This is a genomic window from Streptomyces sp. NPDC053076 (assembly GCF_044546845.1).
Lineage (GTDB): Bacteria > Actinomycetota > Actinomycetes > Streptomycetales > Streptomycetaceae > Streptomyces.
Genome location: NZ_JBITZL010000006.1, coordinates 112,060 through 169,021, shown reverse-complemented (window position 1 = coordinate 169,021; position 56,962 = coordinate 112,060). Strand labels below are relative to the sequence as shown.

The following is a 56,962-nucleotide window of genomic DNA, read 5'->3' as shown; positions in this document are numbered from 1 at the left end:
ACCAACACGGCCGGAACTGTCGGCGAGTTGGTCGACACCCGGGCATGGGGCGGATACGTCGTCGCCGCCGGATCCCTCACCCCCGCCGGACCGTACGAAGCGCTGTGCGGCCCTGAGACGGCCTCACTGCCCGGATGGCTGCACAGCATCCTGCGGCCCGCCCCCAAGACGACTCAGGGCCCGTCGACGGTCGCACCGGGGCGATCCCGCCGATACGCGGATGTAGCGCTCACCACCGAGACGCGGAACGTCGCTGCGGCCCAACTCGGGGCGCGGGAGTCGACGTTGTTCCGCGCAGCGCGCGCACTCGGGCGGTTCATCGCGTGGGGCGACCTCCCCCGCCACACGGTTGAGCAGGCTCTTCAGGAGGCGGGGGAGGCGACCGGACTGTCCGCGTCCGAGTGCCGCTCCACCCTCCGCAGCGCCCTGAACTGGTCCATCGCCCACAACCAGAACCGCCGGGAGACGGCATAAGCGCCCCCACTCCTCCCCCTCTGAAGAGCATCACCCCCACCCCGACCGGGCCGCAGGACGCTCCACAGGCTGTGGACACGACGGCCGTGGGCTGGCCGAAGGTCGCCGCCCGTCAGGGCGTCCCCATTGCTGTTGGCACTGACCCGACGCCCGAGAGCCCCGGGATCCGCATCTACGCCCCGCCGGTCTACCGCCACCCCCACGACGGGGCCCGCTGGTCCAAGCGCTGCGGCGACACCCCCACCGCCGCCTATGCCTGCCGCTGCGGTCGCACCGCCACCGCCGCCGGCCGACAGGCCGTGGCCGACATGGTCGCCGAGTACGACGCCCACAAGCACTTCTGCACCGGCACCCCCGCGCTCACCGAACGGAGGACCGCCGCATGACCGAGCCCGCCATCGACGGCGCTGCCCTGCTCAACGAGGTGGAAGCCTTCCACCGCCGCTTCAACGTCTTCCCGCACGAGGCCGCCTACGTGGCCGTAGTCCTGTGGGACGCCCACGCCCACCTGCTCGACTGCTTCGAGTCCACCCCGCGCCTCGCGTTCCTGTCCCCCGAACCGGGGTCCGGGAAGTCCCGCGCGCTGGAGATCGTGGAAACGCTCGTGCCCAACCCGATGGCCGCTGTCGACGCCTCCGCCGCCGCGCTCTTCCGCGCGGTGGCCGGCGTCGACGGTAAACGGCCCACGATCCTCTTCGACGAGATCGACACCATCTTCGGCCCCAAGGCCGGGGAAAACGAGCAGCTCCGGGGCTTCATCAACGCAGGACACCGCCGCAACCGGCCGATGTTCCGCTGCGTGGGAGACGGCGCCAACCAGACCGTGCAGGCGTTCCACTCCTACGCCGCCGTCGCCGTGGCCGGCCTCGGCTACCTGCCCGACACCATCCGGGACCGCTCCGTCAACATCCGCATGCGCCGCAGGGCCCGCAACGAGACGATCGAGCCCTACCGCACCCGCATCCACGAAAAGGAAGGGTTCGCCCTGCGCGACCGGCTCGCCACCTGGGCAGAACAGGTCAGCGAGCGGGTCATGAACGTGTGGCCGGCCATGCCCGAGGGCGTCACCGACCGACCCGCCGACGTGTGGGAACCGCTGCTCGCGGTCGCGGACGCCGCCGGCGGGGACTGGCCCGACCGGGCCCGCGAAGCCTGCATCGTCCTGGTCACAGCATCCAAGGCCAACGACAAAGGCAGCCTCGGGGTCCGACTGCTCACCGACCTGCGCGACCACGTCATGGTCGGCATCGACCGCCTTCCCACCGTCGCCATCCTCGACCGGCTCAACGCCCTCGACGACGCCCCCTGGGCCGACCTCGGCGGCAAACCGCTCGACAACCGGCGCTTGTCCAAGATGCTCGCCGAGTACATGACGGCCGACAACGAGCCGATCACCTCCCGCAACATCAAGGCCGCCGGCAGCGTCCTCAAGGGCTACTACGCCACCGATCTGAGGGACGCGTGGGCCCGCTACTGCCCCCCACCCCCGGAAAGTCCGCTACCTCCGCTACCGGGCACCGAAAACGCAGCCTGACCAGCACCAACGCGGTAGCGGCAACCGGCCCCGGTTGCCGCTACCGCCCCGCTACCCATCCGCTACCGCTACCCCTTCCCGCTACCTCCGACAGGCCCCTGACCTGCACGGTAGCGGCGGTAGCGGAAGTAGCGGACTTCCCAGAAGGCCCCTGGACGCCTCACCCGAGAAGGAGTCACCACCTTGGCCCGCACCAAGATGCTCAAACTCCCCGAAGTCCTCGAAGAGATCGAGATGAGCCGCGCCGCCTTCTACCGCATGCGCGCCCGGGGCAAGGCCCCGAAGCTCATCAAGCTCCCCAACGGTCAGCTTCGCTGCCGCCGCACCGATCTCGACGCGTGGTGGTCGTCCATGGAAGACGCTGCCGCCTGACCATCTCCCGCACACACGAGACACGAGGGGCCCGCTGGAAGCGGGCCCCTCTGGAGTTCATATGGCACTGACCTACGACGTTCGCCTCTACTCCATCGAGGTTCGCAAGGATCGCCCGAAGCCCTACCGCCTGCGCTGGCTGGTCGGGGAGCGCAAGCACTCCAAGAGCTACACGCTCAAAATCCAAGCCGAAGGGCGCCGCTCGGAACTCATGTCCGCTGTGCGGCGCGGCGACCAGTTCGACGAGGAAACGGGCCTGCCCGTATCCGAGTTGCGCGCCAAGCAAGGCTCCATCACGTGGTACGAGCACAGCCGCGCGTACGTCGACCGCAAGTGGGGGCTGGCCCCGGCGAAGTCGCGGAAGAACTACGCCGATGCGCTGGCAACCATCACTCCCGCGCTCGTGAAGACCAAGACGGGGATGCCCGACACCGCGCTGATGCGGCGCGCGCTGTACGGGTGGGCGTACAACCGGAATCGCTGGAACGAGACCCCGCCGGACGATGTGGCCCGCGCCCTCACCTGGATCTCCAAGCACTCCATGCCGGTCTCGGCGCTGGAGGATCCGGCGACCGTGCGTCTCGCCCTGGACGCGTTGTCCCTGCGGCTGGACGGGAAAGAGGCAGCGCCGCGCACCGCGAAGCGCAAGCGGGCCTGCCTGAGTGACATTCTCGGGCTCGCCGTGGAAGAGCAGTACTTCACCATGCCGGTCAACCCGATCACGGCCGTGAAGTGGACCGCCCCGAAGTCGGTGGAGGCGGTGGACCCTGAGAGCGTCGCCAACCCTCGCCAGGTCCGCGCGCTGCTGGCAGGGGTGCGCGAGCAGGGCCCGCGGGGGCGGCACCTGGAAGCGTTCTTCGGGTGCCTGTACTACGCGGCCATGCGTCCCGCTGAGGCGGCCGGACTGCGCGTGAGCCAGTGTCACCTCCCGGAGGCGGGGTGGGGGATGCTCACCCTGCGGCAAGGAGTGGTGCGGGCCGGACGGAGCTGGACCGACGACGGGACGGCGCATGAGACGCGCCATCTCAAGGCCCGTGCCAAGAAGGACTCCCGGCCGGTGCCGATCCCGCCGCACTTCGTTCGTCTGCTGCGGCAGCACATCGCCGCGCACGGCACGGCGCCCGATGGTCGGCTCTTCCGGACGAACCGCGACGGCCTGCTCCAGGAGACCGGCTACGGGGAGGTGTGGGCCAAGGCTCGGAAGGACGTGCTGAGCGAGTCGGAAACGGCTTCGCTGCTGGCCCGCCGTCCCTACGACCTGCGGCACGCCGGCGTCTCGTTCTGGCTCAGTTCCGGGGTGGACGCGATGGAGTGCGCCCGCCGCGCAGGACACAGCATCGCCGTGCTGCACAAGGTGTACGCCAAGGTGCTCGACCAGACGCGGGAGCACGCGAACAGCCGGATCGACGCCGCCCTTCGGGAGTGGAACGAGCCCGAGTGACCATGCTCACCCCCGGGGGACACCTGGGGGACCCGCACTGATCGACGGTGGGATACGGGCGGTACGAGGTGAGACACGTCCACGCCCCGTCCACGACGAATCGAACGAGGAGGGGCAACAAGAAACCCCCTCTGACCAGGTAATCAACCTGATCAGAGGGGGTTTCCCTCAGCGTGGCGGCGCCAGGATTCGAACCTGGGAAGGCTGAGCCGGCAGATTTACAGTCTGCTCCCTTTGGCCGCTCGGGCACACCGCCGGGTTGCTGCCATTCGAACCCGCTTTCGGCGGCGTTCCCCGGCAACGACGTAAACAATACCCGATGCACAGGGGTGCTTCGCCACCCGATTGATCTCCACCCCTCGGGTCGCGAGGTGGCTAGGCTGGTGCGGATGCGGCCCGGTGCTCCACCGGGCCCGGCGGTCGCCGCCGCGCACGCCGGCACGCACCCGATACGCACCCGATACAAGGAGCAACAGGACATGGCCGACTCCAGTTTCGACATCGTCTCGAAGGTCGAGCGGCAGGAGGTCGACAACGCCCTCAACCAGGCCGCCAAGGAGATCTCGCAGCGCTACGACTTCAAGGGCGTGGGGGCCTCGATCTCCTGGTCCGGCGAGAAGATCCTCATGGAGGCGAACTCCGAGGAGCGTGTGAAGGCGGTTCTCGACGTCTTCCAGTCCAAGCTCATCAAGCGCGGCATCTCGCTGAAGGCGCTGGACGCGGGCGAGCCGCAGCTCTCCGGCAAGGAGTACAAGCTCTTCGCGTCGATCGAGGAGGGCATCTCCCAGGAGAACGCCAAGAAGGTCGCGAAGATCATCCGGGACGAGGGTCCCAAGGGGGTGAAGGCCCAGGTCCAGGGTGACGAGCTGCGCGTCAGCTCCAAGAGCCGCGACGACCTCCAGGCCATCATCGCCCTCCTGAAGGGCAAGGACTTCGACTTCGCGCTGCAGTTCGTGAACTACCGGTAGGACGAAGAAGCCGACGCGCGAAAGGGTGGGCACCCCGGGGGTGCCCACCCTTTCGCGCGTCGTCGCCGTGCCGTGCTCAGTCGCGCGAGTTGCCGAACAGGATGCGGTAGACGATCAACAGCACCAGGGAGCCGCCGATGGCCGCCGCCCAGGTCGCGCCGTCGTAGAAGTCCTTGGTGATCGGGTGGTCCAGCCAGCGGGCCGATATCCAGCCCCCGAGGAACGCGCCCGCGACGCCGATGAGGGTCGTACCGATGAAGCCGCCGGGATCGCGTCCCGGCAACAGGACCTTGGCGATGGCTCCGGCCAGCAGTCCCAGGATGATCCAACCGATGATGCCCATGCCGTGAACCTGCCCTTCCGCGCTGTGTCCGCACTGTCCGGGCCCTGTTTTCGGTGAGGGCCCGCTGTCCGTCACGCGCGTGTTCGTGCCGTGTCGATGAAGAGGACGTCACGGGCGCACTCGTCGGTTGCCGCGCTCAGCAGGGTGCGACAGGACGCGTACCGGCGCCAGGGCGGTGAGAAGCAGCGATGCGGGACGCGATCGTCTCGATACGTTCCCCGTCGCGCCACAAGAACGCCGCGGTTCCGGCTGAGCACATGACCGGCTGATACTTGTGACAGCAGGCATGCCGGCGGAGCGACCTGGAAAGGTGCCGATCATGAAGGTGTTCAACCTCCTGCTCAACATCCTGTGGCTCGTCTTCTGCGGCCTCTGGATGGCGATCGCCTACCTGATCGCTGCACTCATCTGCTTCGTCCTGATCATCACCATCCCGTTCGGCATCGCGTCGCTGCGCATCGCCGGGTTCGTGCTGTGGCCGTTCGGCCGGACGACTGTGGACCGGCGGGACGCCGGAGCGGGATCGTTCATCGGCAACGTGATCTGGGTGATCTTCGCGGGATGGTGGCTGGCCGTGGCACACCTGATCACGAGCATCCCGCTCTTCCTGTCGATCGTCGGCATCCCTTTCGGCTGGGCGAATCTGAAGCTCATTCCGATCTCACTCATGCCGCTCGGGCGTGAGGTGGTGCCGACGGATCAGGGGTTCGCCGGGCGGTGACCTCTTCAGTGCCGACATCTCCCACGCGGGTCGGCGAACCCGTCCCGGGCATCCCGGTCGCGTGAGCGGAGCGGTTGCATGCGAAGACCCTCCGGGCAGTCGGAGGCGAAGAGAGCCCTGCTCCACTCGTGCCGTGTTTACCCGCGGAGAGGCGTGCGGGGGTGCTATCTCCCGCGAGAAGTCCGAGGCTGGGATCAGACGGCGGGAGCCGTCGATCGTCCACTCCGCTACGTCCTGTGGCCGGAGCCCCGCCAACGCTGGAGCTTCCCATGAGCCCGTCGGTGACGCCGATGGCTGTCATTTGTGATTGGCCGTTGCTTCAACTCGGCCTCGTGCAGGCGATCAACACCCAAACCGATCTGCGGATCACGGCCTTCTTCAGCAGCGTCCGTGAAGCGCTCCACGAGGCGAATGAAACAGAGGTCGTTCTCATCGCCCTGCAGGTGTCCGACCAGGTGACGTCCGACCAGGTCGCTCAGCTGAACCGGCAAGGGCATGCAGTCATCGTGCTGTCGACCTCAGAGGCCCAGTCCGATGCCGTGCTGTGCATCAAAGCCGGTGCTCGCGCGTATCTCAGCAGGCAAACCGACGTCTCGGAGCTGGTGGCGGCCGTCCGGGCCGTCGCCTCAGGCAGAAGCTTTCTCGGCACGAGTCTCGCCGGCCACAGTCTGCCTACACCCCCACCTCGCATCACCGATCGCGAGAGACAGATCTTGCAGCTCGTTGCCAATGGGGCGACGGATCGAGAGATCGCCGCCAAATTGGACATCACCGAAAACACCGTTCACACGCATCTGGAGCGGCTCCGCAGAAAGATCGGCTCTCGCCGCAGGGCCGACCTCACCCGCCTGGCCCTGAAGTACGGCGCGGTGGGAGACATTACGCCGGAGTGACAGCGTCAGAACCGAATCAGCACCGTAGGAACCGAATCAGCGCCGGCTCAACCATCGGCACCGTCGGACCCGTCACCCGGAAGCGTCACTCGGGCGAATATCGTTCAGGCTGTTCACGATGACCACCGGCGGCGGATTCGAGGGCGTAGGAACCTGGATGAGGATTGGCACGTAAACGACACTCCCATGTCTGAATTCGGCCTTCTTCGAGAACCGGTAGCACACGACGACGTCCGGGTTGTCTCGCGTCGCGTAACACCGCATCGCCGACTTCGCAGGCGCGGCCTGGATTCCGGAGGGCGAGACACCAGCGGCATTCGCCGACGTGGCCGACACGTCCACCATGAGGCAGGCACATGCCGCAGCCGCAATTGCGAGACCGAATCTCTGCAAGGTTACCGTTCCCAATTTTTCCTCACCCCGAAAGCGACAAGGGATATCGACGGCTGCGGTCCATAGCATTGGGCGTCATCGCGCAGTCACCTCGCAGAGGTGCCCTCTGCGAGGTGACGAACTCATGCGGATTCATCTGTGGGCCGATCAGCCCTGGGTACCGCCCTGGGTGTTGCCGGTGCCACCCTGCGTGCCGCCCTGGGTGTTACCAGTGCCGCCACCCTGCGTGCCGCCCTGGGTGTTCCCGGTGCCGCCACCCTGGGTACCGCCCTGAGTGTTCCCGGTGCCTCCACCCTGCGTACCGCCCTGAGTGTTACCGGTTCCACCACCCTGCGTACCGCCCTGGGTGTTCCCGGTGCCGCCACCCTGCGTACCGCCCTGGGTGTTGCCCTTGCCTCCACCCTGCGTACCGCCCTGAGTGTTCCCGGTGCCACCCTGCGTGCCGCCCTGGGTGTTACCAGTGCCGCCACCCTGCGTGCCGCCCTGGGTGTTCCCGGTGCCGCCACCCTGGGTACCGCCCTGAGTGTTGCCGGTGCCGCCACCCTGCGTGCCGCCCTGAGTGTTGCCGGTGCCGCCACCCTGCGTGCCGCCCTGGGTGTTGCCCTTGCCTCCACCCTGCGTACCGCCCTGGGTGTTCCCGGCGCCACCCTGGGTGCCACCCTGAGTGTTGCCGGTCCCGCCACCCTGGGTGCCACCCTGAGTGTTACCGGTGCCACCACCCTGCGTACCGCCCTGGGTGTTCCCGGTTCCGCCACCCTGCGTACCGCCCTGAGTGTTACCGGTGCCTCCACCCTGCGTACCGCCCTGAGTGTTACCGGTGCCTCCACCCTGCGTACCGCCCTGAGTGTTACCGGTGCCTCCACCCTGCGTACCGCCCTGGGTGTTCCCGCGGCCGCTGCCCTGGGTACCGCCCTGAGTATTACCGGTCTTGCCCTTGCTCTTGCTCTTGCACTTCTGCCCCTTGCAGGGCTTTTCCGGTGCGGAGTTCTTGGCCTGCGAAACTCCTGACTTGGCATGCGTCTGGATGCCGGAAACCGCAGCCGGCGCCGCTGAGGCTGGAACGCCTAGAGCGGCAACCCCTCCCGCCATAATCGCCGACACTATGGTTGTCGCTATTTTCTGCTTGCGCGTGTGCCTCACGGATCCGTTCCTTTCTTACATGTCAAGCACTGTTGACTTCGACGTCTGGTGATGTGACGCGCTCAGTGTCGACCTGTCGTGGAGTTGCCGATCACTCATGAAGATACGTCCGGAAATCTGAAGGCCCAGCGTATTTACCGCGCCCCCAAGCGGCCCCCTGGCATTGCCGGCCCAGCCGGACTTCAGCCCTGGGCGTTCTCTTGGACACGATCCGGACTGGAAAATCACACGCCCAAACGACTCAATCCCGATCCTCGTCTCAGGTATCGGCCGAGTCAACTCGAGTACCAAGTGAAGACAATATTCACCCGACGCGCTTGTCACCAGAATTAGCGACAAGAAGGAGGTCCGAATGAGCCTCATTCTTCGTTGATCGGATCGCCGAAGGCTTGCTCCAGCGGCGAAGGGTTACGTTGATCGGCACGCAAACTGGGGGCATGCCTGTAGCCAGAATTGACCACAGGCATGCTGCCCCGCCACGCCCAGGACAGCCTTCGCCGATGGCGGCCTAGCGGCCTGCCATCTTCTCGAGCCGGGCGATGCGCTCCGCCATCGGCGGGTGCGTGGAGAACATTTTGGACAGTCCCTGACCCGGGCGGAAGGGATTGGCGATCATCATGTGGCTCGCCGTCTCGATCCGGGGCTCAGGCGGCAGCGGGAGCTGCTTGGTGCCGGTCTCCAGCTTGCGCAGGGCGCTGGCGAGGGCGAGCGGGTCGCCGGTGAGGTGGGCGCCCGAGGCATCCGCCTCGTACTCCCGGGAGCGGCTGACGGCCAGCTGGATCAGGGTGGCGGCGAGCGGACCCAGGAGCATGATCAGCAGCATGCCGAACAGGCCGGGGCCCTCGTCGTCGTCCGAGCGGCCCACCGGGATGAGCCAGGCGAAGTTCACCAGAAACATGATCACGGAGGCGAGGGCGCCGGCGACCGAGGAGATGAGGATGTCCCGGTTGTAGACGTGGCTCAGCTCGTGGCCGATCACGCCGCGCAGCTCGCGCTCGTCCAGCAGTCGCAGGATGCCCTCGGTGCAGCACACGGCGGCGTTGCGCGGGTTGCGGCCCGTGGCGAAGGCGTTCGGGGCCTCCGTCGGCGAGATGTACAGCCGGGGCATGGGCTGACGGGCCTGCGTGGACAGTTCTCGCACCATCCGGTACAGCGCGGGGGCCTCGAACTCGCTGACCGGGCGGGCGCGCATCGCGCGGAGTGCCAGCTTGTCGCTGTTCCAGTACGCGTACGCGTTCGTGCCCAGCGCCACCAGGACCGCGACGATCAGCCCGGTGCGGCCGAAGAAGCCGCCGATGACGATGATGAGTGCGGACAGGCCCCCGAGGAGTACCGCGGTCCTGAGCCCGTTGTGCCGGCGGTGCACGGTGCGCCCTCCAAGTCGTGCAGCTGGGGAACACTCTGATCCAGTGGACCCTCCCGCTTCTGACAACGCCAGGCGACGGCCACGAGTTCCCTGCTGCGTACGGCGGCGCACGTCGGCCGTGTGGGTGACGTGCTGGTTTCGACCGCGCGCGTGACGGAACGCGTGCCCCCCGCGCGCGCGGTCGACTCCTAGAACAGCCCGGTGGCCGCGAAGCGGAGGACCAGCTGGGGTGCTCCGGACAGGGCGATGCCGAGGACTCCGGTGAGGGCGATGGCGGCCGTGAGAGGGGCTGGGACGCGGTGCCGTGCGGACTCGCCCTCGGGAGCGCGGAACAGCAGGGCCGTCCACTGCAAGTAGTAGAAAAGGGCGATCACGACGTTGACGGCCATGACGACGGCGAGCCAGCCGAGGCCCGCGTCGACGGCCGTCGAGAACACGGTGACCTTGGCGAACAAGCCGATGACGCCCGGCGGCAGCCCGGCCAGGCACAGCAGGAAGAAGGCCAGCAGGAGCGCGGTGACCGGGTTCGTGGCGTACAGGCCCCGGTAGTCGCTGATCCGGTTCAGCGCACGGCCGCGGCCCACCAGGGCGGCCACGGCGAACGCGCCGAGGTTCACGGCGGCGTACATCAGGGCGTACGCGACCGTGGAGCCGATCGCCTTCTCGGCGTCCTTGGTGTATCCGGCGGCGGCGATCGGCACCAGCAGGTAGCCGGCCTGGCCGACGGAGGACCAGGCGAGCAGCCGTACGGCGCTGTACGCGCGCGTGGCCTGCTGCCGCAGGGCGGCGACGTTGCCGACGGTCATCGTGAGGGCGGCCAGGGCGGCGAGCGCGGGACCCCAGACGTCGGCGTACGACGGGAACGCGACGACGGTGACGAGGATCAGGCCGGAGAAGCCGACGGCCTTGCCGACGACGGACAGGTAGGCGGCGACGGGCAGGGGCGCTCCCACGTAGGTGTCGGGCACCCAGAAGTGGAAGGGCACGGCCGCCGTCTTGAAGGCGAAGCCGACGAGGGTGAGGACGACACCGGTCTGGGCGAGGGTGTGCAGTTGTCCCTCGACGTGCGGCAGGCGCTGGGCGACCTGGGTGAGGTAAAGGGTGCCGGTGGAGGCGTAGACGAAGCTGATGCCCATCAGGCTGACCGCGGTGGCGGTGACCGAGGACAGGAAGAACTTCAGGGCGGCCTCGGAGGACCGCTCGTCGCCGTGCCGGATGCCGACGAGGGCGAAGGCGGGCAGGGAGGCGACCTCCAGGGCGACGATCAGGGTGGCCAGGTCACGGGAGGCGGGCAGCAGGGCGGCGCCGGCCGCGGAGGACAGCAGCAGGAACCAGAACTCGCCCGCCGGGACGCGCCGCCGGTCGTCGTCCAGGTTCGTGACGGACAGCAGGGCCGCGAGGAGGGCGCCGCCGAGGACCAGGAACTGGATGACGAGGGTGAAGTGGTCGGCGGTGTAGCTGCACGCGCGCGCGGGACCGGCGAGGCAGAAGGTGCTGCGGTGGCCGTCCCGCAGGGGCAGCAGCGTCAGGGCCGCCGCGGCGAGTCCGGCGACCGAAACCCAGCCGAGCACGGCCTTGCGGGACTCCGGCACGAACAGGTCGGCGACGAGGACGACGAGCGCCACGACGGCTGCGATGGTGGGCGGGGCGATCGCGAGCCAGTCGACGGACTGGACCAGCGACTCGGCAAGCGGCTGGGCGCTCATCGGGTGCCTCCTGCGAGGAGCTGCTGCACGGCCGGGTCGGTCAGGCCGAGCAGGGCCTTCGGCCACAGTCCGGCGAGGACGGTGAGGGTGACGAGCGGGGTCCAGGCGGCGAACTCGTACCCGTGGACGTCGGCGAGCTTCGGGACCTCCTGCTCCACGCCGCCCATGCAGACCCGGCGGACCACGATCAGCATGTACGCGGCCGTCAGCAGGGTGCCGAACGCGCCGATCGCCATGAAGGTGAGGAAGGCCGGCCGGCTGAGGTCGGCGGCGGGCCTGAACGCGCCGAAGAGGGCGAGCATCTCGCCCCAGAACCCGGCGAGTCCGGGCAGGCCGAGGGAGGCGACGGCGCCGAAGGCGAGGAGGCCGCCGAGGCGCGGGGCCTTGCCGTACAGGGCGGCGCCGGTCTCCTCGGCGAGGGTGTCGAGGTCGGTGGTGCCGGTGCGGTCCTTCAACGCGCCGACCAGGAAGAACAGCAGGCCGGTGATGAGGCCGTGGGCGATGTTGGCGAACAGGGCGCCGTTCACACCGGTCGGGGTCATGGTGGCGATGCCGAGCAGGACGAAGCCCATGTGGCCGACGGAGGAATAGGCGATGAGGCGCTTGAGGTCGCCCTTCGCGCCTGGCTTGGCGAGGGCCAGGCAGGCCAGGGATCCGTAGATGATCCCGACGACGGCGAACGCGGCGAGGTACGGCGCGAAGGTGTGGAAGCCCTCCGGCGCCACCGGCAGCAGGATCCGGACGAAACCGTACGTGCCCATTTTCAGCAGGACACCGGCCAGCAGGACCGAGCCGACGGTCGGGGCCGAGGTGTGCGCGTCGGGCAGCCAGCTGTGCAGCGGCCACATCGGCGTCTTCACCGCGAGCCCGATCCCGATCGCCAGAACGGCGATGACCTGCACGGACGCGGTCAGCGACCGGCCGTTGTCAGTGGCGAGTGCCACCATGTCGAACGTGCCCGCCTTGATGCCGATCAGGAGCAGGCCGAGCAGCATGACCACAGAGCCGAGCAGCGTGAAGAGGATGAACTTCCACGCGGCCCGGGTCCGGCCCTCGCCGCCCCAGCGGGCGATGAGGAAGTACATCGGGATGAGCACCGTCTCGAACGCGAGGAAGAACAGCAGCAGGTCGAGGACGGCGAAGGTCGCGAGGGTGCCGCATTCGAGCAGGAGCAGCAGCGCGACGAACGCCTTCGGGGACGGCCCCGACGGCGGCTTGAAGTAGGAGTACAGCGCGCAGAGGAAGGTCAGCAGCGCGGTCAGGACCAGAAGGGGGAGGGAGATGCCGTCGATGCCGAGGTGGATCCGCACGTCGAGTGCGGGGATCCAGCTGATGTCGGTCGTGGCCTGCATCTTCGACGGATGGTCGTGGTCGAAGCCGAGCGCGAGGACGATCGCGGCGATGAGGATCACGCCGCTGACGGTCACGCCGTGCCGCAGCACGGCCTGGTCGGGCGACTTCCCCTTCAGTCCGGGCGGGGCCGGGAGAAGAGCGGCGGCGGCGCCGAGGAGCGGGCCGACGACGACGAATGCCAGAAGGAACTGCATCACGGACTCGTTGATATCGATCACGCCTGCTCACGCTCCCGTGGCGACGAGGAGGACGGCGACCGCCAGGACGACGGTGCCGGCGAGCAGCGCGCTCACATAGGTCTGCACATTGCCGGTCTGGGCGCGCCGCACGGCGGCCCCGAGCAGCCGGGGCAGGGCGCCGGCTGCGCTCACGTAGGTGTCGACGACCTCGCGGTCGAGGAAGCGGACGAGACCCGCCGCGGCCTGGACCGGGCGGACGAACAGCGCCGCGTACACGGCGTCCAGGCGGAAGCCGGCGGCCGCGGGCCGGTGCAGCGGGCCGAGCAGCAGCCGCCCGGGGTCCGCCGGGTCGGCGGCATGGGCGATGTCGCCGTAGGCCGGTTCGTGGCTGGCGATGGCCTCGGCCTCGACCAGTGCGGCGTCGCCCTCGGGGTGGGCGGCGACCGCACCGAGCGGGGTGCGGGCCGCGAGCGCGGTGGTGCGCTGCCAGGCACCGTAGGTGAGCAGCCCGCCGACCAGGGCGAGACCCGTGCCGAGGATCGAGGTGAGCAGGGTCGGGGTCAGGGCGCGGCCGTCGAACCAGCCGGGCAGCGAGCGGTAGGCGAGCCCGCCGAAGGCGAGGGAGGGGATCGCCAGGACCCAGAGCACGACGGTCATGGTCAGCGGCTGGCGGCCGTGGTCCGGGGCCTCGTCGCCCCGGCCGCAGAAGGCCAGCAGCCACAGCCGGGTGGCGTACGCGGCGGTCAGCAGGGCGGTGAGCAGGCCGGCGACGAGGACGATCCAGCCGGCGGCGCCGGGCGCGTGGTCGGTGTGGCCGGTGGTCACGTGCTCGGCGGCGCCGAGGACGGACTCCTTGGAGAAGAAGCCGCTGAAGGGCGGGATCGCGGCGAGCGCGAGCAGCGCCACGGTCATCGTCCAGTAGGCGTCCGGCACGCGGTCGCGCAGGCCGTGCATGCGGGACATGGCGGCCAGCGAGTTGGTGCCGGCGGCGTGGATGATCACGCCGGCCGCGAGGAACAGCAGCGCCTTGAAGGCGCCGTGGGACAGGAGGTGGAAGACGGCGGCACCACGGTCACCGACGGCGAGGGCGCCGGTCATGTAGCCGAGCTGGCCGATCGTGGAGTAGGCGAGGACACGCTTGATGTCGTCCTGGGCGAGCGCGGCGAGACCGGAGCCGGCCATCGTGACGGCGGCCATGACGGCGAGCACCACCATCGCGGCCTGGGAGGCTTCGAAGAGCGGGAGGAGGCGGGCGACGAAGTAGACACCGGCGGCGACCATCGTCGCGGCGTGGATCAGCGCCGAGACGGGCGTCGGGCCCGCCATCGCGTCCGGTAGCCAGGTGTGCAGCGGGAACTGCGCCGACTTGCCCGCGACGCCCGCGAGGAGCAGCAGCGCGATCAGTGTCGGATGGTCGATGCCGCCGCTCGCGACGGCGCCGAGAACGCGGGTGACGCGGAAGGACCCGGCGTCGGTGGCCAGGGCGAACAGGCCGATGAGGAACGGCACGTCGCCGAGCTTGGTGACCAGGAACGCCTTCAGTGAGGCGGCGCGGGCCTCGGGGGTCTCCCAGTAGTGGCCGACCAGGAAGTAGGAGCAGATGCCCATGACTTCCCAGCCGACCAGCAGCACGATCAGGTCGCCGGAGTAGACGACCAGGAGCATCGCGGAGGTGAACAGGGAGACGAGAGCGGCGTACGAGGGGTAGCGCGGGTCGTCCCGCAGGTAGCCGGTGGAGTAGATCTGCACGCAGACCGCGACGAACGCCACCAGGACGGCGACGAGCGCGGCGAAGCCGTCGATGTGCAGGGCCAGCTCGATCGGCACGGACCCGGTGGGCGTCAGCTCGGTGTGGGCGTCGACGGCCGTGTCGCCGCCCTGCCGCACGGCGACCAGCGCGGCCATCACGAGCGAGGCCAGCGGCGGCAGCACGGCGAGCGGGCGGACGAACCCGGGCAGGGTGCGGCCGAGCAGCAGGCCGGCCGCGGCGCCCAGGAACGGCAGGAGGGGGACGAGGACGGCGAGGTTGGTCGTGGTCACGCGGGGGCCTCAGCCTTCTCGGCCGCGGAGGTGCCGGGGCCCTCGGGCTCGGGGCCCTCGGCGGTGTCGCGGAGCTTGTCGATGTCGGAGGTGCCGCGATTTCGGTGGACGGCGAGCACGATCGCCAGGCCGATGCCGATCTCGGCGGCGGCGATGGCGATGGTGAACAGGGTCAGCGCCTGGCCGGAGTGCAGGGTCTCCTCGGCGGTCCGGCTGAGCCAGACGTCGAAGGCGACCAGGTTGAGGTTGACGGCGTTGAGCATCAGCTCGACCGACATCAGGACCAGGATCGCGTTGCGGCGGGCGAGTACGCCGTACAGGCCGGTGCAGAAGAGGAGGGCGGAGAGTACGGCGGGATAGGCGAGGTGCATCAGCGGGCGCCTTCCTTCTCGCCAGGGAGGACGCCGGCGGCGGCCGGGGGCCCGGAGGCCGCGTCCGCCTTGGCCTTGCGGGACAGGACGATCGCGCCGACCAGTGCCGCGAGGAGCAGCACGGACAGGGCCTCGAACGGCAGCACCCAGTGCCGGAACAGGCTCGTGCCGGTGACCCGGGTGGTGCCGGCGGCGGGTCCGTCCAGGTCGATCCAGGTCGTGCGGAAGGCGTCCACGACCACCCACAGCAGGGCGACGGCGGCGGCTGCCGCGACGGCCAGGGCGGCCCAGCGGTTGCCGGAGTCCGCGTCCGGGGAGCGGCCGATGGGGGCCTTGGTGAGCATCAGACCGAACAGGAGCAGGACGACGACGGAGCCGACGTAGATCAGGACCTGTACCCACGCGATGAACTCGGCCGTGAGCAACAGGTACTCCACGGCGAGACCCCCGAGCGCGACCACCAGCCACAGCGCGGCGTGCACCAGCTGCCGGGTGGTCACGGTGACCAGCGCGGCGCCGAGGGTGACCAGGCCGACGAGCAGAAAGGCGATCTCGACACCGGTCGGGGACAGGAAGCCGTGCCGGGCTTCGGCGATGTTCACGGCTGCGGCGAAGGTCACGACCGGCCCTCCTGCGGTTCGGCCTGGGCGGCGGCCAGCTTCTCGGCCGTCTTGCGGGCCGCGGCGATCTCCTTGGGCTCCTCCGCGCCGGGGTCCAGGGCGGGCGGAGCCGGCACGGTCCACATCCACTCGCGGAGTTTGTCCCGCTCGTGGGTGAGGTCATGGATGTCGGTCTCGGCGTACTCGAACTCGGGCGACCAGAACAGCGCGTCGAAAGGACAGACCTCGATGCAGATACCGCAGTACATGCACAGGGAGAAGTCGATCGCGAAGCGGTCGAGGACGTTGCGGCTGCGCTCCCGGCCGCCGGGGGCGGCCGGCGGGACGGTCTCCTTGTGGGAGTCGATGTAGATGCACCAGTCCGGGCACTCGCGGGCGCACAGCATGCAGACCGTGCAGTTCTCCTCGAACAGCCCGATCACCCCGCGGGTGCGGGGCGGCAGCTCGGGGAGGGCGTCGGGGTACTGCTCGGTGACGGTCTTCTTCGTCATCGTGCGCAGGGTGACGGCCAGGCCCTTGGCGAGGCCGGAGCCGGGAATGGGGGCCATAGCTACTGGATCACCACCTTGACGATGCCGGTGAGGGCGATCTGGGCGAGGGAGAGGGGGACGAGGAGGGTCCAGGAGAATTTCTGGAGCTGGTCCTCGCGCAGGCGGGGGTAGGTGACACGCAGCCAGATCACGAGGAAGGCGAGGACGGCCGTCTTCAGCAGGGTCCACACCCAGCCGAGGCCGTCGGCGCCCCAGGGGCCGTGCCAGCCGCCCAGGAAGAGGACGGTGGTCAGGCCGCACAGGACGACGATGCCGGCGTACTCGGCGAGCAGGAACAGGGCGAAGCGCAGGCCGGTGTACTCGGTGTACGCCCCGAAGATGATCTCCGAGTCGGCGACCGGCATGTCGAACGGCGGGCGTTGCAGCTCCGCGAGCCCGGCGATGAAGAAGACGACGGCGCCGACGATCTGCCACGGCACCCACCACCAGTGGAAGGCGTGCAGGATGCCGGGCAGGGAGACCGTGCCGGCCGCCATGGCGACCGAGGCCGCCGTCAGCAGCATCGGGAGTTCGTAGGCGAGCAGCTGGGCGGCCGTGCGCAGGCCACCGAGCAGGGAGAACTTGTTGGCGCTGGCCCAGCCGGCCATCAGCGAGCCGAGCACGCCGACGCCCATCACCGCGAGCACGAAGAACACGCCGGCGTCCAGCACCTGGCCGACGGCGCCCTCGCTCGGGCCGATCGGGACGGCGAGCAGGACGAGGAGGTACGGCAGCAGGGCCACGGCGGGGGCGAGCTGGAAGACGCGGCGGTCGGCGCCCGCCGGTACCACGTCCTCCTTCTGCGCGAACTTCACGCCGTCGGCGATGAGCTGAGCCCAGCCGTGGAAGCCGCCCGCGTACATCGGGCCGAGGCGGCCCTGCATGTGGGCCATCACCTTGTGCTCGGTCTGACCGACGATCAGCGGGAAGGTGAGGAAGACGACGAAGACGACCAGGAGTCGCAGGGCGACGTCGAGTACGCCGTTCACTGCGGGCCTCCTGTGGGGTCGGGGTGGTCGGGGCTGTCGGGGTGGTCGGGGGTGCTGGGGCCTTCAGGGCGCTCGGGGCGCGACTCGGGTGCGGGTGCACGCCCGGCCTCGGGCGCGGGCGCCTGTCCGGCCTCGGACGCCTGTCCGGCCTTCGACGCCTGTCCCGGCTCGGATACGGGTCCCTGACCGGCCTCGGGTGCGGGTTCCTGACCGGCCTCGGACGCCTGTCCCGGCTCGGGTACGGCTCCCTGGCCGGCCCCGGGTGCGGGTGCCTGACCGGCCTCGGGTGCGGGCGCCTGCCCGGGCTCGGATGCGGGCGCCTGGCCGGCCTCGGGTGCCTGCCGCGGCTTCGGCTGCTTCTGCGGGACCCGCTCCGGTTCGGGCGCCTTGCTCGGCTCCGGTTCCGAGATCCGCTCCGGTACCGAGGTCCGCTCCGGTTCCGAGATCCGCTCCGGTACCGAGGTCCGCTCCGATTCCGAGGTCCGCTCCGATTCCTCGAAGGCCGGGCGGGCGTGGTGCCATGGCGCGTCAGAACTGCGCGGGGCCGTGCTCCGGCGGGCGGGGCGTGTGGCGCCGTCCGCCCCCGTCGGTGCCGCTGGTTCCTCGGGCGCCGCCGGTTCCTCCGAGGTCGCGGGAACAGTCGGTGCCGTGGGAACAGTCGGTGCGGCGGGAGCAGTCGGTGCGGCGGGAGCAGTCGCTTCCGCCGGGGCCGGCTCCTGGGCTTCGGCCCGCTGGGAGGACGAGCCCTGCGAGGCACTGCGGGCGCGCCGCTGGGGGGCGGGCGTGGGCGCCGGGGAGGGCTCGTGGGCCACCGATGCCTCGGCGGCCGGGCCTTCCGTCGGCGCTGCCGCAGCGGCCTGGTCGGTGTTCCCCTCGGCCGCGGCCTGCTTGCGCGTCGCCGCGTCCTCGTCCCGGGCCGCCGCCTGGCTGGCCGAGCCCTCGCTCACGCTGCGCATCCGGCGCGGCCGGGCGGGCGCACCGAGACCGGGACTGGCACCGGCATCAGCACCGGCACGGGCACCGGCACTCGCCTGCGCAGCCGCTGCTCCGGCCGCACCCGCGGCAGCGGCCTCGCCGGCCTGCACGGCCTCGCCGGACTTCGCGGCCTCGCCGGCCCGCGGGGTCTGGCTGGCCGAGCCCTCCGTGGCCGAACGGGTGCGCCGTACCGGGCGGTCGCCGGCCGCGCGCGCGGGGCGGTCGCCCGCCGTTCGTCCCGCGGCCGCCCGGGCCGGGCGGGCCGGGGCCGGGGGCAGCTGGCCCTTGAGGGGGCCCCACTCGTTCGGGTCCGGGACACCGGGGGGCAGCATCTGACGGCGCTTCGGGCCGCCGTGCTCGGACTCGCCGGGTTCCTTCGCGCCGGGCCACGCCTTGGCGACGCGGGCGGCGAGGACGAAGTCCTTGCGCAGCGGATGGCCCTCGAAGTTCTCGGGGAGCAGCAGGTGATCCAGCCCAGGGTGGCCCTCGAAGACGACGCCGAACATCTCGTGGGTCTCGCGCTCGTGCCAGGCGGCGCCCGCGTAGACGCCGATGGCGGAGGGCAGGGCGGGGGCCTCGTGCGGGACCGTCGTACGGACGAGGAGGCGGCGGACCGGGTTCAGGGCGACCACATGCGCGGAGACCCGGAAGCCCGTGCCCGGCTCGTCGACCGCGCTCAGCCAGTCGAAGTAGGTGCAGGACAGCGTCGTACGGGCCGTCTCCAGGGCGGTGAGCCAGGCGGACGGCGGTACGTCCACGGTCAGGAGGTCGTACGACTCCTCGGCCGTGGCGTCCGTGCCGAAGAGGTCCTCGGCGGGGGCGGGCAGCCAGCCGGCCGTGCTCATCGGGTCTCCCCCTCGGCTGTCGGCAGCGGGGGCCGCACCAGGTCACTCTGCAGCGCGGCGGCCGACGGGCGGCCGGACCCGGTGCCGTACCGCTCCTCCAGCGACTCGCGGGCGATCTTCTCCTGGAGCTTGAGGATGCCCTGGAGCAGCGCCTCGGGGCGCGGCGGGCAGCCGGGGACGTACACGTCCACCGGGATGATCTGGTCGACGCCCTTCGTGACGGAGTAGGAGTCCCAGTAGGGGCCGCCGCAGTTGGAGCAGGCGCCGAAGGAGATGACGTACTTGGGCTCGGGCATCTGCTCGTACAGCCGCTTCACGGCCGGGGCCATCTTGTCCGTGACCGTGCCCGACACCACCATCAGATCGGCCTGGCGGGGCCCGGGCGCGAAGGGGATGACGCCGAGCCGGATGAAGTCGTGGCGGGCCATCGACGCGGCGATGAACTCGATCGCGCAGCAGGCGAGACCGAAGTTGAACACCCAGAGCGAGTAGCGGCGGCCCCAGTTCAGGACCACCTTCATCGGCTCGGGCGCCAGGCGGGCAAGGGCACCGAGCCGCTTGGGCTCCGGAAGGTGGACGGGGTCCGGGTTCACGTCCATGCCAGGACGCCCTTCTTGTATGCGTACAGCAGGCCCACGGCGAGGAAGCCGAGGAAGATGAACATCTCCACGAGGGTCGTCGCGCCGTAGCCGGGGGCGGCGAAGACCGTCGCCCAGGGGAACAGGAAGATCGAGTCGACCGCGAAGATCACGTAGAGGAAGGCGTAGACGTAGTAGCGGACCTGGGTGTGGGCCCAGCCCTCGCCGACGGGGTCGACACCGCACTCGTAGGTCAGGAGTTTCTCCGGCGTCGGTACGACCGGGCGCAGCAGGCGGCCGGCGCCGAAGGCGACCGCGACGAACAGCACGCCGATGAGGGCGAGCAGTCCGACCACCGAATAGGACCGGAAGTAGCCGGCCGCGACGACGTGCGCCGCGGCGACCGTCGAGTCCCCCAACGTCTCCCGCACCGTCCGTCCCTCGCTCCCTGACCTCATGGCCTCATGGCCTCAGTGAATTCTGTGCTGCAACATGATTCGAGGATCTGTACGCACGGGAGTCTAGGCCCTGATAAAGAGCGGGTAAGCAGCCCGTCACGCCGTGAGACGGCCGGGGCCGGCGGGGGTGGGGTTTTCCCCCGGCGACTCAGGGCGGTGTACCGCATGGCGTGGACGGTGCCGCGCACGGCAGGCTGATCAGCATGACCGCTCCCAGCCCCGCCGCCGACCCGACCGGCGGCTCAGCCGACCCGACCGGTGGTCCCGCCGACCCGACCGGTGGTTCCGCCGACCCGACCGGTGGTTCCGCCGACCACGACGGACACGGTCGACGCGATGCATACGGCCGACGCGACGGACGCGATGGCCTCCACCGGCTGCCTCCGCCTCGTCCGGCCTATGACGCGCACACCTGGAAGGAGATCGCGTACCTCCTGCTGAACCTGCCGGTGACGCTGTTCGGGTTCACGTACGCGTTCACCTTGCTGGCGGTCGGCGGCGCCCTCACGGTCACTGTGATCGGGCTCCCGCTGCTCGCGCTCAGTCTGCTGGGCGCCCGGCAGCTGGGGAAGCTGGAGCGGGCGCGGGCCCGGACGCTGCTCGGGGTCCGGGTGGAGGAGCCGACGCCGCTGCCGCTCGCCAGGGGCGGAGGCCCGGTGCAGCGGCTGTGGATGGCCCTGAAGGACCCGGTGGGCTGGCGCACCCTGCTGTACGACGTGGTCCGGCTGCCCTGGGGCATCCTCACCTTCTGCACCGTGCTGACCTCGCTGTTCGTGCTGTGGCCTGTGCTGCCGTATCTGGCGCGGGGCATGGCGAACCTGGACCGGGCGATGGTGCGGGGGTTGCTGTCGCCGTCGGACGAGCTGGAACGCCGTATCGCCGAACTGGAGTCCGACCGCGGGGTCGTGGTCGACACGGCGGCGGCGGATCTGCGCCGGATCGAGCGGGACCTGCACGACGGCGCGCAGGCGCGGCTGGTCAACCTGGCCATGGGGCTGGGCCTGGCCAAGGAGAAGCTGCTGGAGGACCCCGACACGGCGGCGTCGATGGTGGAGGAGGCGCACGGCGAGGTGAAGCTGGCCCTCCAGGAGCTGCGCGACCTCGCCCGGGGCATCCATCCCGCCGTACTCACCGACCGCGGTCTGGACGCGGCCCTGTCCTCGGTCGCCGCGCGCTGCACGGTGCCGGTGGCGGTGGCCGTCGACCTGTCGGGCCGGCCGGCGGCGGCCATCGAGGGCATCGCCTACTTCACCGTCTCCGAGCTGCTGCAGAACATCAGCAAGCACAGCGGGGCCCGTACCGCCTCGGTGGACGTGTGGCGTGCGGACGACCGGCTGCTCATCCAGGTCCGGGACGACGGCCGGGGCGGCGCGCGGCTGGACAACGGCAGCGGCATCCGGGGCCTCGCGGAACGGCTGGGCGCGGTGGACGGCCTGTTCGTGGTCGACTCCCCGCCCGGCGGCCCGACGGTGGTCACCGCGGAACTGCCGTGGCGGGACCGACAGAAGTGACCGCGCCCACCACGACGCCCACGCGCGCGAGCGGAACGGAGCCCACGCGCGCGTGAGCGGCATGACGGCCACGCGCGCGTGAGCAACATGACGCCCGCGTGCGTCAGCAGCACGGCGCGCATGGGTGCCACGGCGTCCACGCGCGCGTGAACGGCATGACGACCACGCGCGCATGAGCGACACGGCGCGCATGAGCGTCGCCGGCGCTCCACGCGCGCGTGGAGCGCCAGGGTGGGGAAAACCCCCCGCTCGAGACGCCGACGGACTCCATGGCCCGGGGCCCCGGCGCGGACGACTCTGGAGATGCGGCTGAACCGCCGCTGGGACGACGAGAACGGGACGGCATTCCATGGCCATGGACTACGGACACGGGTACGGGCGCGGGCACGGGCACGCTTCCGGGACCGGCCACCGGCTACCGGCCGCCCTGCGGGCGCCGTTCGAGGCACGCACCTGGCGCGAGTTCGCCTACGTGCTGCTGAGCCTGCCGGTCTCCGTGGTGCTGTTCAGCTGGACGGTGACGATGATCGCCCTCGGCGCGGGCCTGCTGGTGACCTTCCTCGGCATCCCGGTACTGGCGGCGGCGCTCGCCGGCTGCCGGGGCTTCGGCGTGCTGGAGCGGGGGCGGGCGCGCGCACTGCTCGGCCTGGAGGTGGCCGACCCCGAGCCGCTGCGGATGCGCAGGCCGGGCCCGGCGGCCTGGATGGGCGCGCTGCTCAAGAACGGCTCCTCCTGGCGGCACGCGCTGTACGCGCTGGTGCAGTTCCCGTGGGCGGTGTTCACGTTCTCGGTGGCGGTGACCTTCTGGACCTGCGGCTGGACGCTGCTGACCTACCCGCTGTGGTTCTGGGTCTTCCCGGCGTACGCCGGCCGGGGCGGTCTCCAGCTGTACGGCGACGCCCACCACAGCGTCTATCTCGACAACCCGTTCGAGATCACCGTCACCGCGCTGACCGGGCTGGTGTTCACGCTGGTCACCCCGTGGCTCGTGCGGGCCCTGACGACCGTGGACGGGCTGCTGGTGCGCGGCCTGCTCGGGCCGTCGCCGCTGTCGGCACGGGTGGTGGAGCTGGAGTCGGACCGGGGGGCCGTGGTCGACACGGCCGCCGCCGACCTGCGCCGCATCGAGCGGGACCTGCACGACGGCGCGCAGGCCCGGCTGGTCAACCTGGCGATGGACCTGGGGCTGGCGAAGGAGAAGCTGCGGGAGGACCCGCGAACGGCGGCCCAGATGGTGGAGGAGGCGCACGGTGAGGTGAAGACGGCCCTCCAGGAGCTGCGCGACCTCGCCCGGGGCATCCACCCGGCCGTGCTCACCGACCGGGGCCTGGACGCGGCCCTGTCGGCCGTCGCCTCCCGCTGCACGGTGCCGGTGCGGGTGGAGGTCGACCTCCCGGCCCGGCCGGCGCCGGCCATCGAGGGCATCGCCTACTTCACCGTCTCCGAGCTGCTGCAGAACATCAGCAAGCACAGCCGGGCCCGTACCGCCGCGGTGGACGTGTGGCGTACGGAGGACCGGCTGATGCTCCAGGTGACCGACGACGGCGTGGGCGGCGCCGACGTCGCCCTGGGCTCCGGGCTGGCCGGTCTCGCCGCCCGCCTGGACGCGGTGGACGGCATCCTCATGGTGGACTCCCCGGCCGGCGGCCCCACCCGCGTGATCGCGGAACTCCCCTGGCGCCCGGGCCCCTGACGGCAGCGATCAGCGGCCACCGACAGCCGCCGCCCGGACACCTGAGAGCAACCACCGACAGCCACCGTCCGGACACCTGACAGCACCCATCAGCGGCCACCGACAGCCACCGTCCGCACACCTGACAGCAGCCATCGGACCACCGCACGGCACTCCCCAGCAGGGCACGGCACTCCCCGCTACGGCACGGCACTCCCCCGTACGGCGACGGCACTCCCCGGCACCGCGAACGGGACACCCGGTACGGCGACGACGGACAACGGTCCGCCGCCCCGCCCCCGCGTTCCCCCGTACGGCGGCGGTCCGGCCCGTTTCCTGGAATGCTGGACCTTGTAGGACGTCACGGACGACGCACGTCACGGACGACGGGGACACTTCTGCGGACGCACGTCACGCGCGTGGCCTTCCTGCCACGCACGCGCGCGTGGCGGGGACGCACGCGCACACGGGTGTCGCCGCAGAATCGGGCTGTGGGGGGCCGGAAGATCGTGGAGGACAGAGTGCGGGTGGTCATCGCCGAGGATTCAGTGCTGCTCAGAGAGGGCCTGACCCGGCTGCTGACCGACCGCGGGCACGACGTCGTGGCCGGCGTCGGCGACGCGGACGCGCTGATGAAGACCATCGCCGACCTGGACGACCGGGGCGAACTGCCCGACGTGGTCGTGGCGGACGTACGGATGCCGCCCACCCACACCGACGAGGGCGTCCGGGCGGCCGTGGCCCTGCGCCGGCTGCATCCCCGGCTCGGGGTGCTGGTGCTGTCCCAGTACGTGGAGGAACGCTACGCAACCGAACTGCTGGCCGGTTCCAGCCGGGGCGTCGGCTATCTGCTCAAGGACCGGGTCGCGGACGTACGGGAGTTCGTCGACGCCGTGGTGCGGGTCGCCGACGGCGGTACGGCACTGGACCCGGAGGTGGTCGCCCAGCTGCTGGGCCGCAGCCGCAAGCAGGACGTGCTGACAGGGCTCACGCCCCGGGAGCGCGAGGTGCTCGGGCTGATGGCGGAGGGGCGGACGAACTCGGCGATCGCCCGGCAGCTGGTGGTCAGCGACGGTGCCGTGGAGAAGCACGTCAGCAACATCTTCCTGAAGCTCGGCCTGACGCCGAGCGACGGCGACCACCGGCGGGTTCTGGCGGTTCTCACCTACCTGAACTCCTAGCGGGCCCCCTGTGTCAGCGCCGCGTCGACTCCGCCCTTCGGGTACGAGGGCGCACGCGGACGGACGGCCGACGTCAACGGTAGGGGGCAGCCAGGGGATCCCGAGGGCGGCCGGAGGAGAGAACCTGGGAACGCGCGGGGAGCGCCTTGAGCGGGGCTCCCGCGATGCGGGACATGATGTGAAGTCAGCGCGACAGGCCGTCTCGAATGCCGTCCAGTCCATGGACTGCCTCGGGAGGGCGACCCTAACCGACGTAGGGTTGATCTGGGACGGTCCGTGGGACGACCGACCCCGGAACAGCCGCCTCGAAGGAGGTCCAGTTCAGTGACCAGCCAGGTCAGCAGCCCAGCGGAGCAGACCGACGGAACCGTCGTGGGAGAGCAGCGCAAACCGGGCGGCGCGAAGGACGTGCGGCGCCTGGACCGGGTGATCATCCGGTTCGCGGGGGACTCGGGTGACGGCATGCAGCTCACCGGTGACCGGTTCACCTCGGAGACCGCCTCCTTCGGTAACGACCTCTCCACCCTTCCCAACTTCCCCGCCGAGATCCGCGCCCCCGCCGGCACCCTGCCGGGTGTCTCGTCCTTCCAGCTCCATTTCGCCGATCACGACATCCTCACTCCCGGAGACGCGCCCAACGTCCTGGTCGCGATGAACCCGGCCGCCCTGAAGGCCAACATCGGCGACCTCCCGCGCGGGGCCGAGATCATCGTGAACACCGACGAGTTCACCAAGCGCGCCCTGCAGAAGGTCGGCTACGACAGCTCTCCGCTGGACGACGGCTCGCTCGACGGCTACAGCCTCCACCCGGTGCCGCTGACCACGCTCACCGTCGAGGCGCTGAAGGGGTTCGACCTCTCCCGCAAGGAGGCCGAGCGCAGCAAGAACATGTTCGCGCTGGGCCTGCTCAGCTGGATGTACCACCGGCCCACCGAGGGCACCGAGAAGTTCCTGAAGTCGAAGTTCGCGAAGAAGCCGGACATCGCGGAGGCCAACGTCGCCGCGTTCCGCGCGGGCTGGAACTTCGGCGAGACGACGGAGGACTTCGCGGTCTCCTACGAGGTCGCCCCGGCCGCCCAGGCATTCCCGGTGGGCACCTACCGGAACATCTCCGGCAACCTCGCCCTGGCCTACGGCCTGATCGCGGCGTCCCGGCAGGCGGATCTGTCGCTGTTCCTGGGGTCGTACCCGATCACGCCGGCCTCGGACATCCTGCACGAGCTGAGCAAGCACAAGAACTTCGGCGTCCGTACCTTCCAGGCCGAGGACGAGATCGCGGGCATCGGCGCGGCACTGGGCGCGGCGTTCGGCGGCTCGCTGGCGGTGACGACGACGTCCGGGCCTGGCGTGGCGCTGAAGAGCGAGACGATCGGCCTCGCGGTGTCGCTGGAGCTGCCCCTGCTGGTGGTGGACATCCAGCGCGGTGGCCCGTCGACGGGCCTGCCGACCAAGACCGAGCAGGCCGACCTGCTCCAGGCGATGTACGGCCGCAACGGCGAGGCGCCGGTGCCGGTGGTCGCGCCGAAGACCCCGGCCGACTGCTTCGACGCCGCTCTGGAGGCGGCCCGGATCGCGCTGGCGTACCGCACTCCGGTGATGCTGCTCTCGGACGGCTATCTGGCCAACGGTTCCGAGCCGTGGCGCATCCCCGACCTGGACGAGCTGCCCGACCTGCGGGTGCAGTTCGCCTCCGGACCCAACCACACGCTCGCGGACGGCACCGAGGTCTTCTGGCCGTACAAGCGGGACCCGCAGACCCTGGCCCGGCCGTGGGCGATCCCGGGCACCCCGGGCCTGGAGCACCGCATCGGCGGCATCGAGAAGCAGGACGGCACGGGCAACATCTCCTACGACCCGGCCAACCACGACTTCATGGTCCGCACCCGCCAGGCCAAGATCGACGGCATCGAGGTCCCGGACGTGGAGGTCGACGACCCGCACGGCGCGCGGACCCTGGTCCTCGGCTGGGGCTCCACCTACGGCCCGATCACGGCGGCGGTACGGCGGCTGCGCGCGGCCGGCGAGCCGATCGCCCAGGCCCACCTGCGCCACCTCAACCCCTTCCCGCGCAACCTCGGCGCGGTCCTCAAGAGCTACGACAAGGTGGTCATCCCCGAGATGAACCTCGGGCAGCTCGCCACCCTCGTCCGGGCGAAGTACCTGGTCGACGCCCACTCCTACAACCAGGTCAACGGCATGCCGTTCAAGGCGGAACAGCTCGCCGCGGCGCTGAAGGAGGCCATCGATGACTGACGCCGGCAACGGGCTGCTCCAGCTGGTCCCCAAGGCCGAGGCCAAGCAGTCGATGAAGGACTTCAAGTCGGACCAGGAGGTGCGCTGGTGCCCGGGCTGCGGTGACTACGCGATCCTCGCGGCCGTGCAGGGCTTCATGCCCGAGCTGGGCCTGGCGAAGGAGAACATCGTCTTCGTCTCCGGGATCGGCTGTTCCTCCCGCTTCCCGTACTACATGAACACCTACGGGATGCACTCCATCCACGGCCGCGCTCCGGCCATCGCGACCGGGCTGGCGTCCTCCCGCCGGGACCTGAGCGTGTGGGTCGTCACCGGTGACGGCGACGCCCTGTCCATCGGCGGAAACCATCTGATCCACGCCCTGCGCCGCAACGTCAACCTGAAGATCCTGCTGTTCAACAACCGGATCTACGGCCTGACCAAGGGCCAGTACTCGCCGACCTCCGAGGTCGGCAAGGTCACCAAGTCGACGCCGATGGGCTCGCTGGACGCGCCGTTCAACCCGGTGTCGCTGGCGCTCGGCGCGGAGGCGTCCTTCGTGGCGCGCACGATCGACTCCGACCGCAAGCACCTGACCGAGGTGCTGCGTGCCGCCGCCGAACACCCGGGCACCGCGCTGATCGAGATCTACCAGAACTGCAACATCTTCAACGACGGCGCCTTCGACGCCCTGAAGGACAAGCAGCGGGCCGATGAGGCGCTGATCCGCCTGGAGCACGGGCAGCCGATCCGCTTCGGCACCGACGGCGGGAGAGGGGTCGTGCGCGACCGGCGGACCGGGGACCTGAGTGTGGTGACGGTGACGCCGGGGAACGAGGCGGAGATCCTGGTGCACGACGCCCACGCCGCGTCCCCCACCACCGCCTTCGCCCTGTCCCGGCTGGCGGACCCGGACACCCTGCACCACACCCCGATCGGGGTGTTCCGCTCGTTCGAACGGCCGGTGTACGACTCCCAGATGGCCGACCAGCTCGACACCGCCGTCGAACAGCAGGGCAAGGGCGACCTGGCCGCCCTGCTGGCGGGCGGGGACACCTGGACGGTAGTCGGCTGAGATCGTCCGTGCTTCACGAGGCCCGGGACTGGATTTCCCGGGCCTCGTGGTCTGCCCGGCGGCTCTCGTCGTACGCGTGGCGGGCCTTCTCCACCTGGGCCATGCGGTCGTGGGTCCACTGGGCGAGGGCCCGCACCTGCTCCGCCGCCTCGCGGCCGAGATCGGTGAGGGAGTAGTCGACGCGGGGCGGGATGACCGGCTTGGCGTCCCGGTGGACCAGGCCGTCGCGCTCCAGAGTCTGGAGGGTCTGGGTGAGCATCTTCTCGCTGACGCTACGGCCGGCGTAGGCACCGATCGCGCGTCGGAGTTCGCTGAACCGGTACGGGCGCTCCAGCAGCTCGATGAGGACGAGGACGCCCCATCGACTGGTGACGTGTTCGAGGACGAGGCGGTGGGGGCACATCGCTTCGCCCTCCACGGATTTCCCACTTACCAGCATGCCAGTACCTTACTTCAAAGTGGGTACTTTCGCATAGACAGTGCAGCTCCTACGGTGAGTGTCATCAAGGCATCCCACAAGGAGTTCCGAAACCATGAGCATCGTCGTCACCGGGGCCACCGGACATCTCGGCCGTCACGTCGTGGAGCAGCTGCTGGAGAAGGTACCGGCGGAGCAGATCACCGCGGTCGTGCGCGACAAGGAGAAGGCCGCCGGCCTCGCGGCCCGGGGAGTGCGGCTCGCCGTCGCCGACTACAACGAGCCCGAGACCTTCCACGGCCTCTTCTCGGCCGGTGACAAGGTCCTGCTGATCTCGGGCAACGAGTTCGACAAGGGCCGGGTGCGCCAGCACACGGTCGTCATCGACGCGGCGAAGGCGGCCGGCGTGGCCCTCCTCGCCTACACCAGCGCCCCGGGCACCCTGACGGCCGCGCTGGCCGACGACCACCGGGCGACCGAGGAGGCACTGCTCGCCTCCGGTCTTCCGTACAGCCTGCTGCGCAACGGCTGGTACCACGAGAACTACACCGAGAACCTGGCGCCGGTGCTGGAGCACGGCGCGGTCGTGCAGGCCGCCGGAGACGGCCGGATCTCCTCGGCCTCCCGCGCCGACTACGCCGCCGCGGCGGTCGCGGTGCTGACCGGTGAAGGACACGAGAACACGACGTACGAGCTGGGCGGCGACGAGGCGTGGGGCTTCGCCGAGTACGCGGCCGAGCTGAGCCGGCGGACCGGCAGGCAGATCGTCTACAGCCCGGTCACGACGGAGGCGCTCACGGGCATCCTGACCGGCGCCGGGCTGCCCGCGCCGCTGGCCGGGATCCTGGCCGGCGTAGACGCCTCGATCGAAAAGGGCGAGCTGGTCGTCTCCTCCGGCGACCTGTCCCGGCTGACCGGCCGCCCCACCACGCCACTGGCGGAGGCGGTCGCCGTCGCACTGGAGGGCTGACGTCCGAGAACCCCGGCTGTCATGACCGTATGGCGATACGGGCATGACAGCCGGGGGCGGCCGGCGCTACCTTCGTCTTCGCGCGTCCACGCCGGGTGCGCGGGCGAGAAGGAGGGGCCGTGGCCGCAACATCCGACGGTGAGCACCGCACGGGCTTGCTGAACGGCTTCGCCGCCTACGGGATGTGGGGACTGGTCCCCCTGTTCTGGCCGCTGCTCAAGCCGGCCGGGGCCCTGGAGATCCTGGCCCACCGCATGGCGTGGTCGCTGGTGTTCGTCGCCGTCGCGCTGCTGTTCGTGCGTCGCTGGGCCTGGGCCGGGGAGCTGCTGCGCCAGCCCCGGCGGCTCGCTCTGGTCGCCGTGGCGGCGGGTGTGATCACCGTGAACTGGGGCGTCTACATCTGGGCGGTGAACGCCGGCCATGTCGTCGAGGCATCCCTCGGCTACTTCATCAACCCGCTGGTCACCATCGCGATGGGCGTGCTGCTCCTCAAGGAGCGGCTGCGGCGGGTGCAGTGGGTGGCGGTCGCCGTCGGCTTCGCCGCCGTCGTGGTGCTGACCGTGGGCTACGGCCGTCCGCCGTGGATCTCCCTGTGCCTCGCTTTCTCCTTCGCCACCTACGGGCTGGTGAAGAAGAAGGTCCGCCTGGGCGGTGTCGAGTCGCTGGCCGCCGAGACCGCGATCCAGTTCCTGCCGGCGCTCGGCTATCTGCTGTGGCTGACCGCGCACGGGGGCGCCAGTTTCGCGAACGGCGGCCCCGGGCACGCCGCCCTGCTCGCCTCCACCGGCATCGTCACCGCCGTCCCCCTGGTCTGCTTCGGCGCGGCGGCCATCCGCGTGCCCCTGTCCACGCTGGGCCTGCTCCAGTACCTGGCCCCGATCTTCCAGTTCCTGCTCGGCATCGTCTACTTCCACGAGGCCATGCCGCCCGAGCGGTGGGCCGGGTTCGCGCTGGTCTGGCTGGCGCTGATCCTGCTCACGGGCGACGCGCTGCGCTCCGCGAGGCGGCCGGAGCGGCTCACCGTACCGGCGGCCCGCGCCGTCGAGCCCCCGGCATCGACCTCGACGTCAACCTCGACCTCGGTCTCGACCTCGACCTCGACCCGGGCGGACGCCTGACCGGTGCGGAGCCACCCCTTCCGCCGCCGGATCCGGCTATAAGTGGGGCCATGACCACACCGGCGCCTGCCCCGCTGCACTGGAAGCTCGTCATCGACGCGGCCGACCCGCACACACAGGCCGACTTCTGGGCCGCCGCGCTGCATTACACGGCCGAGGACAACAGCGCCCTGGTCGAACGGCTGCTGTCCCTCGGCGCACTGTCCGGGGAGGCGACCGTCGAGTACCACGGGAGGGCCGCCTTCCGTGACCTGATCGCCGTACGGCATCCCGACGACCCGTACGACCCGGAGACCGGCACCGGGCTCGGACGGCGGCTGCTGTTCCAACGGGTACCGGAGCCCAAGACCGGCAAGAACCGGCTCCACCTCGACCTCCACCCCGGTCCGGAGCGGCGCGCGGACGAGGTGACACGCCTTCAGGCGCTGGGCGCGTCGGTACTGCGGGAGGTGAAGGAGCCCTCGGGCCAGTGGGTGCTGATGGCGGATCCGGAGGGCAACGAGTTCTGCCTGCACTAGCTCACGAGTTCTGCCTGCACTAGCTCACGCGAATCCGCGCGCGGGCCGATCACAGCTTGCGCCTGGCTCACGCGGGTCCGCGCGGGCCGGTGGCACCTCGCGCTAGCGGGTCCGCGCGGGCCGGTGACTCCTTGCGCCTAGCCCACGCGGGTCCGTGCGGGCCGGTGACACCTCGCGTCGCCTCCGGCTGCGCGGGGCTGGTCCCACCCCCGCCACCGCCCGCGCGGGGCCGGTACCCCTTGACCGCGCGGGACCGTCGCCTCTGCTCCGTCACATGTGCCGGCCCCGGCCGCGCTCGATCACGCCTGTGCCGCCTTGGCCGCGCGGTCGGTCAGGCGGACCATGCGGGCGCGGGCGGACTCCAGCGGGCGCACGTCGTCCGCGGCGGGGCCCGGCTCGGTGGTGAGGTCCGTCCACAGGTCGATCAGGTCGCGGCCCAGCCGGAGGCCCTCTTCGGGGTCGCGCACCGCACGCCAGGCGGTGGCCGCGCTCCGTACGTTGCCGTAGGCGGCGTCCCCGTCGCCCGCCTGGCGGCGCAGCCGGGCGACGTCCACGGACAGCCGGCAGGCACGGACCGGGTCGTCGCCCAAGTAGGCGATGTAGGCGGACAGTTCCCGCAGGTGCAGCACCTCGGCGTGGTGCGGGCCGAACACGGCGGACGCCTCGGTGAGCGTCCGGTCGGCCAGTTCCGCCGCCGCCTCGACACGGCCCGCCCGCACGGCCTCATTGATACGGCTCATCGGTTCGCCGAGCAGCTCCGCACCCTCGGCGGTCTCGGTCAGGGGCCCGTCCCCGAGCACCTCCTCGGCGACGGCGTCGAACCCTCGGGCCGGGGTGTGGGTGGGAGCGGTGACGATCTCCGACCGCAGAGCGGTGACCACCTCCGGCGGTGTGGGGGTGACTGCCTCCGCGGGTGCGGGGACGGCTGCTCGCGCGGGTGCGGGGACGGCGGCTCGCGCGGCTGTGGGGATGGCGGCCGGGGCAACGGTCTCTGCCGGGAGGCGGGTGTCCGCCGCTGCCGGTACGCCGGTGCCCACGGCCGGCGCGTCCGTGTGCGCGATCCGCGCGCTCGCGCCCCTGGCCTGCGTGCTCGCGCCCCTGGCCTGCGTGTCCGGGGTCGTGGTCTGCGTGTCCGGGGTCGTGGCCTGCGTGTCGGGGTTCGTGACGGCCGCGTCCATCATGGGCGGAGGACCGAACTGACCGGTCGGTGCCTGCGCGGTCCCCTGCGCGACGACCTGCGCGGGCGCGCCCGGCGTCTCCGGTGCCGTCATCGCGACGGGCTCCCCCGTCATCCGGCTGGAGCCGTCCGCCGCGACCTCCAGGGGAACCACGCAGCCCGCGAGGTCGTCCTGGACCGTGGCGCGTATGGGGGCACCGAGGCTGATCGCCAGACGCTGGAGGTGGTTCAGCACGGCCTGCTGGATGTCCTCGCCGGGCGCCGCCACGACCGGCGTGCCGCCCACCGACGCGCTCCCCGTGGCGAACACCCGGACGTGCACCGCGGGGTGCCCCACGGGCTGCCGCGCCCGCTTCTTCTCGAAGCTGAGTCGAGCCATCGGTGTCCCTCACTCCCCCGGGCGTCGCCATCCGGTCGTACGCATCCTGCCTACCAGTGTGTCGGCTTCGCATCGGCTTCCGCGTCACCGCGACGTCACAGCCTCGCACCAGCCGCCACTGGCCAGAGTTACTTGCGTGTGCATAAGATGCACACGCCTTCATTCGTGATACGACATGACACACCTGGGGGGACCCCATGAGCCGCCGCTTCCTCTTCGTCCTCGGCAGCACGCGCGCCGAAGGCAACACCGAGCTGCTGGCCCGCAGGGCCGCCGAACAGCTGCCGGCCGACGCCGAACAGCACTGGATCCGCCTCGCGGAGCGGCCGCTGCCCGAATTCGTGGACCTGCGGCACGACAGCGACCACCGACGACCGTCGTCGGACACCTCCACCGGCCTGCTGCTGGACGCCACACTGGCGGCCACGGACATCGTCATCGCCTCACCGGTGTACTGGTACTCGGTGTCCGGCCTCACCAAGAACTACCTGGACCACTGGTCCGGCTGGCTGCGCACCCCGGGCCTCGACTTCAAGGCGACGCTGGCCGGCCGCACGCTCTGGGGCATCGCCGCGCTGGCGGACACCGAGCCGTCCGTGGCCGATCCGTACGTGGGCACCCTCAACAACTCGGCCGCCTACATGGGCATGCGCTTCGGCGGGGTCCTGCTGGGCAGTGGCAGCAAGCCCGGTGACGTACTGGAAGACACCGAGGCGCTGGCGCGCGCGAAGACCTTCTTCGCTCAGGACGCGCCCCTCGCACGCTTCCCGCACGAGACCGCCGGTGCCTGACCGCTAGGCGCTGATGTCCTTCGCGGTGAACCGCGCCCAGGCCGCCGAGCCGAACACGGCCGCGTACAGCGCTTGGAGGCCGAGGTTGCGCACCAGGTCGTCCCAGTAGACGGGGTCGCGCATCAGGTCGGCGAACGACAGCCAGTAGTGGGAGAACAAGTAGGGCTGCACCGCGTGCAGCTGGGGTATCTGGTCGACGATCTGTACGGTGATGAGCAGACCGACCGTGGTCGCCATCGCCGCGATGCCGCTGTTGGTGAGGGTCGACACGAACAGGCCGAGGGCCGCCACACCGACCAGTGAGGCCGCGACGACCAGGGCGATCAGCAGGGCGCGGCCGAGCCCTTCGGCACAACTGATCCGGGTGCCGGAGATCGTCGTCAGCTCGCCGAGCGGGAAGAACAGCGCACCGACGACCAGCGCCGAGACGGCGACCACGAGGGTCGCCAGCAGGCAGAAGGCCATCACCGTCGTGTACTTGGTGAGCAGCAGCCGGGTGCGGCCGGCCGGGGCCACCAGCAGGTAGCGCAGGGTGCCCGCTCCCGCCTCCCCGGCGATCGCCTCCCCGGCGATGACGCCGACCGCCATCGGCAGGAAGAACGGCAGGGTCGCGGCCAGCGCGGTGAACACCAGGAACAGGCCGTTGTTGGTGATCTGCGTGATGAACGCCGGGCCCTCGCCGTGTCCGCCGCCCACCGGCGCGCCGTCCCGCGTCTCGATCCGCACCGCGATCCCGACCAGCACCGGCACCGCGGCCAGCACCCCGAGCAGGGCGAGCGTGCGCCAGCGGCGGAGGGTGGTGACCAGCTCGCTGCGCAGCAGCCCGAGGGTCCACAGGGGGCTGGGCTCGCGTACGGCGGCTGCGGGCAGCCGTTCAGCCCGCGACATCGAAGCCCTCCCCGGTCAGCGCCACGAACGCGTCCTCCAAGGAGGCGCGTTCGACGGTGAGGCCCCGGACCCGGACGTCCGCGGCGACCAGGGCCGCGGTCACCTCGGCGAGGTCCCGGTCGGGTGGTTCGCCGGTCACCCGGTCGCCGTCGGCGGTCACGTCCGCGACACCCAGCTCCTTCAGCACGCGGGCCGCCTCGGCCGCGTCCGGGGTGGTCACCGCCAGCCGGTCGCGCGCTCCGGCCGCCAGATCGGCCACCGCGCCCTGGACGACGAGCCGGCCCTGCGCCATGACCGCCGCGTGAGTGCACACCTGCTCGATCTCGTCGAGGAGGTGGGAGGAGAGGAAGACGGTCGTGCCGTCGGCGGCCAGTTGCCTGATCAGGGTACGGATCTCGCGCATGCCCTGCGGGTCGAGGCCGTTGGTGGGCTCGTCCAGGACGAGCAGTCGGCGCGGCTGGAGCAGCGCGGCGGCCAGGCCCAGGCGCTGCTTCATGCCGAGCGAGTACGCCTTGGCCTTCTTGCCCGCGGCTGCCGCGAGGCCGACCCGGTCCAGCGCCGCGGCGACCCGGGCACGCCGGGTGCGGGGGTCGGCGGTCGGATCGGCGGCGTCGTAGCGCAGCAGGTTGTCCCGGCCGGAGAGGAAGCCGTACAGGGCGGGGCCCTCGATGAGCGCGCCGACCTGTGGAAGGACGGTACGGGCCGCCCGGGGCATGGACCGGCCGAGCACCCGGACCGTGCCCGCGGTCGGCTCGATCAGGCCCATCAGCATGCGGATGGTGGTCGTTTTGCCGGAGCCGTTCGGGCCGAGGAAGCCGAAGACGCTGCCCACCGGGACGGTCAGGTCGAGACCGTCCACGGCGAGCTGTCCACCGCGGTAGCGCTTGGTGAGGCCGCGCGTGGCGATCACACTCGCCCGCGCCGCCACCGGATCGCCCGTCGGCGCACCTGCGGACGCCCCGTCCTGGGCTGGCGTGGGTGCGCCGGCCGGGTCACGTTCCACGGCGGACGGTTCGGCCATCGGCTCCCCCTCGACTCGTCGTACCCGGTGGCGTCACTTCCCCGCGTCGGCCGCCTTCACCAGGGCGTCCTTGGTCACCGCACCGGCGTACACCTTGCCGTCGTCGGTGATCAGGGCGTTGACCAGGCGGGTGGAGAAGACGATGCCCTTGCCGAACTTCCCGGAGACCTGGTCGCCGAGCGAGCCGAGGAAGCCGCCGAGGTCACCGCCCTGGGAACCGGTCGGCATGCCGCCCTCGGCGCCGGTGTCGAAGGTCGCGACGGACGTCCAGCCCTCACCGAGGACGTTCAGCCCGCCCAGGCCCTCGGCGAAGTCCTCGCCGTGCTTCGGGGTGTGCTTCGGGGTGTGCTCCGGCGTCTTCGCCGCGTCCTTCTCCTCGGTGACCTTCGCGCCCTTGGGCGGGGTGAAGTCGAAGGTGGAGGCGGCCGGCCGGGCGAAGGAGACCTGGGTGAAGCCCGCGTCGACCACGGCGGCGCCGCCGCTCTTCGGGGTCAGCGTGAACTTCAGCGGCAGGCCGGTCCTCGCGTCCACGGCGATGCTTATCGCGCCGACCGTGCTGCCGGACTGCCTGGGCTGGATCAGCAGCTTGTAGGCGTCGCGTCCGGCGACGTGCGCGGTGCCGTCGACGGTGACGGACGTGGTGTCGTCCACCGCCTTCAGGGCCTCGTCGGCGAAGTCCTGGGGCGTCGCCGGCGGCTCGGCCTCGCGGTGCTTGCCGGAGTCGGCCGCGGTGGAGTGGTAGACCTCGTTGCTCTTGCTGTCGTAACCCCAGACGTCCTTGCCGTCGTGGATGAGGCTGTACTCGGCGCCGCTCTCCAGCAGCGACAGTTTCTGCCGGTCCGGGCCGTCGGCGGCGACCCGCAGGGTGTGCGTGCCGGACAGCAGCTCGGTGAGCTTGGCCTGCGGATCGGCGGAGGAGCCGTCGCCGGAGCCCTGGGCCGCCCCGGAGAGCAGGCCGTTCTCCAGACCGCCGAGGTCGGGCAGGCCGAGGTCTGTGCTGATCTTCACGGTGCCGGACAGCTGCTGCACGTCCGACTTGGCCATCTTCTCGATGAGCTGCTGTGCGGTGATCTTCGGCAGGTCGGGGTCGCCGGAGTCGGCGAGCGCCGGGACCAGCCCGATCGTGGCCGCCGCCACCCCTACCACCGCGACCGGGACGGCGTACCGCGCGGCCTTGCGCCGGCCGGAGCGCCGGTCCTCGTCCCGCGCGGCGCCCACTGCGTCGTCGGATTCGTACGGTGCCATGTGTGCCTTACCTCCGTCGTCGGCGGCGGCTGTCCTCACGCTGGTCCACCTGAGCCGCCATTCTCACCCGAATCGGTGAGGAGTGGTGATTTCCGTGGTTTCCATATGACCAAATCGGCCGTGAAGAAGCGTCAGCCCTCGGAGCCAACTCCATGTACGCCTGCGGTATGACACACGACGGCGGTATCTCCCCCCAACCCGTAGGGGGCGCGGGGGACGATGCCGCCCGTTCAGGTGTGCGGTGGGGCGCGGTCCGGGCCCGGCAAGGCGCGGTGGAGCCCCGCGCGTGTCCCCCGCCGGGTCGGCCGGCGCGGTGCACCCCCCTGCCGGGTCAGCCGGCGCGGTGCACCACCGCGTCGCACAGTTCCATCAGCGCGGCCTTGGCATCGCATTCACGCAAGGGGGCCAGTGCGGCCCGCGCCTCCTCCGCGTACCGGACCGTGTCCCGGCGGGCCTGCTCCAGCGCGGGGTGCGCACGCAGGGCGGTCAGCGCCTCGGCGTGCCGGGCGTCGTCGCTGAGGTCGGAGGCCAGCAGCTCGCACAGTGCGATGTCCTCGGCCAGCCCCAGCTTGGAGGCCCGCTCGCGCAGCCGGAGCACCGGCAGGGTCGGGATGCCCTCGCGCAGGTCGGTGCCGGGGGTCTTGCCGGACTCGCGGGAGTCGGAGGCGATGTCCAGGACGTCGTCGGCGAGCTGGAAGGCGACCCCGAGCCGTTCGCCGTACTGGGTGAGCACGTCGACGACCGTCTCGTCGGCGCCGGACATCATCGCGCCGAACCGGCACGACACCGCCACCAGGGAGCCCGTCTTGCCGGCGAGCACGTCCAGGTAGTGCTCGACCGGGTCGCGGCCGTCCGAGGGACCCGCGGTCTCCAGGATCTGGCCGGTGACCAGTCGCTCGAACGCCAGGGCCTGCACCCGGACCGCCTCGGGGCCGAGGTCGGCGAGGATCTGGGAGGCGCGGGCGAAGAGGAAGTCGCCGGTGAGGACCGCGACGGAGTTGCCCCAGCGGGTGTTGGCGCTGTCCACGCCGCGGCGGACGGCCGCCTCGTCCATGACGTCGTCGTGGTAGAGCGTGGCCAGGTGGGTCAGCTCCACGACCACGGCCGACGGCACGATGCCCGGCGCGTACGGGTCGCCGAACTGGGCCGCGAGCATCACGAGCAGCGGCCGGAATCGCTTCCCGCCGGCCCGCACGAGGTGCTGCGCGGCTTCCGTGATGAACGGGACCTCGCTCTTGGTGGCATCGAGCAAGCCTTCCTCGACAGCCGTCAATCCGGCCTGGACATCGGCTTCCAGAGCCTGGTCCCGCACGCTCAGCCCGAACGGCCCGACGACGGTCACGAGGGGTCTCCTGTCTGCTGGTGTCTGCTGGCGGTTACACGATTTGTCGATAGGTCGCTGCCATCACTCAAGTCAGCGTATCCGGTCCTGTTTCGATCACCGATAGCGCCCACCGGTCCAGCTTGGGCGGTATCGGATCACGAGCAGCATGGTTTTGATCACACGGTAAGAAGGGACATTTACTGACTTAACCGTAATCCGGGCGTTGTGTCGCGACCTCTCCACACCCTTCTTTCCCACACTCCTCCCCCACCGGCACTACGACAACGACACACACCGCACCCCGGGTTCCACCACCACTCAGACTTCCGACCCAAATCCCCCTAATCCCCCATGTCTGATTTGAAGTATTTTGCTATTTCGTGAATTGGGTCACGCACCCATTCGGCCCGACCGGCCCACCGGAGCCCCTCCAGCCCTTGCCCCGTCGGCGAGTTGAGAATTGGCAATCGCAAAGGATCAAGCGCCTCATACGGCATCGATCAAGGTCAAATCGCACGTTGTATGAATTCGGCACTTGTTCCCGGCATGTGCTCTCGCATACGTTCCGGGCCGTCGGGCGGACGCCGAATCCTGCCACCGCCCGCATACCCATCGACGAACTCATTCGTAGGCAGGAGCGGGGGACCCAGGTAAGTCGCCGGGCCGGACGGCACACGCCGCACCGGGACGGCTCGGGGTGAAGCCGTGCCTTCTCCAGGGCACGGCCGGGCACCTCCCCGCCCGAACCCGACAGCTCACCTCGCAGGCGCCGGAGAGGAACTTCCCCATGTCTGCTGCCGCTCAGCACGTCCGTACCCGGAACAGCCGCCTCATCCGCGCCCTCGCCGCCGCCGGGACCGGCGTCGCCGTCCTCACCCTGCCGCTCATCGGCGCGACCAGCGCCGCCGCGGCTCCCACCACCGCCACGACGGCCGCCACCACCCCCGCCGGATACCCGAACAACCTCGACGGCTGGATCCGCGAGTCGCTCGCGATCATGGCCGAGAAGAAGATCCCCGGCACCTACAACGGCATCTACCGCAACATCATCCGGGAGTCCTCGGGCAACCCGTCCGCCATCAACCTCTGGGACTCCAACGCCGCCAAGGGCATCCCGTCCAAGGGTCTGCTCCAGGTCATCGACCCGACGTTCAACGCGTACCACGTCGCCGGAACGTCGTTCAACATCTACGACCCGGTCGCGAACATCACCGCCGCCTGCAACTACGCGGCAGCGCGGTACGGGTCGATCGACAACGTGTTCGGCGCGTACTGACCGACGCGTTCGGCCCGTACCGGCAGACGCGTGCGGCCCGTACCGGCAAGCGCGTCCGGCGCGAACCGACGGCCGCCGGACAGGCGCACGGCGGCCGGCGCGCGGCCGGGGTCGGGAGCAGGGGCACGGCGGTCGGCGCCTACTGAGGGGCCGGTCAGTCGGTCGGGAACAGTCCTTCGAGGACGACGGCGATGCCGTCGTCCTCGTTCGACAAGGTGATCTCGTCGGCCACCGCCTTGAGTTCGGGATGCGCGTCGGCCATGGCGACACCGCGCCCGGCCCAGTCGAACATCGGGATGTCGTTGGGCATGTCACCGAAGGCGAGGGCCCGTTCGGCGCTGATTCCCAGCCGGTCGGCGGCCAGCGCCAGCCCGGTCGCCTTCGTCACCCCGCTCGGCTGGAGCTCCACGGTGCCCGGCCCCGACATGGTGACCGTGGCCAGCGAGCCCACCGCCGAGCGTGCCACGGTCGCCAACTCGTCGTCGGACAGGTCGGCATGCCGCAGCAGTACCTTGCTGATGGGCTCGCACCACAGGTCGTCGCGCCGGCCGACCCGCACCGCGGGCAGCGTCGGGTGGGGCATCCGGTAGCCGGGCTCGATGAGCGTGAGCCCGTCCACGCCGTCCTGGTCGACGGCCGCGTAGACCTGCCCCACCTCCGCCTCGATCTTGCCGAGCGCGGTCTCCGCCAGTTCCCGGTCCAGCCGGACCGACCACAGCAGACGGCCGGTCCCGGCGTCGTAGACCTGTGCTCCCTGTCCGCACACCGCGAGCCCCGTGCAGCCGAGGTCCGCGAGCAGGGACCGTACCCGCGGGACCGGGCGGCCCGTCACCACCAGGTGCCGGGCACCGGCCCGCGCCACCCGCGCGAGCGCGGCGAGCGACCGCTCGGAGACGGTGTCGTCGCCGCGCAGCAGCGTCCCGTCCAGGTCGGTGGCGATCAGTGCATATGCCAGGGGGGTGGGGTCCATGATCAGAGAATACGGACACCACGTCCCCCCGACTCATCGCTCGTTCCACGCACTTACGTGCTGTCCGCCCCCAAGTGAGTCCCGCCGAGGCGCCCATGGCGGCACTGATACGGCCCGGCACGGAGAGCGGGCTTAGCCGTGGGCCGCGGCCAGGTGGTCCGCCAGGCGCGGGGAGGCGAACTCCGTGCCGCAGACGAAGCGCATCACCGGTCCGTACGAGGCCGCCGCGGGCAGGCCGGTGAAGTACAGGCCGGGCTCGGAGGAGACGTAGCCGGGGCCGAGCCGAGGGGCGCCGCGGCTCACCTCGAGCCGGGTGCGCAGCTCGTGGCCGAGGAAGTCCATGGCCGCCATGTCGACGCGGTAGCCGGTGGCGGCGATGACGTGGTCGGCGGTGAGCCGCTCGGTGACGCCGGCATGGGTGCGGACGGTGAGCACGGGGCTGCCGTCCTTGACCTCGGCGCCCCTCACCTGCTCGACGTCCCGCACCTGCACGCCGCTCTCGAAGCGCTCGCGCAGCCACCAGGCACCGAGCGGGCCGAGGACCCGGCGGACCAGGTAGTGACGGGTGGTCTCGGGCAGGAAGCGGTAGGGGTGCGGGTAGTAGGTGAGTGCCCACAGCGACCAGGCGCGGCCGAACGGGGACTCGGGACGGAACCTCGGCTGCTTCCAGGGCGGGGCTCCGAAGGCGACCCGGCCGCGCCCGCGCGCGACCACGCGCACGCGTGCGCCCGCCTCCGCGGCGAGCGCGGCGGTCTCCAGCGCGGACTGGCCGGCGCCGACGACGATCAGCTCCTTGCCGGCGAACCGGCCGAGGTCGTGGTGCTGGGAGCTGTGCGAGACCGGGGCGGCCGGGCCGGGGCCGTCGGCCGCCGCCGACGCGAGCTCGGCCGGCAGGTGGGCGAAGCCGGACAGGCCGGTGGCGACGACGACCGCGCGCGCGGTGAACAGTTCGCCGGAGTCCAGCTTGAGTTCGAAGCCGCCGTTCGCGTGGCGGTCGACGGAGACGACCCGCACCCGTTCCAGTTCGGGGACCAGTTTCCGCTGGAACCACTCCCCGTAGGCGATGAAGGTCTCCACCGGGATGATGTCCTCGTCGGTCACCAGCCGACGGATCCCGGCCGCGTCGCAGTAGTCGGCGAGGGTGTGGCCGGGCTGAGGGCAGTCGAAGTTGGAGGCGACGGGCGTGGATTTCAGGAGCATGCCCTCGGGCATGTGGTCCCGCCAGCTCACCATGGGATCGCCGAAGACGCGGACGGGAATGCCGCGCGCTCGCAGATGAGCGGCGGTGGACAGGCCGAACGGCCCCGCCCCGATGACTGCAACCGGTCGGATCACGAAGTCCCTCCCCAGGACGCGGTGCGCCACGCTGCCGTGGCCTTGCCTACTTCGTGGATGTGCTGCCGCCGCGGCGGCTGGTCCGCCACAGCTGATAGAGGTGCTTCGTGCCCGGGCGCACGAAGCGGGCGAGCATCGTGAGGAACGGCAGCGGGTCGTCACCCGCGAACCAGGCCAGCTCCGTCCCGCTCGCCCTGGCCGGCGCGTGCGGCGTCGTGTAGCCGCTGCGGCGGTAGGCGAGGAGGGCGGGGAGGTCGATGTTCTCCACGACGTAACGGTGGCCGGCGCGCTGTTTCCCCTCCGGTACGGCGCGGCCGGTCAGGTGCAGGTGCATCGCGCGGACGACGTCCACTCCCGACTCGTTCTCGAAGAGCCGGAACTGGGCGCCCATGCGCGGGTTGAAGTCGAGGAGCTTGTACTGTCCGTCGCGCCGGTCGAAGCGCAGGTCGAGGTCGATGATGCCGGTGAAGCCGATCCGCTTGATGAAACGAGCGGCGAGGTCGGCGAGTTCCGGGTTGTCGACGACGTACGCGTTCGCCGTCATGCCGACGTGCGGTGGCCAGGAGCGGACCTTGACGCCGGTGAACATCGCGAGCGGACTGGAGTCCTGGTCGAAGCAGGCGTGCACGATCCAGTCCTCGGCCTCCTCCCGCGGCAGGTACTCCTGGAGGATCACGCCGGGATCGTCGCCCCAGTCGCGGGCCAGGCTGAGCAGTCCCGCGCGCGTGCCGATCCTCGTGGTGCCGTTCACGGCGGGCCTACGGCGCCGGACGAACGCCTCACGGTTCTTGGCCACCACCGGGAAGAGGGCCGTGTCGGCGAAGGCGACTATCTCGCCGTACGACCGCGGGAAAGCGGCCGTGGGGCTCGCGACGCCGTGCTCCCCGCACAGGTCGTGCAGTCCCTGCTTGCTGGCCAGGCGGCGGGGCAGCGCGGGGTCGACACGCGGAAAGAGAAAAGGTCCGGCCAGCTCGTCCTGGTGCTCGGCGATCAGGACGGCGGCCTCCTCGTCGGTCGGGAACAGCACGGCCGGGCGGCCGATCCGGCGGCCGATGCGCAGCAGTCCCTCGACCAGGCGGCCCGGGTCCTCCGCGCCGGTCGTCGGCCACACGAACGCCTTCCTCAGGTAGCGCGAAGAGGCCGCCGGTGTGTACGCGTCCTCGGTGACGGCGTACATGGGCACGCCCAGGCGGCCCAGGCTGCGGATCGCGCCGACACCTCCGTGGTGCAGCGGGTAGTCACCGAACTTGACGATCAGTCCGGGCACCTCACGGTCGGCGTGCACGGGCACGCTGACGGCGTTTCCGGCCACGGGTCCCCCCACGTGTCCCCCCAACGGATCGGACCCACCCCGTCCGAGTCCCAAAGGACGCTAAGCCGGAATTGCTGCCTCCGACAAGGCTTATCCGGACATTACGAACTCTTTAGACACTGTGCGAGCAACCTTTCGAGCACGTCATTGGGCACTGCCCAAGACACGCAGGACGGCCGTAACGTGTGGCTCGACCACATGGAACGCATCGCCATGCATGGCCTGGATGAGAGCGAGGCAGCACCCCCATGCCCCCCTTCGACGTCCCCGAGGGTGACCCCTTCGGTCCGCACAACCTCCCCTATGGCGTGTTCTCGCCTTCCGGCAGCACGGAGCGGAGGATCGGCGTCCGGCTCGGGAACCACGTCCTCGACGCGGGCGCCACGGCAGCGGCACTCGGCTCGCCCCATCACGCCCTGCTCGCCCGGCCCACCCTCAACCCCCTGCTGGCCGCCGGCCGCACCACCTGGTCGGAGGTACGCCAGGCCGTCACGTCCTGGCTCACCGACCCGGCGCACCGCGAGACGGTCGAGCCCCTGTTCCACCCCCTGGCCGAGGTGACCCTGCACCTGCCCTTCGAGGTGGCGGACTACGTCGACTTCTACGCCTCGGAGAACCACGCCCGGAACGTCGGCCAGATCTTCCGCCCGGACGCGGCGGACTCCCTCACCCCCAACTGGAAGCACCTGCCGATCGGTTACCACGGCCGCTCCGGCACGGTGGTCGTCTCGGGCACGGACGTCGTACGGCCCTCCGGGCAGCGCAAGGGGCCGGCCGACCCCGCCCCCGTCTTCGGCCCGTCGATCCGGCTGGACATCGAGGCCGAGGTCGGCTTCGTCGTGGGCGTACCGTCACACCTGGGCAGTCCGGTCGCGCTCGGCGACTTCCGGGAGCACGTCTTCGGGCTGTGCCTGCTGAACGACTGGTCCGCGCGGGACATCCAGGCCTGGGAGTACGTCCCCCTCGGCCCGTTCCTCGGCAAGTCCTTCGCGACGTCGGTGTCGGCGTGGATCACGCCGCTGGAGGCGCTGGAACACGCGCGCGTGGCGCCCCCGGAGCGCACGTACCCGTTGCTGCCCTACCTGGACGACTCCGCCCCCGGCGCGGAACCCGACGGGTACGACCTGCGCATCTCCGTCGCGATCAACGGCCATGTGGTCTCCGAGCCGCCGTTCTCCACCATGTACTGGACCGCCGCCCAGCAACTCGCCCACATGACGGTGAACGGCGCCTCGCTGCGCACGGGCGACCTGTACGGCTCGGGCACGGTGAGCGGCCCCGCCGAACAGCAGCGCGGCTCGCTGCTGGAACTGACCTGGAACGGCCGCGACCCCATCGAACTGCCGGACGGCAAGCGCACCTTCCTGGAGGACGGGGACGTGGTGACACTGTCGGCATGGGCACCGGGCGCGGACGGCCGCCGGGTGGGACTGGGCGAGGTCAGCGGACGGGTCGTTACGGGCTGAGCCACGACACCGCCGGCGCGCCTTGTCAGCGAGCGGGACCTCTTTCGCCGTCGCGGGCGTCGCGCGCCGCACCGGACGACCCGGGGCGGACGGGACAGTCCCCGAGCGGGCCCCCGCGCGCGGGACGGGGCACCCGGCCGCCCCCTGGCCGGTGCCCCGGTCCGCCGGCACCTGGCCCGGCTCCAGCCACGGCCCGCGAGGCGGGCCCCCTCGCCGACGCCACGGCCGCCTGCGGCTGGTCCTCGCGACGGACGGGGTACCTCGGCCTGGGTACTGCCCGCCCGGGCCTGCCGCGAACCGGCAGCGGCCTGCTGTGCCGCACCCCCGGCGAGGCGCGGGCACGCGCGCGTACCGTGAGCTGATCGGCACCAACAGTGCACCGGCTCCAACAGGCCGCTCACCCGCGCGCACCCCGGTCGGGGCGGATCGTCGCCGGCACCTGACTCACAGGGCTGTCTTCGCCATACTGGCAGTGACACGCACCCCGCGCGGCACCCGACCGTGCGCCGCGTGCCCGGCACCACCGACCCGCACGCCTCTCCGACCAGGAACCGGAGCCCCGGCATGACCGTCTGCCTGCTCCTGCTGAGCGTCGTCGCCCTGACGGCCGCCATGCCGGCGCCGCGCGCGCTGACCCGGGCGGCCTGGCCCGAGCGGGAACCCGTGGTCGCGCTGTGGGTGTGGCAGTGCCTGGTAGCCACCGTCCTGCTGTGCTGCCTGACCGCGTTGGTCCTGGGCGCGGCGGCCGTGTTCCACACCGTCCGCGACCGGGTGTTCGCACCCGCTCCGCCCTCCGTCACCGCCGCCTACGACCTTTCCACCGCACCGGTGTGGGCCGCCGCCCTCACCGTGCTGCTGGCCTGCGGAGCCGCCTGGACGACGGCGATGCTGGGCCGGGAACTGGTCGAGGCCCGCCGCAGCCGGGGCCAGGCCCGGGCGCAGCTGCGCGAACGCGCCCCAGAGTTGCCGGCCGGTCTGCCGCCGGCGCGCGGGCCGATGCTGGTGCTGGAGGAGGAGTACCCGGACGCCTGGTGGATGCCGGGACACCCGCCGCAACTGGTCGTCACCACGGGGGCTCTGCAACGCCTCACCGATCTGCAGCTGGACGCCGTCCTCACCCACGAGCGCGGACACGCCCGCGCCCACCACGACTGGCTGCTGCACCTGTCCACCGCACTGGCCACGGGCTTCCCGCGCGTACCGCTCTTCGCCCACTTCTGCGACCAGACGCACCGCCTGGTGGAGCTGGCAGCCGACGACACGGCGTCCCGGCGCTGCGGGCACCTCACCACCGCCCTCGCCCTGATCGAGCTGAACCAGCACCGGGGTGTCCTGTCCTGCGACTCCAGCCGTCGCCTCCTCGGTGAACGCGTGGACCGCCTGCTGGAGCCGCCGCCACGGCTGTTGCGCCGGCACCGGGCGCTGACGACGACGGTGGCCGCGCTGGTGCCGCTGCTGCCCCTGCTGATCACTTTCGCGCCGGGCCTGACGGCGCTGTCCTGACCACTCCGGGCCTGACCGCACGGGGCCTGACGGCGTTGCCCTGACCGTGCCGCCGGGTGGCAGATCTTGCCACGCAAGGATGTAAAAGCCCAGGTCAGCGACTTACCCAAGGGGTCGTCACCTGGCGCAACACTCCAGCAACACGCCATTCCCTACCTCGTAGGTATGGTTCCAGCCATGCCAGCCAACGACCGCCCCCGAGACCATGCCGGGCAGGGTGCCGCGACCACTGTCGCCGCCCACCGCGCACGGCGTCGGCTGCGTGCGGACCAGGCCCGGCAGCTCGCCGACCTGCTGCGCCGCCAGATCCTCACCGGCGCCTTCCAGAACGGCACCCTTCCCCACGAGTCCACCCTCGCCACCGACTACCGCGCCTCCCGCAACACCGTCCGTCAGGCCCTGGACCTGCTCCGTGCCGAGGGCCTGGTGGACCGGCTGCCCGGAGTCGGCACCGTCGTCGTCGCCCGGAAGTACCCCCACGGGCTCGACCGTCTGATGGGCCTCGCGGAAACCCTCCGCGAACACGGCCGCGTCACCAACGAGGTCCGCACCATGGGCCCCGCCCCCGCACCCGTCCCCGTGGCCGAACGCCTCCGTGTCCCGCCCGGCTCCGACGTCCTCTACATCGAACGCCTGCGTCGCCTGAACGGCCTCCCGCTCTCCCTCGACCTCACCTACATCCCACTCGACATCGGCGCCGACCTGCTCGGCGCCGACCTGGAGAACACCGATGTCTTCCGGCTCCTGGAAGCCATCACCGGCCGGCCTCTCGGCCATGCCGAGATCACCCTGGAGGCGGTCAACGCGGACGCGCATTCCGCGGCCGTACTTCAGGCTCCGCGTGGCGCGGCCGTGCTCATGCTGGAGCGCCTCACACACCTCGCCGACGGCCGCCCCGTCGACCTGGAGTTCATCCGTTTCCGCGGCGACCGCATCACCATGAGCGGCCTGCTGCACCGGTCGTAACCACCCTTGCCTGCACGTTTCCTGGAGACAGCCATGCCCTTGGTGCCCCAGCGGGCCGACGTGCCCGTGACCATCGACGAGTCGAAGTGCATCGACGGCTGCACCCTCTGCGTGGACATGTGCCCGCTGGACTCCCTCGCCATCGACGAGAGCAGCGGCAAGGCGTACATGCACGTCGACGAGTGCTGGTACTGCGGCCCGTGCGCGGCGCGCTGCCCCACCGGAGCCGTCACGGTCAACATGCCCTACCTGCTGCGGTGAGAGGTACAACCACCATGAAACGCACGGCAGTCGCCCTGTCCGCCGCCACGCTCCTGCTGCCCCTGTCCGCGTGCGGCGGCAGCGCGGAGGCGGGCAGCGGCTCCACGGTCACCGTGACAATCGGTTACCAGTCGAAGACCATCAACACCGTCACCGCGGGAACCCTGCTGCGCTCCCTCGGGTACTTCGAGAAGCAGCTCAACGCCCTGCACGACGGCCACACCTACAAGGTCGACTGGCAGGACTACGCCACCGGCGCCCCGATCACCGCCCAGATGACGGCCGGCAAGATCGACATCGGTTCGATGGGTGACTTCCCGCTGCTGCTCAACGCGGCCCGCGGAAAACAGCTCGGCAGCCCGACTCACCTGGTCTCCGTCACCGGCTACAACCTGCGCGGCGGCCTCAACACCGTCGTCACAGCCCCCGACTCCACGCTCACGTCACTGAAGGACCTGAGGGGCAAGAAGGTCTCGACGAGCATCGGCTCGGCCGCCGACGGCACCCTGGTACGTGCCCTGCAACGGGCCGGCATCGACCCGGACAAGGGGATTTCCAAGCTCAACCAGCAACCCGCGGTGGGCGCGTCCGCCCTGTCGGCCGGCAGCGCGGACGCGCTGTCACAGTTCGTCGCCTGGCCGGGCCTGCTCACCTACCAGGGCAAGGCGAAGGCCCTGTACGACGGCGCCCAGCTGAACCTGCCCACCTTCCATGGCGTCACCGCGCGCGAGGACTTCACCCAGCAGCACCCTGCCGTCCTGCAAGCCTTCCTCAAGGCGCAGGACCAGGCGACGGACTACCTCAACAGCCATCCCGTCACCGCCGCCGAGAAGGTCGCCAAGGCCACCGGCCTGCCCGCCGAGGTCGTCTACCTCTACAACGGCGCCCACGGCATCGCCACGTTCAACCCGGCGCTCTCGCCACGACTCGTCTCCGCCCTGGAACAGGACGTGTCCGTACTGAAGGCCGCCAAGCTGACCGGCGACATCGACGTGGACTCCTTCGTGGACGACCAGTACGTGAAGAAGGCCCTCGGCGCGTCGTACGCCAAGCGACTCACCACGGCGCCCCCGCCGGCCGCGAGCGAGGTGTGGGCCAAGGGCAGCGAGAAGACCCTCTCCTTCAAGTCTTCTGAGCAACTGCTGGCCTACCTGGCCGCGCACCAGGACGGCATCCGCGCCGCCTACGTACCCGACACCACGACCGGCACCCTCTGGTTCGCCGACAAGGCGGTCTGGGTGGCCGACGGCGACCGGCTGCTGCCCTTCGTCACCCCGGCAACCGCGCGGGACTACCTCTCTGCCCACGGCGGCGCGCGTACGGTGTCGTACCGCGAGGCGCTGGAGCGGGCCTCATGACCCGTCGGCCCCTGTTCCGGTATGCGCTGCGGACGGCCTCCCTTGCCGCCGCCCTCGGTCTGTGGCAGCTGCTGACCAGCCTGGACGTCGACCTGTGGCTGCGGTTCTCGCAGTTCCCGACGGTCACCGACGTAGCCCACGCCTTCGCCGACCGGCTCTCCGGCGACGACTACTGGACCGACCTCACCGACAGCCTGACCCGCATCCTGACCGGCTTCGCGCTCGCGGCCGTCCTCGGCGTGGCGGTGGGCGTGCTCGTGGCCCGCTCCCGCCTTGCCGAGGACCTGCTCGGCCCGGTGCTGGAAGTCGTCCGCCCGATCCCGGCGATCGCCCTCGTCCCGGTCGCGATCCTCATGTTCCCCTCGAACGAACAGGGCATCGTCTTCATCACCTGCACCGCCGCCTTCTTCCCGGTGATGGTCTCAACCCGGCACGCGGTGCGCGCGCTGACCCCGGTATGGGAGGAGGCGGTGCGCACCATGGGCGGCGGCCGGCTCCGCATCCTCGGCTCGGTCGTGCTGCCGGGCGCGCTGCCCGGCATCTTCGGCGGACTGTCGGTGGGGATCGGCGTGTCCTGGATCTGCGTGATCTCCGCCGAGATGATCTCCGGCCAGTACGGGGTCGGCTACCGGACCTGGCAGGACTACACGGTGGTCGACTACCCGGATGTCTTCGTCGGCATGGTCACGATCGGTGTGCTCGGCTGGATCACCTCGACGGCCGTCGAACTCCTCGGCCGCCGGCTGACCCGCTGGCTGCCCCGCACCTCGTACGTGCCCGCAGGCCGTCCCCGCGCGCCCAGGCCGCTCGCCGCCCCCGCTCGCCCCGACGGCGATCCCCAGCAGCAGCACCAGGCCGAGCAGCAGGGCCAGAACCACACCGAGGAGGCCCGCGATGAGCATCTCGTCTGAGACCGTCACCGCTCCCGCCGGGGCCGCGGCCAAGGCCCGGGGTGGCACCCGGCTCGCCTTCCGTTCCGCCGTCCTAGGCCGCCCGGACGCTCCGGTCCTCCACGGCGTCGACCTGGAGGTCGCCCCCGGCGAGATCCTCACCGTCGTCGGCCTCTCCGGCTGCGGCAAGTCCACACTGTTGCGCACGCTCGCCGGGCTGCTGCCGCCGCTGGGCGGCACGGCCGAGGTGGACGGCAGCCCGCTGACCGGGCCGTCGGCCGACCGCGCGCTGGTCTTCCAGGAGGACGCGCTGCTGCCTTGGCGCACCTTGCGCGGAAACGTCGAACTCCCGCTCGCCATCAGGGGCGTACCACGCGCGAAGCGGCGTTCCCGGGCCGAGTCGTGGCTCGCGCGGGTCGGCCTCAGCGCGCAGGCGGCGCAGTTGCCGCACCGGGTGTCCGGCGGGCAGCGCCAGCGCGCCCAGCTGGCCCGGGCGTTGGCCGACAGTCCGCGCGCGGTCCTCATGGACGAGCCCTTCGGCGCCCTCGACGCGCAGACCCGCTCCGGCATGCAGGACCTGCTGGTGGAGGTGCTGCGCGGCACGCGCGCGACCGTCGTCTTCGTCACGCACGACGTGGACGAGGCCCTCTTCCTCGGTGACCGCGTGGCCCTGCTGGGCTCCGGGCGTGTGTCCGCCGTACACGAGGTGCCGCGCCCCCGTGACCGTGCGGCCGTCGACGATCCAGCCCGAGCGGCGCTGCGCCGCTCCATCCTGACCTCGCTCGGTACCTGAAAGGCATCCTGGTGACCACCCCCGCGCCCGCCCCCCTGGAGATTCCCGCCGTCACCGACGCCGAGGAGCTGACCTGCGACGTCCTCGTCATCGGCGGCGGCACCGCCGGCACCATGGCCGCCCTGACCGCCGCCGAGCGCGGCGCGAGCGTCCTGCTGCTGGAGAAGGCCCACGTCCGGCACTCCGGTGCGCTCGCCATGGGCATGGACGGCGTCAACAACGCCGTCATCCCCGGCCGTGCCGAGCCCGATGACTACGTCGCCGAGATCACCCGCGCCAACGACGGCATCGTCGACCAGTCCACCGTCCGCCAGACCGCCACCCGCGGCTTCGCGATGGTCCAGCGGCTGGAGTCGTACGGGGTCAAGTTCGAGAAGGACGAGCACGGCGAGTACGCGGTCCGCCAGGTGCATCGCTCCGGCTCGTACGTACTGCCGATGCCAGAGGGCAAGGACGTCAAAAAGGTCCTGTACCGGCAGTTGCGGCGGCGCGAGATGCGGGAGCGGATCCGGATCGAGAACCGGCTGATGCCCGTCCGGGTGCTCACCGCCGAGGGGCGGGCCGTGGGTGCCGTCGGGTTCCACACCCGTACCGGCGCCTTCGTCACCGTCCGCGCGGGCGCGGTGATCCTGGCGACCGGTGCCTGCGGCCGGCTCGGCCTGCCCGCCTCCGGTTACCTCTACGGCACGTACGAGAACCCCACCAACGCCGGTGACGGGTACGCCATGGCCTACCACGCGGGCGCCGAGCTGACCGGCATCGAGTGCTTCCAGATCAACCCGTTGATCAAGGACTACAACGGGCCGGCCTGCGCCTACGTCGCCAACCCCTTCGGCGGCTACCAGGTCAACCGGCACGGCGAGCGCTTCGTCGACTCCGACTACTGGTCGGGGCAGATGATGGCCGAGTTCGCCGCCGAGGTCGCCAGCGACCGCGGCCCGGTCTACCTCAAGCTCAGCCACCTGCCCGAGGAGTCGGTCTCCGCGCTGGAGTCCATCCTGCACTCCACCGAGCGGCCCACCCGCGGTACCTTCCACGCCGGCCGTGGGCACGACTACCGCACCCACGACGTCGAGATGCACATCTCCGAGATCGGCCTGTGCGGCGGCCATTCCGCGTCCGGCGTGCGCGTCGACGACCACGCGCGCACGACCGTCCCCGGTCTGTACGCCGCCGGCGACCTCGCCTGCGTCCCGCACAACTACATGATCGGCGCTTTCGTCTTCGGCGACCTCGCCGGCGCGGACGCCGCACGGCACAAGGCGTACGGCGGTGAGCTTCCCGCGGACCAGGTGCGCGAGGCGCACGAACTGATCTACCGCCCGCTGCGCCACCCGGACGGCCCGCCGCAGACCCAGGTCGAGTACAAGCTGCGCCGCTTCGTGAACGACTACGTGGCACCGCCGAAGTCCGGCGCGCGGCTCTCCCTCGCGCTGGAGGCGTTCGAGCGGATGCGCGCCGACATCGACGCGATGGGTGCCCGCACCCCCCACGAGCTGATGCGCTGCGCCGAGGTCTCCTTCATACGCGACTGCGCGGAGATGGCCGCCCGCGCCTCCCTGGCCCGTACGGAGTCCCGCTGGGGCCTCTACCACGAACGTCTCGACCACCCCGGGCGGGACGACGCCTCCTGGTTCCATCATCTCGATCTGCACAAGTCCCCCTCTGGTGCGATGGAGTTCACGGCTCGTCCCGTGGCCCCCTATCTGGTTCCGGTGGCGGAGTTCACGCCTGTCGGCGGTCCCTCCCGGCAACTGGGCGAGGTCCGTGCCGAGCATGTGGCCACGGCCGGGCCGCGTGAGGTGGCGCCGGTGGCCGCGGGGCCCACGCCCGCGCGTACCGCCGGTTCCGTGGACCGGGCGGGCGCCGGCGACTCCGCTTCGCCCCGGCTGCTGGAGCTGCTGGATCTGGCCGAGGCGGAGCCCGAACTCGCCGCGGTCGAGCCCTATCTGGCCGACTCGGATCCCGCGGTCCGCCGCACCGCCGTCTCGGTGCTCACGGAGACCCTGCCGCCCGGCACCGGGCAGGCCCTCGCCCGTGCGCTCACCGATCCCGATGCCGAGGTCCGCGCGACCGCCGCCGCCTCACTGCGCGAACTCGTCGAGACGCTGCCGGCCGAACCCGCCCTGGGCGCCGCTCTCACCAGTGCGCTCACCCAGGCCGACCCGGTGGTCCGTGCCGCCGCCCTCGATGTGCTGCGAGCACTGCGGCTCGGCGAGGCCGCGGTGTTCGCGGCGGCGCTGGACGACCCCGACATCGCCGTCCGGACGGAGGCCGTGCGGGCACTCGTCTCGGTGGACGCGGTCCGGCCGCTGGCGGGCGCGGCGGACGATCCCTCCCGGGAGGTCCGCGTCACCGTGGCCAAGTCCCTGGCCACGGTCGGCTCAGGCTCCGCCGCCGCCACCGACCGGGACCTGCTGACCGCGACTCTGGACCGGCTCACCGAGGACGGCGACCCTCTGGTGCGCGGTGCCGCGCTGGGTGCGCTGGCCGCCACCGGCTGCCCGGCGTCGCTGGCTGCCCGTGCCGTGGCCGCCCTGTCCGATCCGGCCTGGCAGGTCCGGTCCGGCGCCGCGACCGCGCTGTCCGCCGCACTGGCCGACACGGCCGTGCCCGCCCTCGCCAAGGCCCTCGCCGACCCGAACGCCGATGTCCGCAAGGCGGCGGTCCTGTCCCTGAGCCGGCACCGGACCACCACCGAGGCCCGCGCGGCCCTCGCCACGGCCACGGCCGACTCGGACGCGGATGTCCGGGCCTACGCGGCGCGCGGGCTGTGAGCCCCGCACCGCGCCCGGGCCGGGCTATATCCAGTCGTCCGGCTCCGGCTCCGGCTCATCGGCCGGCTCGGGCCAGTGGGCGTCAGGAACATCGGCGTCGGCGGCGGCCGGCGCCGCCCCGTCCAGGGAAGCCAGTACCTTGAGCACGCCTTCCCCGTAGGTCGCCAGCTTCTTCTCGCCCACGCCGCCCACCGTGCCCAGTTCCCGCACCGAACCGGGCCACCGGCTCACGATCTCCCGCAGGGTGGCGTCGTGGAAGATGACGTACGCCGGGACGCCCTGTTCCCGGGCCTGCTCGGCGCGCCAGGCCCGCAGGGCTTCGAAGGCGGGGAGCAGTGCGTCGGGCAGCTCGGCCGCGACGGCCTTGGCCTTTCCGGCGCCTGCGGAGGCGCCGGTGGACCGTGACCGGGAAGCGGCCGGTTTCTTCGGCTCCTTGCGCAGCGGCACTTCGCGCTCGCGCCGCAGCACCGAGCCGCTCGCCTCCGTGAGCACCAGGGTGCCGTACTCCCCTTCGACCGCGAGGAGTCCCTGGGCCAGCAGCTGACGGATGACGCCCCGCCACTCGCCGTCGGAGAGGTCCTGGCCGATGCCGAAGACGGACAGCTGGTCGTGGTCGAACTGGATCACCTTGGCGGTGCGCTTGCCGAGCAGGATGTCGACGATCTGCATCGCGCCGAACTTCTGCCCTCGCTCCCGCTGCAGCCGCACCACCGTGGACAGCGCCTTCTGCGCGGCGATCGTGCCGTCCCAGGTCTCGGGCGGGGTGAGGCAGGTGTCGCAGTTGCCGCAGCCCGCGGCCTCGGGGTCCTGGCCGAAGTAGGCGAGGAGCTGGGCGCGACGGCACTGGGCGGTCTCGCACAGCGCGAGCATGGCGTCGAGGTGGGAGGCGGCCCGCCGGCGGAACGCTTCGTCGCCCTCGCCGGACTGGATCAGCTTGCGCTGCTGTATGACGTCGTTCAGGCCGTACGCCATCCAGGCCGTGGACGGCAGGCCGTCGCGGCCCGCCCGGCCGGTCTCCTGGTAGTAGCCCTCGATCGACTTGGGCAGGTCCAGGTGGGCGACGAAACGTACGTCAGGCTTGTCGATGCCCATGCCGAAGGCGATGGTGGCCACCACGACCAGGCCGTCCTCGCGCAGGAACCGGGACTGGTGCGCCGCACGCGTGGCCGCGTCCAGGCCCGCGTGGTACGGCACCGCCTCGATGCCGTTGGCGGTCAGGAACTCCGCGGTCCGATCGACCGAGTTGCGCGAGAGGCAGTACACGATGCCGGCGTCGCCCTCGTGCTCCTCCCGGAGGAAGGCGAGCAGCTGCTTCTTGGGGTCGGCCTTGGGCACGATCCGGTACTGGATGTTGGGCCGGTCGAAGCTGGCGACGAAGTGGCGGGCCGTCGGCAGGTTCAGCCGCTGCGTGATCTCCTGGTGGGTGGCCTGGGTGGCGGTGGCGGTGAGCGCGATCCGCGGGACGTCCGGCCAGCGCTCGCCGAGCAGGGACAGGGCGAGGTAGTCGGGGCGGAAGTCGTGGCCCCACTGGGCCACACAGTGTGCCTCGTCGATCGCGAAGACGGAGATCTTGCCGCGGGAGAGCAGATCCAGCGTGGCATCCAGGCGCAGCCGCTCCGGGGCCAGGTAGAGCAGGTCCAGCTCACCGGCCAGGAACTCGGCCTCGACCATGCGCCGCTCGTCGAAGTCCTGCGTGGAATTGACGAAGCCGGCCCGGACGCCGAGGGCGCGCAGGGCGTCCACCTGGTCCTGCATGAGGGCGATCAGCGGCGAGATCACCACGCCGGTGCCGGGCCGGACCAGGGCCGGGATCTGGTAGCACAGCGACTTGCCGCCACCGGTCGGCATGAGGACGAGGGCGTCGCCGCCCGCCACCACATGCTCGATGATCGCCTGCTGCTCGCCCCGGAAGGCGTCGTATCCGAAGACCCGGTGCAGCGTGGCCAGCGCCTCGCTGTCGGCCGCGCCCGGCCCCTCGGTCACCTGTGGCATCTCGCTGATCCCGCCCGTCACGCCCATAGTCCTGTCCCCCGTCGGTCCCCCGTGTGTCGTCTCTCGACCGCTGCCTCCACCATAGGGGTCCGGACCGACAGCCTCGGAGTTATCCACAGGCTCGCTGGATCCCTCGCGCCAAGGACACGGTCATCATCCACACGTTCGGGTACACACCGCTGCCCGGCACCCTTCGTGCCGAGGGCGCCGGGCAGCGGCATGTGCGGGGTGAGGTTCAGCGCACGAACACTCCCGCCTGGCTCGCCAGGTCCAGGAAGTACTGGGGCGCCACGCCTAGGACCAGCGTCGCCGCCACGCCCACGCCGATCGTTGTCATGGTCAGCCGGGACGGCACGGCGACGGTGGGGCCTTCCGGCTTGGGCTCGCTGAAGAACATCAGCACGATCACGCGGATGTAGAAGAACGCGGCGATGGCCGAGGAAATCACACCGATCACGACCAGCGGAACCGCGCCGCTGTCCGCCGCCGCCTTGAACACGGCGAACTTCCCGGCGAACCCGGAAGTCAGCGGGATACCGGCGAAGGCCAGCAGGAACACCGCGAACACGGCCGCCACCAGCGGGGAGCGACGGCCGAGGCCGGCCCACTTGGACAGGTGGGTGGCCTCGCCGCCCGCGTCCCGCACCAGCGTGACCACCGCGAACGCGCCGATGGTCACGAAGGAGTAGCCCGCCAGGTAGAAGAGGACCGACGACACGCCGTCCTTCGACGTGGCGATGACACCCGCGAGGATGAATCCCGCGTGCGCGATGGACGAGTACGCGAGCAGCCGCTTGATGTCGGTCTGTGTGATGGCGACGATCGCGCCGCCCAGCATGGTGATGATCGCCACGGCCCACATGACCGGCCGCCAGTCCCAGCGCAACCCGGGCAGGACGACGTACAGCAGACGCAGCAGTGCGCCGAACGCGGCCACCTTCGTCGCCGCGGCCATGAAGCCGGTGACCGGGGTGGGCGCACCCTGGTACACATCGGGCGTCCACATGTGGAACGGCACCGCGCCCACCTTGAACAGCAGGCCCATCATGAGCATGGCGCCGCCGATCAGCAGCAGCGCGTCGTTGCCCATGGTGTTGGCCAGTGCCGGGTCGACGTCGGTGACGGTGCCGTCGACGACCTGGGCGATGCGTGCGTACGACACCGAGCCCGCGTAGCCGTAGAGCAGCGCGATGCCGAACAGTGTGAACGCCGAGGCGAACGCGCCCAGCAGGAAGTACTTGACCGCGGCCTCCTGCGACATGAGCCGCTTGCGGCGGGCCAGCGCGCACAGCAGGTACAGCGGGAGGGAGAGAACCTCCAGGGCCACGAACAGGGTCAGCAGGTCGTTGGCCGCCGGGAAGACCAGCATGCCGCCGATCGCGAAGAGCAGGAGCGGGAAAACCTCGGTGGTGGTGAAGCCGGCCTTCACCGCTGCCTTCTCGCTGTCGCTGCCGGGCACGGAGGCGGCCTGCGCGGCGAAGGAGTCGACGCGGTTGCCGTGCGCCGCCGGGTCCAGGCGCCGCTCGGCGAAGGTGAACAGGCCGACCAGGCCGGCCAGCAGGATCGTGCCCTGCAGGAACAGGGCCGGGCCGTCGACCGCGATCGCGCCCATGGCGGCGATGTGCGCCTTGGTGGTGCCGAATCCGTCGGTCGCGAGCGCGACGACCGCGGCGAACGCGGCGCACAGGGCTACGACGGACACGAACACCTGCGCGTAGTAGCGGGACCTGCGTGGCACGAACGCCTCGATGAGCACCCCGACCAGTGCCGCACCGATGACGATCAGCGTCGGCGACAATTGTCCGTATTCGATCTTCGGCGCGTCGATCTTCGAGATCGGTTCGGCCGCGGTTGTCCACAGGCTGTGGACGGCTGATGCGCTCACTTGGCCGCCTCCACCTCGGGCTTGGGGTCCTTCTTGTGTACGTCGGACATGGTCTGCTTGACCGCCGGATTGACGATGTCCGTAACGGGCTTCGGATAGACGCCCAGGAAGATCAGCAGCACGATCAGCGGGGCGACGACGACCAGCTCGCGCGCGCGGAGGTCGGGCATCGCGGAGACCGCCGGTTTCACCGGGCCCGTCATCGTCCGCTGGTACAGGACGAGGGTGTAGAGCGCGGCGAGGACGATGCCGAAGGTGGCGATGATGCCGATCACCGGGTAGCGCGTGAACGTGCCGACCAGAACCAGGAACTCGCTCACGAACGGTGCGAGCCCGGGCAGCGAGAGGGTCGCGAGGCCGCCGATCAGG

General features: G+C 71.0%; 51 protein-coding genes, 1 tRNA gene and 1 riboswitch (2 of these 53 running past the window's edge). Of the genes, 27 read left to right on the top strand and 25 right to left on the bottom strand.

What is annotated here, in order from left to right:
- The 5 genes from ACIGYR_RS24685 to ACIGYR_RS24665 all read left to right on the top strand — a co-directional run.
- A protein-coding gene (locus tag ACIGYR_RS24685) for a bifunctional DNA primase/polymerase (protein WP_399596820.1) crosses the window boundary here: on the top strand, positions 1-474 show its 3' portion. Its footprint begins 432 nt before the window's first position; only the last 474 of its 906 coding nucleotides appear in the window; the start codon falls outside the window, past its left edge; the stop codon is at positions 472-474.
- Between the two features lie 71 nt (positions 475-545).
- A complete protein-coding gene (locus ACIGYR_RS24680; protein WP_399596818.1) occupies positions 546-860 on the top strand; it encodes a hypothetical protein in 315 nt (104 codons plus the stop codon).
- Positions 857-2,008 carry a DUF3631 domain-containing protein gene (locus ACIGYR_RS24675; protein ID WP_399596815.1) on the top strand — a complete coding sequence of 384 codons (1,152 nt, stop codon included), beginning with the start codon at positions 857-859 and terminating at the stop codon, positions 2,006-2,008. Before ACIGYR_RS24680 ends, ACIGYR_RS24675 begins: the two co-directional genes overlap by 4 nt.
- 183 nt (positions 2,009-2,191) lie before the next feature.
- A complete protein-coding gene (locus ACIGYR_RS24670) occupies positions 2,192-2,380 on the top strand; it encodes a helix-turn-helix transcriptional regulator (protein ID WP_399596813.1) in 189 nt (62 codons plus the stop codon).
- Between the two features lie 61 nt (positions 2,381-2,441).
- The gene (locus tag ACIGYR_RS24665) at positions 2,442-3,821 is read left to right on the top strand and encodes a tyrosine-type recombinase/integrase (protein WP_399596810.1); all 1,380 of its coding nucleotides are present in this window, start codon (positions 2,442-2,444) and stop codon (positions 3,819-3,821) included.
- A gap of 174 nt (positions 3,822-3,995) precedes the next feature.
- Here ACIGYR_RS24665 and ACIGYR_RS24660 read toward each other — a convergent pair.
- A tRNA-Tyr gene (locus tag ACIGYR_RS24660) sits at positions 3,996-4,077 on the bottom strand.
- 223 nt (positions 4,078-4,300) lie between these two features.
- On the opposite strand from ACIGYR_RS24660, the gene ACIGYR_RS24655 reads away from it, so the two are divergent.
- Positions 4,301-4,789 (top strand): YajQ family cyclic di-GMP-binding protein, encoded by a 489-nt coding sequence (locus ACIGYR_RS24655; RefSeq protein WP_391839757.1) that lies wholly within the window; start codon positions 4,301-4,303, stop codon positions 4,787-4,789.
- A gap of 76 nt (positions 4,790-4,865) precedes the next feature.
- On the opposite strand, the gene ACIGYR_RS24650 is transcribed toward ACIGYR_RS24655, so the two are convergent.
- Positions 4,866-5,132, bottom strand: coding sequence for a GlsB/YeaQ/YmgE family stress response membrane protein (locus ACIGYR_RS24650; protein ID WP_399596806.1), 267 nt, complete (start codon positions 5,130-5,132; stop codon positions 4,866-4,868).
- A 319-nt stretch (positions 5,133-5,451) separates the two neighbouring features.
- On the opposite strand from ACIGYR_RS24650, the gene ACIGYR_RS24645 reads away from it, so the two are divergent.
- The 3 genes from ACIGYR_RS24645 (at position 5,452) to ACIGYR_RS24635 (ending at position 8,147) form a co-directional block, all read left to right on the top strand.
- A complete protein-coding gene (locus tag ACIGYR_RS24645; RefSeq protein ID WP_399598575.1) occupies positions 5,452-5,853 on the top strand; it encodes a YccF domain-containing protein in 402 nt (133 codons plus the stop codon).
- Positions 5,854-6,122: 269 nt separating this feature from the next.
- Positions 6,123-6,746 (top strand): LuxR C-terminal-related transcriptional regulator, encoded by a 624-nt coding sequence (locus ACIGYR_RS24640; protein WP_399596804.1) that lies wholly within the window; start codon positions 6,123-6,125, stop codon positions 6,744-6,746.
- A 531-nt stretch (positions 6,747-7,277) separates the two neighbouring features.
- Positions 7,278-8,147, top strand: coding sequence for a hypothetical protein (locus ACIGYR_RS24635; RefSeq protein WP_400014307.1), 870 nt, complete (start codon positions 7,278-7,280; stop codon positions 8,145-8,147).
- A 640-nt stretch (positions 8,148-8,787) separates the two neighbouring features.
- Here ACIGYR_RS24635 and htpX read toward each other — a convergent pair.
- The 11 genes from htpX to ACIGYR_RS24580 form a co-directional block, all read right to left on the bottom strand.
- Positions 8,788-9,645 (bottom strand): zinc metalloprotease HtpX, encoded by an 858-nt coding sequence (htpX, locus tag ACIGYR_RS24630; protein ID WP_399596802.1) that lies wholly within the window; start codon positions 9,643-9,645, stop codon positions 8,788-8,790.
- A 188-nt stretch (positions 9,646-9,833) separates the two neighbouring features.
- Complete coding sequence (locus ACIGYR_RS24625) at positions 9,834-11,351, bottom strand: NADH-quinone oxidoreductase subunit N (protein WP_399596799.1); 1,518 nt, start codon at positions 11,349-11,351, stop codon at positions 9,834-9,836.
- Positions 11,348-12,922, bottom strand: a complete 1,575-nt coding sequence (locus ACIGYR_RS24620) for an NADH-quinone oxidoreductase subunit M (RefSeq protein ID WP_399596796.1) — start codon at positions 12,920-12,922, stop codon at positions 11,348-11,350. The genes ACIGYR_RS24625 and ACIGYR_RS24620 overlap by 4 nt, the downstream gene beginning before the upstream one ends.
- A 6-nt stretch (positions 12,923-12,928) precedes the next feature.
- The gene (locus ACIGYR_RS24615; RefSeq protein WP_399596794.1) at positions 12,929-14,923 is read right to left on the bottom strand and encodes an NADH-quinone oxidoreductase subunit L; all 1,995 of its coding nucleotides are present in this window, start codon (positions 14,921-14,923) and stop codon (positions 12,929-12,931) included.
- On the bottom strand, positions 14,920-15,294 hold the full coding sequence (gene nuoK, locus ACIGYR_RS24610) for an NADH-quinone oxidoreductase subunit NuoK (RefSeq protein WP_391848166.1): 375 nt from the start codon (positions 15,292-15,294) through the stop codon (positions 14,920-14,922). Before nuoK ends, ACIGYR_RS24615 begins: the two co-directional genes overlap by 4 nt.
- Positions 15,294-15,914 (bottom strand): NADH-quinone oxidoreductase subunit J, encoded by a 621-nt coding sequence (locus ACIGYR_RS24605; protein ID WP_399596790.1) that lies wholly within the window; start codon positions 15,912-15,914, stop codon positions 15,294-15,296. The genes nuoK and ACIGYR_RS24605 overlap by 1 nt, the downstream gene beginning before the upstream one ends.
- Positions 15,911-16,462, bottom strand: coding sequence for a NuoI/complex I 23 kDa subunit family protein (locus ACIGYR_RS24600; protein ID WP_391848164.1), 552 nt, complete (start codon positions 16,460-16,462; stop codon positions 15,911-15,913). Before ACIGYR_RS24600 ends, ACIGYR_RS24605 begins: the two co-directional genes overlap by 4 nt.
- A gap of 2 nt (positions 16,463-16,464) precedes the next feature.
- Positions 16,465-17,433: an NADH-quinone oxidoreductase subunit H gene (locus tag ACIGYR_RS24595; protein WP_391848163.1), complete on the bottom strand. Its 969-nt coding sequence runs from the start codon at positions 17,431-17,433 to the stop codon at positions 16,465-16,467.
- Positions 17,430-19,253 (bottom strand): NADH-quinone oxidoreductase subunit C, encoded by a 1,824-nt coding sequence (locus tag ACIGYR_RS24590; protein WP_399596786.1) that lies wholly within the window; start codon positions 19,251-19,253, stop codon positions 17,430-17,432. The genes ACIGYR_RS24595 and ACIGYR_RS24590 overlap by 4 nt, the downstream gene beginning before the upstream one ends.
- A complete protein-coding gene (locus tag ACIGYR_RS24585; protein WP_391848161.1) occupies positions 19,250-19,852 on the bottom strand; it encodes an NADH-quinone oxidoreductase subunit B in 603 nt (200 codons plus the stop codon). Before ACIGYR_RS24585 ends, ACIGYR_RS24590 begins: the two co-directional genes overlap by 4 nt.
- A complete protein-coding gene (locus tag ACIGYR_RS24580; protein ID WP_399596783.1) occupies positions 19,843-20,289 on the bottom strand; it encodes an NADH-quinone oxidoreductase subunit A in 447 nt (148 codons plus the stop codon). The genes ACIGYR_RS24585 and ACIGYR_RS24580 overlap by 10 nt, the downstream gene beginning before the upstream one ends.
- A gap of 203 nt (positions 20,290-20,492) precedes the next feature.
- On the opposite strand from ACIGYR_RS24580, the gene ACIGYR_RS24575 reads away from it, so the two are divergent.
- From ACIGYR_RS24575 to ACIGYR_RS24555, 5 genes are all read left to right on the top strand, one after another.
- Positions 20,493-21,800, top strand: coding sequence for a sensor histidine kinase (locus ACIGYR_RS24575; RefSeq protein WP_399596780.1), 1,308 nt, complete (start codon positions 20,493-20,495; stop codon positions 21,798-21,800).
- A gap of 349 nt (positions 21,801-22,149) precedes the next feature.
- Positions 22,150-23,493: a sensor histidine kinase gene (locus ACIGYR_RS24570; protein WP_399596777.1), complete on the top strand. Its 1,344-nt coding sequence runs from the start codon at positions 22,150-22,152 to the stop codon at positions 23,491-23,493.
- A gap of 500 nt (positions 23,494-23,993) precedes the next feature.
- Positions 23,994-24,653: a LuxR C-terminal-related transcriptional regulator gene (locus tag ACIGYR_RS24565; protein ID WP_391848180.1), complete on the top strand. Its 660-nt coding sequence runs from the start codon at positions 23,994-23,996 to the stop codon at positions 24,651-24,653.
- A 324-nt stretch (positions 24,654-24,977) separates the two neighbouring features.
- On the top strand, positions 24,978-26,906 hold the full coding sequence (locus ACIGYR_RS24560) for a 2-oxoacid:acceptor oxidoreductase subunit alpha (protein WP_399596774.1): 1,929 nt from the start codon (positions 24,978-24,980) through the stop codon (positions 26,904-26,906).
- The gene (locus ACIGYR_RS24555; protein WP_399596771.1) at positions 26,899-27,960 is read left to right on the top strand and encodes a 2-oxoacid:ferredoxin oxidoreductase subunit beta; all 1,062 of its coding nucleotides are present in this window, start codon (positions 26,899-26,901) and stop codon (positions 27,958-27,960) included. The genes ACIGYR_RS24560 and ACIGYR_RS24555 overlap by 8 nt, the downstream gene beginning before the upstream one ends.
- Before the next feature lie 13 nt (positions 27,961-27,973).
- Here the strand turns inward: ACIGYR_RS24555 and ACIGYR_RS24550 are convergent, their stop codons facing one another.
- Positions 27,974-28,399, bottom strand: a complete 426-nt coding sequence (locus ACIGYR_RS24550; RefSeq protein ID WP_399596769.1) for a winged helix-turn-helix transcriptional regulator — start codon at positions 28,397-28,399, stop codon at positions 27,974-27,976.
- 94 nt (positions 28,400-28,493) lie between these two features.
- On the opposite strand from ACIGYR_RS24550, the gene ACIGYR_RS24545 reads away from it, so the two are divergent.
- From ACIGYR_RS24545 to ACIGYR_RS24535, 3 genes are all read left to right on the top strand, one after another.
- Positions 28,494-29,348, top strand: coding sequence for an SDR family oxidoreductase (locus ACIGYR_RS24545; RefSeq protein WP_399596768.1), 855 nt, complete (start codon positions 28,494-28,496; stop codon positions 29,346-29,348).
- A 119-nt stretch (positions 29,349-29,467) separates the two neighbouring features.
- Positions 29,468-30,466: an EamA family transporter RarD gene (rarD, locus tag ACIGYR_RS24540; protein ID WP_399596766.1), complete on the top strand. Its 999-nt coding sequence runs from the start codon at positions 29,468-29,470 to the stop codon at positions 30,464-30,466.
- A 50-nt stretch (positions 30,467-30,516) separates the two neighbouring features.
- Positions 30,517-30,984, top strand: coding sequence for a VOC family protein (locus tag ACIGYR_RS24535; RefSeq protein WP_391848152.1), 468 nt, complete (start codon positions 30,517-30,519; stop codon positions 30,982-30,984).
- A 299-nt stretch (positions 30,985-31,283) separates the two neighbouring features.
- On the opposite strand, the gene ACIGYR_RS24530 is transcribed toward ACIGYR_RS24535, so the two are convergent.
- A complete protein-coding gene (locus ACIGYR_RS24530; RefSeq protein WP_399596764.1) occupies positions 31,284-32,540 on the bottom strand; it encodes a hypothetical protein in 1,257 nt (418 codons plus the stop codon).
- A gap of 197 nt (positions 32,541-32,737) precedes the next feature.
- Between ACIGYR_RS24530 and ACIGYR_RS24525 the strand changes: the two genes are divergently transcribed.
- Positions 32,738-33,331: a flavodoxin family protein gene (locus ACIGYR_RS24525; RefSeq protein WP_399596761.1), complete on the top strand. Its 594-nt coding sequence runs from the start codon at positions 32,738-32,740 to the stop codon at positions 33,329-33,331.
- Positions 33,332-33,334: 3 nt separating this feature from the next.
- Here ACIGYR_RS24525 and ACIGYR_RS24520 read toward each other — a convergent pair whose 3' ends face one another.
- The 4 genes from ACIGYR_RS24520 to ACIGYR_RS24505 all read right to left on the bottom strand — a co-directional run bounded on the left by ACIGYR_RS24520 (position 33,335) and on the right by ACIGYR_RS24505 (position 37,827).
- Positions 33,335-34,219 (bottom strand): ABC transporter permease, encoded by an 885-nt coding sequence (locus ACIGYR_RS24520; protein ID WP_399596759.1) that lies wholly within the window; start codon positions 34,217-34,219, stop codon positions 33,335-33,337.
- A complete protein-coding gene (locus ACIGYR_RS24515) occupies positions 34,206-35,240 on the bottom strand; it encodes an ABC transporter ATP-binding protein (protein WP_399596757.1) in 1,035 nt (344 codons plus the stop codon). Before ACIGYR_RS24515 ends, ACIGYR_RS24520 begins: the two co-directional genes overlap by 14 nt.
- 33 nt (positions 35,241-35,273) lie before the next feature.
- Positions 35,274-36,485 carry an outer membrane lipoprotein carrier protein LolA gene (locus tag ACIGYR_RS24510; protein ID WP_399596754.1) on the bottom strand — a complete coding sequence of 404 codons (1,212 nt, stop codon included), beginning with the start codon at positions 36,483-36,485 and terminating at the stop codon, positions 35,274-35,276.
- A gap of 331 nt (positions 36,486-36,816) precedes the next feature.
- Positions 36,817-37,827, bottom strand: a complete 1,011-nt coding sequence (locus tag ACIGYR_RS24505) for a polyprenyl synthetase family protein (RefSeq protein WP_391848146.1) — start codon at positions 37,825-37,827, stop codon at positions 36,817-36,819.
- A gap of 585 nt (positions 37,828-38,412) precedes the next feature.
- A riboswitch (cyclic di-AMP (ydaO/yuaA leader) is annotated at positions 38,413-38,593 on the top strand.
- A gap of 3 nt (positions 38,594-38,596) precedes the next feature.
- Here ACIGYR_RS24505 and ACIGYR_RS24500 point away from each other — a divergent pair.
- Complete coding sequence (locus ACIGYR_RS24500; protein ID WP_399596752.1) at positions 38,597-39,085, top strand: transglycosylase SLT domain-containing protein; 489 nt, start codon at positions 38,597-38,599, stop codon at positions 39,083-39,085.
- Between the two features lie 154 nt (positions 39,086-39,239).
- On the opposite strand, the gene ACIGYR_RS24495 is transcribed toward ACIGYR_RS24500, so the two are convergent.
- The 3 genes from ACIGYR_RS24495 to ACIGYR_RS24485 form a co-directional block, all read right to left on the bottom strand.
- Positions 39,240-40,055: an HAD family hydrolase gene (locus ACIGYR_RS24495; RefSeq protein WP_399596749.1), complete on the bottom strand. Its 816-nt coding sequence runs from the start codon at positions 40,053-40,055 to the stop codon at positions 39,240-39,242.
- A gap of 132 nt (positions 40,056-40,187) precedes the next feature.
- A complete protein-coding gene (locus ACIGYR_RS24490) occupies positions 40,188-41,390 on the bottom strand; it encodes an FAD-dependent oxidoreductase (RefSeq protein WP_399596747.1) in 1,203 nt (400 codons plus the stop codon).
- Between the two features lie 46 nt (positions 41,391-41,436).
- Positions 41,437-42,681, bottom strand: coding sequence for an ATP-grasp domain-containing protein (locus ACIGYR_RS24485; protein ID WP_399598572.1), 1,245 nt, complete (start codon positions 42,679-42,681; stop codon positions 41,437-41,439).
- Positions 42,682-42,950: 269 nt separating this feature from the next.
- On the opposite strand from ACIGYR_RS24485, the gene fahA reads away from it, so the two are divergent.
- From fahA to ACIGYR_RS24445, 8 genes are all read left to right on the top strand, one after another.
- Positions 42,951-44,168, top strand: a complete 1,218-nt coding sequence (fahA, locus tag ACIGYR_RS24480; RefSeq protein ID WP_399596744.1) for a fumarylacetoacetase — start codon at positions 42,951-42,953, stop codon at positions 44,166-44,168.
- A 564-nt stretch (positions 44,169-44,732) separates the two neighbouring features.
- Positions 44,733-45,671, top strand: a complete 939-nt coding sequence (locus ACIGYR_RS24475; protein WP_391848178.1) for a M56 family metallopeptidase — start codon at positions 44,733-44,735, stop codon at positions 45,669-45,671.
- Between the two features lie 177 nt (positions 45,672-45,848).
- Positions 45,849-46,637, top strand: a complete 789-nt coding sequence (locus ACIGYR_RS24470; RefSeq protein WP_391848141.1) for a GntR family transcriptional regulator — start codon at positions 45,849-45,851, stop codon at positions 46,635-46,637.
- Between the two features lie 33 nt (positions 46,638-46,670).
- Positions 46,671-46,898: a ferredoxin family protein gene (locus ACIGYR_RS24465; RefSeq protein WP_009338563.1), complete on the top strand. Its 228-nt coding sequence runs from the start codon at positions 46,671-46,673 to the stop codon at positions 46,896-46,898.
- Between the two features lie 14 nt (positions 46,899-46,912).
- On the top strand, positions 46,913-48,256 hold the full coding sequence (locus tag ACIGYR_RS24460; RefSeq protein ID WP_399596741.1) for an ABC transporter substrate-binding protein: 1,344 nt from the start codon (positions 46,913-46,915) through the stop codon (positions 48,254-48,256).
- Positions 48,253-49,167, top strand: coding sequence for an ABC transporter permease (locus tag ACIGYR_RS24455; protein ID WP_391848139.1), 915 nt, complete (start codon positions 48,253-48,255; stop codon positions 49,165-49,167). The genes ACIGYR_RS24460 and ACIGYR_RS24455 overlap by 4 nt, the downstream gene beginning before the upstream one ends.
- Positions 49,151-49,939: an ABC transporter ATP-binding protein gene (locus tag ACIGYR_RS24450; protein WP_399596738.1), complete on the top strand. Its 789-nt coding sequence runs from the start codon at positions 49,151-49,153 to the stop codon at positions 49,937-49,939. Before ACIGYR_RS24455 ends, ACIGYR_RS24450 begins: the two co-directional genes overlap by 17 nt.
- Positions 49,940-49,950: 11 nt before the next feature.
- On the top strand, positions 49,951-52,716 hold the full coding sequence (locus ACIGYR_RS24445) for a fumarate reductase/succinate dehydrogenase flavoprotein subunit (protein ID WP_399596735.1): 2,766 nt from the start codon (positions 49,951-49,953) through the stop codon (positions 52,714-52,716).
- A gap of 24 nt (positions 52,717-52,740) precedes the next feature.
- On the opposite strand, the gene recQ is transcribed toward ACIGYR_RS24445, so the two are convergent.
- The 3 genes from recQ to ACIGYR_RS24430 all read right to left on the bottom strand — a co-directional run.
- Positions 52,741-54,735, bottom strand: a complete 1,995-nt coding sequence (recQ, locus tag ACIGYR_RS24440) for a DNA helicase RecQ (protein ID WP_399596733.1) — start codon at positions 54,733-54,735, stop codon at positions 52,741-52,743.
- Positions 54,736-54,943: 208 nt separating this feature from the next.
- Positions 54,944-56,593, bottom strand: a complete 1,650-nt coding sequence (gene nuoN, locus ACIGYR_RS24435) for an NADH-quinone oxidoreductase subunit NuoN (RefSeq protein WP_399596731.1) — start codon at positions 56,591-56,593, stop codon at positions 54,944-54,946.
- Positions 56,590-56,962, bottom strand: the final stretch of a protein-coding gene (locus tag ACIGYR_RS24430) for an NADH-quinone oxidoreductase subunit M (protein WP_399596728.1). Its footprint extends 1,199 nt past the window's final position; 373 of the gene's 1,572 nt are visible here — the last part of the coding sequence; its start codon lies beyond the right edge, outside the window — the gene reads right to left on this strand; the stop codon is at positions 56,590-56,592. Before ACIGYR_RS24430 ends, nuoN begins: the two co-directional genes overlap by 4 nt.

Coding starts and splice junctions, on each gene's coding strand:
- ACIGYR_RS24625 (WP_399596799.1), bottom strand. CDS start 11,351: ATGAGCGCCCAGCCGCTTGCCGAGTCGCTGGTCCAGTCCGTCGACTGG.
- ACIGYR_RS24515 (WP_399596757.1), bottom strand. CDS start 35,240: ATGGCCGAACCGTCCGCCGTGGAACGTGACCCGGCCGGCGCACCCACG.
- ACIGYR_RS24455 (WP_391848139.1), top strand. CDS start 48,253: ATGACCCGTCGGCCCCTGTTCCGGTATGCGCTGCGGACGGCCTCCCTT.
- fahA (WP_399596744.1), top strand. CDS start 42,951: ATGCCCCCCTTCGACGTCCCCGAGGGTGACCCCTTCGGTCCGCACAAC.
- ACIGYR_RS24580 (WP_399596783.1), bottom strand. CDS start 20,289: ATGAGGTCAGGGAGCGAGGGACGGACGGTGCGGGAGACGTTGGGGGAC.
- ACIGYR_RS24640 (WP_399596804.1), top strand. CDS start 6,123: ATGAGCCCGTCGGTGACGCCGATGGCTGTCATTTGTGATTGGCCGTTG.
- ACIGYR_RS24460 (WP_399596741.1), top strand. CDS start 46,913: ATGAAACGCACGGCAGTCGCCCTGTCCGCCGCCACGCTCCTGCTGCCC.
- ACIGYR_RS24585 (WP_391848161.1), bottom strand. CDS start 19,852: ATGGACGTGAACCCGGACCCCGTCCACCTTCCGGAGCCCAAGCGGCTC.
- ACIGYR_RS24500 (WP_399596752.1), top strand. CDS start 38,597: ATGTCTGCTGCCGCTCAGCACGTCCGTACCCGGAACAGCCGCCTCATC.
- ACIGYR_RS24470 (WP_391848141.1), top strand. CDS start 45,849: ATGCCAGCCAACGACCGCCCCCGAGACCATGCCGGGCAGGGTGCCGCG.
- ACIGYR_RS24510 (WP_399596754.1), bottom strand. CDS start 36,485: ATGGCACCGTACGAATCCGACGACGCAGTGGGCGCCGCGCGGGACGAG.
- ACIGYR_RS24555 (WP_399596771.1), top strand. CDS start 26,899: ATGACTGACGCCGGCAACGGGCTGCTCCAGCTGGTCCCCAAGGCCGAG.
- nuoK (WP_391848166.1), bottom strand. CDS start 15,294: ATGCACCTCGCCTATCCCGCCGTACTCTCCGCCCTCCTCTTCTGCACC.
- ACIGYR_RS24570 (WP_399596777.1), top strand. CDS start 22,150: ATGGCCATGGACTACGGACACGGGTACGGGCGCGGGCACGGGCACGCT.
- ACIGYR_RS24525 (WP_399596761.1), top strand. CDS start 32,738: ATGAGCCGCCGCTTCCTCTTCGTCCTCGGCAGCACGCGCGCCGAAGGC.
- ACIGYR_RS24535 (WP_391848152.1), top strand. CDS start 30,517: ATGACCACACCGGCGCCTGCCCCGCTGCACTGGAAGCTCGTCATCGAC.
- ACIGYR_RS24465 (WP_009338563.1), top strand. CDS start 46,671: ATGCCCTTGGTGCCCCAGCGGGCCGACGTGCCCGTGACCATCGACGAG.
- ACIGYR_RS24475 (WP_391848178.1), top strand. CDS start 44,733: ATGACCGTCTGCCTGCTCCTGCTGAGCGTCGTCGCCCTGACGGCCGCC.
- ACIGYR_RS24650 (WP_399596806.1), bottom strand. CDS start 5,132: ATGGGCATCATCGGTTGGATCATCCTGGGACTGCTGGCCGGAGCCATC.
- ACIGYR_RS24575 (WP_399596780.1), top strand. CDS start 20,493: ATGACCGCTCCCAGCCCCGCCGCCGACCCGACCGGCGGCTCAGCCGAC.
- ACIGYR_RS24655 (WP_391839757.1), top strand. CDS start 4,301: ATGGCCGACTCCAGTTTCGACATCGTCTCGAAGGTCGAGCGGCAGGAG.
- recQ (WP_399596733.1), bottom strand. CDS start 54,735: ATGGGCGTGACGGGCGGGATCAGCGAGATGCCACAGGTGACCGAGGGG.
- ACIGYR_RS24550 (WP_399596769.1), bottom strand. CDS start 28,399: ATGCTGGTAAGTGGGAAATCCGTGGAGGGCGAAGCGATGTGCCCCCAC.
- ACIGYR_RS24590 (WP_399596786.1), bottom strand. CDS start 19,253: ATGAGCACGGCCGGCTGGCTGCCCGCCCCCGCCGAGGACCTCTTCGGC.
- ACIGYR_RS24450 (WP_399596738.1), top strand. CDS start 49,151: ATGAGCATCTCGTCTGAGACCGTCACCGCTCCCGCCGGGGCCGCGGCC.
- ACIGYR_RS24520 (WP_399596759.1), bottom strand. CDS start 34,219: ATGTCGCGGGCTGAACGGCTGCCCGCAGCCGCCGTACGCGAGCCCAGC.
- ACIGYR_RS24645 (WP_399598575.1), top strand. CDS start 5,452: ATGAAGGTGTTCAACCTCCTGCTCAACATCCTGTGGCTCGTCTTCTGC.
- ACIGYR_RS24495 (WP_399596749.1), bottom strand. CDS start 40,055: ATGGACCCCACCCCCCTGGCATATGCACTGATCGCCACCGACCTGGAC.
- ACIGYR_RS24545 (WP_399596768.1), top strand. CDS start 28,494: ATGAGCATCGTCGTCACCGGGGCCACCGGACATCTCGGCCGTCACGTC.
- ACIGYR_RS24675 (WP_399596815.1), top strand. CDS start 857: ATGACCGAGCCCGCCATCGACGGCGCTGCCCTGCTCAACGAGGTGGAA.
- ACIGYR_RS24600 (WP_391848164.1), bottom strand. CDS start 16,462: ATGGCCCCCATTCCCGGCTCCGGCCTCGCCAAGGGCCTGGCCGTCACC.
- ACIGYR_RS24530 (WP_399596764.1), bottom strand. CDS start 32,540: ATGGCTCGACTCAGCTTCGAGAAGAAGCGGGCGCGGCAGCCCGTGGGG.
- ACIGYR_RS24665 (WP_399596810.1), top strand. CDS start 2,442: ATGGCACTGACCTACGACGTTCGCCTCTACTCCATCGAGGTTCGCAAG.